The organism is Xylophilus sp. PBN-3R (assembly GCF_057747805.1).
Window position 1 is genome coordinate 168,431 of the sequence record NZ_JBYLEE010000002.1, and the last position, 54,484, is coordinate 222,914.

Annotated in this window: 58 protein-coding genes (2 of these 58 cut by a window edge); 26 read left to right on the forward strand and 32 right to left on the reverse strand. The window is 64.3% G+C overall.

Annotated features, from left to right (window positions below; genetic code table 11):
• From AC3ANW_RS23950 to larB, 4 genes are all read left to right on the forward strand, one after another.
• On the forward strand, positions 1–655 hold the 3' portion of the coding sequence (locus AC3ANW_RS23950) for a Bug family tripartite tricarboxylate transporter substrate binding protein (protein WP_488345528.1). 302 nt of this gene lie to the left of the window's left edge; 655 of the gene's 957 nt are visible here — the last part of the coding sequence; the start codon falls outside the window, past its left edge; it ends in the stop codon at positions 653–655.
• Between the two features lie 74 nt (positions 656–729).
• Positions 730–1,983 (forward strand): nickel pincer cofactor biosynthesis protein LarC, encoded by a 1,254-nt coding sequence (larC, locus tag AC3ANW_RS23955; protein WP_488345529.1) that lies wholly within the window; start codon positions 730–732, stop codon positions 1,981–1,983.
• Positions 1,980–2,786 carry an ATP-dependent sacrificial sulfur transferase LarE gene (gene larE / locus AC3ANW_RS23960; RefSeq protein ID WP_488345530.1) on the forward strand — a complete coding sequence of 269 codons (807 nt, stop codon included), beginning with the start codon at positions 1,980–1,982 and terminating at the stop codon, positions 2,784–2,786. Before larC ends, larE begins: the two co-directional genes overlap by 4 nt.
• A complete protein-coding gene (gene larB / locus AC3ANW_RS23965; protein ID WP_488345531.1) occupies positions 2,783–3,487 on the forward strand; it encodes a nickel pincer cofactor biosynthesis protein LarB in 705 nt (234 codons plus the stop codon). The genes larE and larB overlap by 4 nt, the downstream gene beginning before the upstream one ends.
• On the opposite strand, the gene AC3ANW_RS23970 is transcribed toward larB, so the two are convergent.
• From AC3ANW_RS23970 to AC3ANW_RS23995, 6 genes are all read right to left on the reverse strand, one after another.
• Positions 3,444–4,406, reverse strand: a complete 963-nt coding sequence (locus AC3ANW_RS23970) for a LacI family DNA-binding transcriptional regulator (protein ID WP_488345532.1) — start codon at positions 4,404–4,406, stop codon at positions 3,444–3,446. The two genes, larB and AC3ANW_RS23970, sit on opposite strands and share 44 nt — an antisense overlap.
• 164 nt (positions 4,407–4,570) lie before the next feature.
• On the reverse strand, positions 4,571–5,353 hold the full coding sequence (locus AC3ANW_RS23975) for an SDR family oxidoreductase (RefSeq protein WP_488345533.1): 783 nt from the start codon (positions 5,351–5,353) through the stop codon (positions 4,571–4,573).
• Between the two features lie 3 nt (positions 5,354–5,356).
• Positions 5,357–7,087, reverse strand: a complete 1,731-nt coding sequence (locus AC3ANW_RS23980; protein WP_488345534.1) for a dihydroxy-acid dehydratase — start codon at positions 7,085–7,087, stop codon at positions 5,357–5,359.
• A 38-nt stretch (positions 7,088–7,125) separates the two neighbouring features.
• The gene (locus tag AC3ANW_RS23985; RefSeq protein WP_488345535.1) at positions 7,126–8,103 is read right to left on the reverse strand and encodes a Bug family tripartite tricarboxylate transporter substrate binding protein; all 978 of its coding nucleotides are present in this window, start codon (positions 8,101–8,103) and stop codon (positions 7,126–7,128) included.
• 36 nt (positions 8,104–8,139) lie between these two features.
• Complete coding sequence (locus AC3ANW_RS23990; protein ID WP_488345536.1) at positions 8,140–9,039, reverse strand: 2-hydroxyacid dehydrogenase; 900 nt, start codon at positions 9,037–9,039, stop codon at positions 8,140–8,142.
• A gap of 65 nt (positions 9,040–9,104) precedes the next feature.
• Positions 9,105–10,034: a dihydrodipicolinate synthase family protein gene (locus AC3ANW_RS23995; protein WP_488345537.1), complete on the reverse strand. Its 930-nt coding sequence runs from the start codon at positions 10,032–10,034 to the stop codon at positions 9,105–9,107.
• A gap of 149 nt (positions 10,035–10,183) precedes the next feature.
• Here AC3ANW_RS23995 and AC3ANW_RS24000 point away from each other — a divergent pair, with 149 nt between their 5' ends.
• Positions 10,184–11,152: a Bug family tripartite tricarboxylate transporter substrate binding protein gene (locus AC3ANW_RS24000; RefSeq protein ID WP_488345538.1), complete on the forward strand. Its 969-nt coding sequence runs from the start codon at positions 10,184–10,186 to the stop codon at positions 11,150–11,152.
• A 35-nt stretch (positions 11,153–11,187) separates the two neighbouring features.
• Here the strand turns inward: AC3ANW_RS24000 and AC3ANW_RS24005 are convergent, their stop codons facing one another.
• The gene (locus AC3ANW_RS24005; protein WP_488345539.1) at positions 11,188–12,168 is read right to left on the reverse strand and encodes a Bug family tripartite tricarboxylate transporter substrate binding protein; all 981 of its coding nucleotides are present in this window, start codon (positions 12,166–12,168) and stop codon (positions 11,188–11,190) included.
• Positions 12,169–12,294: 126 nt separating this feature from the next.
• On the opposite strand from AC3ANW_RS24005, the gene AC3ANW_RS24010 reads away from it, so the two are divergent.
• Positions 12,295–13,023, forward strand: a complete 729-nt coding sequence (locus AC3ANW_RS24010) for a GntR family transcriptional regulator (RefSeq protein WP_488345540.1) — start codon at positions 12,295–12,297, stop codon at positions 13,021–13,023.
• On the opposite strand, the gene AC3ANW_RS24015 is transcribed toward AC3ANW_RS24010, so the two are convergent.
• The 3 genes from AC3ANW_RS24015 to AC3ANW_RS24025 all read right to left on the reverse strand — a co-directional run bounded on the left by AC3ANW_RS24015 (position 13,020) and on the right by AC3ANW_RS24025 (position 16,434).
• Positions 13,020–14,165, reverse strand: a complete 1,146-nt coding sequence (locus AC3ANW_RS24015) for a porin (RefSeq protein WP_488345541.1) — start codon at positions 14,163–14,165, stop codon at positions 13,020–13,022. The genes AC3ANW_RS24010 and AC3ANW_RS24015 overlap by 4 nt on opposite strands.
• Before the next feature lie 118 nt (positions 14,166–14,283).
• On the reverse strand, positions 14,284–15,357 hold the full coding sequence (locus AC3ANW_RS24020; RefSeq protein WP_488345542.1) for an L-talarate/galactarate dehydratase: 1,074 nt from the start codon (positions 15,355–15,357) through the stop codon (positions 14,284–14,286).
• 84 nt (positions 15,358–15,441) lie between these two features.
• Positions 15,442–16,434 (reverse strand): tripartite tricarboxylate transporter substrate binding protein, encoded by a 993-nt coding sequence (locus tag AC3ANW_RS24025; protein ID WP_488345543.1) that lies wholly within the window; start codon positions 16,432–16,434, stop codon positions 15,442–15,444.
• A 97-nt stretch (positions 16,435–16,531) separates the two neighbouring features.
• Between AC3ANW_RS24025 and AC3ANW_RS24030 the strand changes: the two genes are divergently transcribed.
• From AC3ANW_RS24030 to AC3ANW_RS24045, 4 genes are all read left to right on the forward strand, one after another.
• The gene (locus AC3ANW_RS24030; protein WP_488345544.1) at positions 16,532–17,428 is read left to right on the forward strand and encodes a LysR family transcriptional regulator; all 897 of its coding nucleotides are present in this window, start codon (positions 16,532–16,534) and stop codon (positions 17,426–17,428) included.
• A gap of 107 nt (positions 17,429–17,535) precedes the next feature.
• On the forward strand, positions 17,536–18,534 hold the full coding sequence (locus AC3ANW_RS24035; RefSeq protein ID WP_488345545.1) for a Bug family tripartite tricarboxylate transporter substrate binding protein: 999 nt from the start codon (positions 17,536–17,538) through the stop codon (positions 18,532–18,534).
• A gap of 55 nt (positions 18,535–18,589) precedes the next feature.
• Positions 18,590–19,675: an Ldh family oxidoreductase gene (locus AC3ANW_RS24040; RefSeq protein WP_488345546.1), complete on the forward strand. Its 1,086-nt coding sequence runs from the start codon at positions 18,590–18,592 to the stop codon at positions 19,673–19,675.
• A 117-nt stretch (positions 19,676–19,792) separates the two neighbouring features.
• Positions 19,793–20,368: a hypothetical protein gene (locus tag AC3ANW_RS24045; RefSeq protein WP_488345547.1), complete on the forward strand. Its 576-nt coding sequence runs from the start codon at positions 19,793–19,795 to the stop codon at positions 20,366–20,368.
• Positions 20,369–21,473: 1,105 nt separating this feature from the next.
• Here AC3ANW_RS24045 and AC3ANW_RS24050 read toward each other — a convergent pair.
• The gene (locus AC3ANW_RS24050; RefSeq protein ID WP_488345548.1) at positions 21,474–21,983 is read right to left on the reverse strand and encodes an SRPBCC family protein; all 510 of its coding nucleotides are present in this window, start codon (positions 21,981–21,983) and stop codon (positions 21,474–21,476) included.
• 125 nt (positions 21,984–22,108) lie between these two features.
• Between AC3ANW_RS24050 and AC3ANW_RS24055 the strand changes: the two genes are divergently transcribed.
• The gene (locus AC3ANW_RS24055) at positions 22,109–23,026 is read left to right on the forward strand and encodes a LysR family transcriptional regulator (protein WP_488345549.1); all 918 of its coding nucleotides are present in this window, start codon (positions 22,109–22,111) and stop codon (positions 23,024–23,026) included.
• Here the strand turns inward: AC3ANW_RS24055 and AC3ANW_RS24060 are convergent.
• Together AC3ANW_RS24060 and AC3ANW_RS24065 are read right to left on the reverse strand one after the other, a co-directional pair.
• Positions 23,019–23,444, reverse strand: coding sequence for a PaaI family thioesterase (locus AC3ANW_RS24060; RefSeq protein WP_488345550.1), 426 nt, complete (start codon positions 23,442–23,444; stop codon positions 23,019–23,021). The two genes, AC3ANW_RS24055 and AC3ANW_RS24060, sit on opposite strands and share 8 nt — an antisense overlap.
• Positions 23,445–23,601: 157 nt before the next feature.
• Entirely contained in the window at positions 23,602–24,489 is an 888-nt protein-coding gene (locus tag AC3ANW_RS24065) for a LysR family transcriptional regulator (protein WP_488345551.1), read from the reverse strand.
• 70 nt (positions 24,490–24,559) lie between these two features.
• Here AC3ANW_RS24065 and AC3ANW_RS24070 point away from each other — a divergent pair, with 70 nt between their 5' ends.
• Positions 24,560–25,060, forward strand: a complete 501-nt coding sequence (locus AC3ANW_RS24070; RefSeq protein WP_488345552.1) for a lactoylglutathione lyase family protein — start codon at positions 24,560–24,562, stop codon at positions 25,058–25,060.
• A gap of 2 nt (positions 25,061–25,062) precedes the next feature.
• Here the strand turns inward: AC3ANW_RS24070 and AC3ANW_RS24075 are convergent, their stop codons facing one another.
• On the reverse strand, positions 25,063–25,764 hold the full coding sequence (locus AC3ANW_RS24075; RefSeq protein ID WP_488345553.1) for a GntR family transcriptional regulator: 702 nt from the start codon (positions 25,762–25,764) through the stop codon (positions 25,063–25,065).
• A gap of 274 nt (positions 25,765–26,038) precedes the next feature.
• Here AC3ANW_RS24075 and AC3ANW_RS24080 point away from each other — a divergent pair, with 274 nt between their 5' ends.
• The 11 genes from AC3ANW_RS24080 to AC3ANW_RS24130 all read left to right on the forward strand — a co-directional run bounded on the left by AC3ANW_RS24080 (position 26,039) and on the right by AC3ANW_RS24130 (position 33,662).
• On the forward strand, positions 26,039–26,527 hold the full coding sequence (locus AC3ANW_RS24080; RefSeq protein ID WP_488345554.1) for a TRAP transporter small permease: 489 nt from the start codon (positions 26,039–26,041) through the stop codon (positions 26,525–26,527).
• 18 nt (positions 26,528–26,545) lie between these two features.
• Positions 26,546–27,823, forward strand: coding sequence for a TRAP transporter large permease subunit (locus AC3ANW_RS24085; RefSeq protein WP_488345555.1), 1,278 nt, complete (start codon positions 26,546–26,548; stop codon positions 27,821–27,823).
• Positions 27,824–27,870: 47 nt separating this feature from the next.
• The gene (locus tag AC3ANW_RS24090) at positions 27,871–28,866 is read left to right on the forward strand and encodes a TRAP transporter substrate-binding protein (RefSeq protein ID WP_488345556.1); all 996 of its coding nucleotides are present in this window, start codon (positions 27,871–27,873) and stop codon (positions 28,864–28,866) included.
• On the forward strand, positions 28,866–29,849 hold the full coding sequence (locus AC3ANW_RS24095) for a C-terminal binding protein (protein WP_488345557.1): 984 nt from the start codon (positions 28,866–28,868) through the stop codon (positions 29,847–29,849). Before AC3ANW_RS24090 ends, AC3ANW_RS24095 begins: the two co-directional genes overlap by 1 nt.
• A gap of 57 nt (positions 29,850–29,906) precedes the next feature.
• Positions 29,907–30,554 carry an RraA family protein gene (locus AC3ANW_RS24100; RefSeq protein ID WP_488345558.1) on the forward strand — a complete coding sequence of 216 codons (648 nt, stop codon included), beginning with the start codon at positions 29,907–29,909 and terminating at the stop codon, positions 30,552–30,554.
• A gap of 16 nt (positions 30,555–30,570) precedes the next feature.
• Positions 30,571–31,521 (forward strand): sugar kinase, encoded by a 951-nt coding sequence (locus AC3ANW_RS24105; RefSeq protein WP_488345559.1) that lies wholly within the window; start codon positions 30,571–30,573, stop codon positions 31,519–31,521.
• Positions 31,518–32,249 carry an SDR family NAD(P)-dependent oxidoreductase gene (locus AC3ANW_RS24110; protein ID WP_488345560.1) on the forward strand — a complete coding sequence of 244 codons (732 nt, stop codon included), beginning with the start codon at positions 31,518–31,520 and terminating at the stop codon, positions 32,247–32,249. The genes AC3ANW_RS24105 and AC3ANW_RS24110 overlap by 4 nt, the downstream gene beginning before the upstream one ends.
• A 10-nt stretch (positions 32,250–32,259) precedes the next feature.
• On the forward strand, positions 32,260–32,748 hold the full coding sequence (locus AC3ANW_RS24115; protein ID WP_488345561.1) for a 2,4'-dihydroxyacetophenone dioxygenase family protein: 489 nt from the start codon (positions 32,260–32,262) through the stop codon (positions 32,746–32,748).
• Between the two features lie 212 nt (positions 32,749–32,960).
• Positions 32,961–33,218, forward strand: a complete 258-nt coding sequence (locus AC3ANW_RS24120; protein WP_488345562.1) for a hypothetical protein — start codon at positions 32,961–32,963, stop codon at positions 33,216–33,218.
• Positions 33,215–33,508, forward strand: coding sequence for a tannase/feruloyl esterase family alpha/beta hydrolase (locus AC3ANW_RS24125; RefSeq protein WP_488345563.1), 294 nt, complete (start codon positions 33,215–33,217; stop codon positions 33,506–33,508). The genes AC3ANW_RS24120 and AC3ANW_RS24125 overlap by 4 nt, the downstream gene beginning before the upstream one ends.
• Before the next feature lie 19 nt (positions 33,509–33,527).
• On the forward strand, positions 33,528–33,662 hold the full coding sequence (locus AC3ANW_RS24130) for a hypothetical protein (protein ID WP_488345564.1): 135 nt from the start codon (positions 33,528–33,530) through the stop codon (positions 33,660–33,662).
• Positions 33,663–33,896: 234 nt separating this feature from the next.
• Here AC3ANW_RS24130 and AC3ANW_RS24135 read toward each other — a convergent pair whose 3' ends face one another.
• Positions 33,897–34,799 carry a LysR family transcriptional regulator gene (locus tag AC3ANW_RS24135; protein ID WP_488345565.1) on the reverse strand — a complete coding sequence of 301 codons (903 nt, stop codon included), beginning with the start codon at positions 34,797–34,799 and terminating at the stop codon, positions 33,897–33,899.
• A gap of 163 nt (positions 34,800–34,962) precedes the next feature.
• On the opposite strand from AC3ANW_RS24135, the gene AC3ANW_RS24140 reads away from it, so the two are divergent.
• From AC3ANW_RS24140 to AC3ANW_RS24150, 3 genes are read left to right on the forward strand one after another with little or no spacing between them, the layout of a single operon-like run.
• Positions 34,963–36,168 carry a CaiB/BaiF CoA transferase family protein gene (locus AC3ANW_RS24140; RefSeq protein WP_488345743.1) on the forward strand — a complete coding sequence of 402 codons (1,206 nt, stop codon included), beginning with the start codon at positions 34,963–34,965 and terminating at the stop codon, positions 36,166–36,168.
• A 19-nt stretch (positions 36,169–36,187) separates the two neighbouring features.
• Positions 36,188–36,640: a MaoC family dehydratase gene (locus AC3ANW_RS24145; protein ID WP_488345566.1), complete on the forward strand. Its 453-nt coding sequence runs from the start codon at positions 36,188–36,190 to the stop codon at positions 36,638–36,640.
• Positions 36,641–36,662: 22 nt separating this feature from the next.
• Complete coding sequence (locus AC3ANW_RS24150) at positions 36,663–37,640, forward strand: Bug family tripartite tricarboxylate transporter substrate binding protein (protein WP_488345567.1); 978 nt, start codon at positions 36,663–36,665, stop codon at positions 37,638–37,640.
• Positions 37,641–37,827: 187 nt separating this feature from the next.
• Here the strand turns inward: AC3ANW_RS24150 and AC3ANW_RS24155 are convergent, their stop codons facing one another.
• The 17 genes from AC3ANW_RS24155 to AC3ANW_RS24235 form a co-directional block, all read right to left on the reverse strand.
• Complete coding sequence (locus AC3ANW_RS24155; RefSeq protein WP_488345568.1) at positions 37,828–38,082, reverse strand: PaaI family thioesterase; 255 nt, start codon at positions 38,080–38,082, stop codon at positions 37,828–37,830.
• A 276-nt stretch (positions 38,083–38,358) separates the two neighbouring features.
• A complete protein-coding gene (locus tag AC3ANW_RS24160) occupies positions 38,359–39,786 on the reverse strand; it encodes a DHA2 family efflux MFS transporter permease subunit (RefSeq protein ID WP_488345569.1) in 1,428 nt (475 codons plus the stop codon).
• Positions 39,787–39,900: 114 nt separating this feature from the next.
• Positions 39,901–40,338 carry a PaaI family thioesterase gene (locus AC3ANW_RS24165; RefSeq protein ID WP_488345570.1) on the reverse strand — a complete coding sequence of 146 codons (438 nt, stop codon included), beginning with the start codon at positions 40,336–40,338 and terminating at the stop codon, positions 39,901–39,903.
• Positions 40,328–41,098: a class II aldolase/adducin family protein gene (locus AC3ANW_RS24170; protein WP_488345571.1), complete on the reverse strand. Its 771-nt coding sequence runs from the start codon at positions 41,096–41,098 to the stop codon at positions 40,328–40,330. The genes AC3ANW_RS24165 and AC3ANW_RS24170 overlap by 11 nt, the downstream gene beginning before the upstream one ends.
• 10 nt (positions 41,099–41,108) lie before the next feature.
• Entirely contained in the window at positions 41,109–42,659 is a 1,551-nt protein-coding gene (locus AC3ANW_RS24175; RefSeq protein ID WP_488345572.1) for an acetolactate synthase large subunit, read from the reverse strand.
• Positions 42,660–42,728: 69 nt separating this feature from the next.
• Positions 42,729–43,724: a Bug family tripartite tricarboxylate transporter substrate binding protein gene (locus tag AC3ANW_RS24180; RefSeq protein ID WP_488345573.1), complete on the reverse strand. Its 996-nt coding sequence runs from the start codon at positions 43,722–43,724 to the stop codon at positions 42,729–42,731.
• 29 nt (positions 43,725–43,753) lie between these two features.
• Positions 43,754–44,539, reverse strand: coding sequence for an enoyl-CoA hydratase (locus AC3ANW_RS24185; RefSeq protein WP_488345574.1), 786 nt, complete (start codon positions 44,537–44,539; stop codon positions 43,754–43,756).
• 1 nt (position 44,540) lies between these two features.
• Positions 44,541–45,509 carry a Bug family tripartite tricarboxylate transporter substrate binding protein gene (locus tag AC3ANW_RS24190; protein ID WP_488345575.1) on the reverse strand — a complete coding sequence of 323 codons (969 nt, stop codon included), beginning with the start codon at positions 45,507–45,509 and terminating at the stop codon, positions 44,541–44,543.
• Between the two features lie 88 nt (positions 45,510–45,597).
• Entirely contained in the window at positions 45,598–46,773 is a 1,176-nt protein-coding gene (locus tag AC3ANW_RS24195) for a CaiB/BaiF CoA transferase family protein (protein WP_488345576.1), read from the reverse strand.
• Between the two features lie 108 nt (positions 46,774–46,881).
• On the reverse strand, positions 46,882–47,310 hold the full coding sequence (locus AC3ANW_RS24200) for a PaaI family thioesterase (protein WP_488345577.1): 429 nt from the start codon (positions 47,308–47,310) through the stop codon (positions 46,882–46,884).
• Positions 47,303–49,414, reverse strand: a complete 2,112-nt coding sequence (locus AC3ANW_RS24205; RefSeq protein WP_488345578.1) for a 3-hydroxyacyl-CoA dehydrogenase NAD-binding domain-containing protein — start codon at positions 49,412–49,414, stop codon at positions 47,303–47,305. Before AC3ANW_RS24205 ends, AC3ANW_RS24200 begins: the two co-directional genes overlap by 8 nt.
• The gene (locus AC3ANW_RS24210) at positions 49,411–50,523 is read right to left on the reverse strand and encodes an acyl-CoA dehydrogenase family protein (RefSeq protein ID WP_488345579.1); all 1,113 of its coding nucleotides are present in this window, start codon (positions 50,521–50,523) and stop codon (positions 49,411–49,413) included. Before AC3ANW_RS24210 ends, AC3ANW_RS24205 begins: the two co-directional genes overlap by 4 nt.
• Before the next feature lie 8 nt (positions 50,524–50,531).
• Positions 50,532–51,746 carry an acyl-CoA dehydrogenase family protein gene (locus tag AC3ANW_RS24215; RefSeq protein WP_488345580.1) on the reverse strand — a complete coding sequence of 405 codons (1,215 nt, stop codon included), beginning with the start codon at positions 51,744–51,746 and terminating at the stop codon, positions 50,532–50,534.
• Positions 51,743–52,402, reverse strand: coding sequence for a 3-oxoacid CoA-transferase subunit B (locus AC3ANW_RS24220; RefSeq protein WP_488345581.1), 660 nt, complete (start codon positions 52,400–52,402; stop codon positions 51,743–51,745). Before AC3ANW_RS24220 ends, AC3ANW_RS24215 begins: the two co-directional genes overlap by 4 nt.
• Complete coding sequence (locus AC3ANW_RS24225) at positions 52,399–53,112, reverse strand: 3-oxoacid CoA-transferase subunit A (RefSeq protein WP_488345582.1); 714 nt, start codon at positions 53,110–53,112, stop codon at positions 52,399–52,401. Before AC3ANW_RS24225 ends, AC3ANW_RS24220 begins: the two co-directional genes overlap by 4 nt.
• 18 nt (positions 53,113–53,130) lie before the next feature.
• Positions 53,131–54,291 carry a thiolase gene (locus AC3ANW_RS24230; RefSeq protein WP_488345583.1) on the reverse strand — a complete coding sequence of 387 codons (1,161 nt, stop codon included), beginning with the start codon at positions 54,289–54,291 and terminating at the stop codon, positions 53,131–53,133.
• Positions 54,288–54,484 carry the 3' portion of a Zn-ribbon domain-containing OB-fold protein gene (locus AC3ANW_RS24235; RefSeq protein ID WP_488345584.1) on the reverse strand. It continues 196 nt past the right edge of the window, so only the last 197 of its 393 coding nucleotides appear in the window; its start codon lies beyond the right edge, outside the window — the gene reads right to left on this strand; the stop codon is at positions 54,288–54,290. Before AC3ANW_RS24235 ends, AC3ANW_RS24230 begins: the two co-directional genes overlap by 4 nt.

Genomic DNA, 54,484 nt, shown 5'->3' on the forward strand with positions numbered 1-54,484 from the left:
CCCCAAGCTGCCTTATGACGTGTTGAAGGATTTCAGCGCGGTCTCCATCCTCGCGACGACCGACTACGCGCTGGGCGTGGGCGCCAATGTGCCCGCCAACAATCTGGCCGAACTCATCAAGCTGGGCAAGACCAGCAACGTGACCTACGGCTCCTCCGGCAACGGCACGACCGGCCACCTCTCGGGTGCACTGCTCGCGGCGTACGCCAAAGCCCCGCTCACCCACGTGCCCTACAAGGGCGGCGCACAGGCGCTCAACGACGTGATGGCCAACCAGATCACCTTGGTGGTGGACAACACCAGTTCGCTGACCGGCCAGGCCGCCGCGGGCAAGATCAAGTTGCTGGCCACCACCGGCGCCGAGCGCTCGCGGATCGCGCCCAACGTGCCCACCATGGTCGAGTCCGGCATGCCCAACTTCAAGGTCATCGGCTGGTGGGCCCTGCTCGCACCGGCCCACACGCCCAAGCCCATCGTCGACCTGCTGAACAAGGAAGTGCAGAAGGCCACGCATTCGGCCGAGCTGCGGCCGCGTTTCGCCGACCTGGGCAACGAGCCGACCGACTTCTCGGCCGACCAGGCTCAGGACTTCGTGAAGACCGAGCTGATCAAGTTCAAGCAGTTCGTCGAGGTTTCCGGCGTCCGAGTCGAATAAGCAGGCCTGCCATCTGAACCTTCCATAGGGCCATTGCGAACGCGCAGTGGCCCTGCTGTGCTTTGGGATCGCATATGAAAGACATCCACATCCACCTGGACCTGGTCGGCGGAATCGCCGGCGACATGTTCGTCGCCGCCCTGCTCGACGCACAGCCCGCGCTGCACGAGCGGGTCTTCCAGGATCTGCGGGCGATCCGGCCCGCGCACTGCGAGTTGCCGGAGCTGACCGCCGGCCTCAGCGGCGGCATCGGCGCCCAGCGGTTTGGTGTTCCCCCGATCGCTGGGGCGAAGCCAGCGCACCACCACCACCACCACCACGATCACGATCACGATCACGATCATGTGCATAGCCATGGCACCTCGTTCGCCTCCCTGAAAGCCCTGCTGACCCGCGTCGCCCTGCAGCCCGGCACGGCCGAGGCCGCGCTGGGCATCCTGGGGCAGCTGGCCGATGCGGAAAGCCGGGTGCACCGGGTCGGCATCGACGAGGTGCACTTCCACGAGGTCGGCGATTGGGATTCGCTCATGGACGTGGTTGCCGCTGGCAGCATCATCGCGGCGCTGCCGGATGCAAGCTGGAGCGTCTCGCCGATCCCGCAAGGCCATGGCCTGGTGCATACCCAGCACGGGCTGCTGCCGGTGCCTGCGCCCGCCACCGCGCTGCTGCTGGTGGATTTCGAATTCCGCCAGGACGGCGTGGGCGGTGAACGCATCACACCAACCGGTGCCGCCATCCTGGCCTACCTCACGTCCCGCATGCGCAAACCGACGCGAAGCTTGCTGGTCGGGGTCGGTTGCGGCGCGGGCACCCGGGACATGCCCGGCATGCCGAACATCCTGCGCGCCATGGTCTTCACCGTGCTGGCCCAGGCCGACGCCACCGCGCCTCGCACGGACGAGGTGCTGTCCCTGGTCTTCGACGTGGACGACATGAGTGGCGAGGAAATCGGCGTTGCAGCGGAGAAGCTGCGCGCCCATCCCGACGTAATCGACCTGACACTGGGAACCCGGCAGGGCAAGAAAGGCCGGCCTGTCACGGACTTCCATCTGCTGGTGCAGCCGCATGCCTTCGATGAGGTCAGCCAACTCTGCTTCCACGAAACCGCCACCCTGGGACTGCGGTGGCGGCGGGAGGACCGACTCTGCCTTTCCCGGCAGGCCGACGAATCATCCTGGTCGGGCCAGACCCTGCGCCGCAAAACCGCACTGCGGCCGGACGGAAACCGCACCGTCAAGACAGAGAACGACGACCTGTCGGCCTTCGATGGTCTGGCCGCCCGCCGGGCCGCCAAGGCCGGTACCGAATCGGAAGGAGCCACGGCATGAGCGCCCCGGCCATCGCCGCCCGATTGCAGGCCGTTCTGGCGGCCCATCCACGCCTGGCCATCGCCGTCAGCGGCGGTGTGGACAGCATGCTGCTGGCCTATTGCGCGCATCAGGCACAGCAGGCTTCGGGCGGATCCGTCTCGATGTTCCATGCCGTCTCGCCCGCCGTGCCCGGCGCGGCAACCGCCCGGGTGCAGGAACACGCGACACGCTTCGGCTGGTCGCTGCACCTCATCGATGCCGAGGAACTGGGCAACCCGCGATACGTCGCCAATCCGGTCAACCGCTGCTACTACTGCAAGAGCAATCTCTACAACCGTATCCGCTCGGCCACTGACCTACCCATCGCCTCGGGCACTAACCTCGATGACCTGGGCGATTTCCGGCCCGGCCTGACCGCTGCCGCCGAAGCCGGCGTGTTCCACCCGTACGTCGAAGCGCGCGTGACCAAAGCGGAGATCTACAAGCTGGCCGCCGCCCATGGCCTGGAGGGCATCGCGACGCTGCCGGCCCAGCCCTGCCTGTCGAGCCGGGTCGAAACCGGAGTGCCGGTGGACGCGGCGACACTGCGCTTCATCGAAGACATCGAGACCGCCCTGCCCGCCCTGCTGCCCGGTCAGGACGCACTGCGCTGCCGCGTGACCGCTCGCGGCGTGGCGGTGGAATGCGCCAGCCTGCCCGACGGCGCCGGTCGTGCCCAGGTGGAAACCTGGCTGAGCGCGCGATGCACCGAGGCCGGCCGGGCTTTCATCGGCCTGCGCCCCTACCGCCGCGGCTCGGCTTTTCTCCGCGTGGCCGCATGACGGACTTCCTGATCGACTGGCAGCGCCAGCAGCGCACCGGGCTGGCCGAAGCCGTGCTGTGCGAACACAAGTCGGCTGCGCAAATCACGGCGATCCTGCGTTCGGCCGAAGGGCGCCCGTTGCTGCTGACGCGGCTGGCGCCGGACAAGTTCGGGCAACTGCCCGTAGCACTCGCATCCGGCCTAGATTACGACCCGTTGTCGGGCACCGCCATGTCTGGCGCGCCAGCCCGTCAGCCCATACCAGTCTGCATCGTCTGCGCCGGCACGTCGGACATGCCCGTGGCCCGGGAGGCCATGCGCACCCTGCATTTCTCCGGGCACGAACCGGCCCTGGTCTGCGACGTCGGGGTGGCGGGATTGTGGCGTTTGCTAGAACGCATCGACTTCATCGGCTCCTTCCCGATCGTGATCGCCATCGCGGGCATGGAGGGCGCGCTGTTCAGTGTGCTGGGCGGCCTGGTGCGCTCCACCATCATCGCGGTGCCGACCTCGGTGGGCTATGGCGTGGGCGCCGGCGGCCGGGCAGCACTGGACAGCGCGCTGACCAGCTGTTCGCCGGGCCTGGTGGTGGTGAACATCGACAACGGCTTCGGTGCGGCCTGCGCGGCCATGAAGATGCTCACACCCTGGCCTGACAGCGCCGGAGCGAGCACGATCAACCAGGCGGCGCTGCCGTACTGTGGCGCTCCACCAGGCTGAAGCCGACGGAGGTGCGGATGTCGACACTGCTGGAGGCAATGCGCCCGATGAGGTATTCGGCCGCGCGCAGCCCGACCTCGGCCACCGGCAACCGCACTGTGGTCAGCGGCGGCGTTAGGTGGGCCGCGAATTCACTGTCGCTGATGCCGGTGATGGAAACATCTCGCGGTACCTCAAGGCCCTGTTCCTGCGCCGCTACCAAGGCACCAAAGGCAATCGTGTCGGTGCCGCAAATCACCGCCGTCGGCCGGCTCGACTTGGGCGCGGCCAGCATCTCGCGCATGGCCCGCTGGCCGTCGGCAATCTTGTGCGTGCGCTCTAGCAGCATCTCCTGCCGCAGCTTGAAACCGCGCGTGGCCAGCGCCGCCTTCACGCCCAACACCCGGCCGGCGGCCCGGTCGCTATTGATGGAGAGTTGGGAGATTACTCCGAACTTGCGATGGCCCAGGTCCAGCAGATAGTTGGCCAAAGTCCGGCCGATGGCTTCGTTGTCGAAACCGACGCTCGGATGCGCGCTGTCCAGCACCCAGGTGTTGACGTAAGGTACGCCCTTCGCGCGCAGCAGTGCGTAGGCATCCGGCGAACGTTTGGAACCAACCAGCATCACACCTGCGATGCCCTGCGCGCACATGGCGCGCAGCTGGCGCAACTCTTCCTCAGGGTCGTAGCCGGAGCTGGCCAGCAGCAAGGTATAGCCCTCGGCTTTGAGCCTCTGCTGCAATGCGGCGATGGCCACTGCGAACGGCGTTTCCTCCAACGTCGGCACGACGGCGCCGATGGTCATGAACCGCTGCGATGCCAGTGCCTTGGCAGCCGCGTGCGGCGTGAATGCCAACCGAGCCGCGGCGTCCTCGACCTTCTGGCGGAGTTCGGGCGCGACGGTCAAGAAGCCGTTCAGCACCCGCGAGACAGTGGCCACGGAAACTCCCGCGGTGGCCGCGACATCGCGCACCGTCGCATTCCCTGTGCGGACCCGGGGGATGCGGCTGCGGGGCCGGGGTCCGCTTTCCGGGCTGGGCTGGTCGACGGTCATCCGACGATTGTGCCAGCGCGCCACAGCAGTGCCCCGGAGCCGTCTGCCACCTACACGGACGCGATAAGCCCTCCATCCACTCGCAGCACCGACCCGGTGATGTACGAGGCCGCTTGGCTCGCCAGAAAGGCCACGGCCTGGCCGTACTCCGCCGGCTCGCCGTAACGCCCCAGCGCGATGCTGGCCGTGCTCTCGACGCTGACTTCGTCGACTGTCCTGCCTTCCCGCTTCGCCTTCTGCTCATCCAGAAACCGGATGCGAGACGTGGCCACACGCCCGGGCAGGATGACGTTGCAGGTCACGCCGTCGCGGCCCACCTCGCGCGCCAGCGTTTTGGACCAACCCAGCAGGCTCATGCGAAGAGCGTTGCTGATCGCCAGATTGGGAATGGGTGCGATCACCCCCGACGAGGTGCTGGTGACGATGCGCCCCCATCCGCGCTCGCGCATGCCGGGTAATACGCGGTCGCTCAGCTGAATCACGGCCAGCACCATGGAGCGGAAATGCTTTTCCCACAATTCGGAGCTCTGGCCCGAAGCGGGTGTGGGCGGCGGGCCACCGGTGTTGTTGACCAGGATGTCCACCGCCCCCAGTTCCGCCTCAATGCGCGCGACCTGGCGGTCGATGGCCGTCAGGTTTGCCAGATCCCACTCCATAGCAATGCTGCGTGTCCCGGCGGCGAGTGTCGCCTGCGTCGCGGCCAGCGCCTTCGCATCGATGTCTGCCAGCGCGAGCTGCACGCCCTCGGCCGCCAGGCACTGTGCGATGGCACCGCCCAACCCGCCACCGGCGCCCAGTACCAGCGCGGTTTTTCCTTTGATACCTAGATTCATGGCTCAGTCCTTTTCGACAGTGGTGGCCGCGCCGGCTTGGCGCAAGAAATCGAAATCGCAGCCCTCCTCGGCCTGCAGGATGCTTTGCGCGAACAGGCGGTCATAGCCGCGCACTGGGAGTTGAGCGGGCGGCGGCAGCTCGGCGCGGCGGCGTTCGAGTTCCGCCGGATCGACCAGGAGATCTAGCCGGCGGTCCTGAACGGACAGAACGATACGGTCGCCGTTGCGCACCAGGGCCAGCGGGCCGCCCACGGCGGCCTCGGGCGATACATGCAGCACCACGGTGCCGAAAGCAGTGCCGCTCATACGGGCATCGGAGATGCGCACCATGTCGCGCAGTCCCTTGCGGGCCAGCTTGGCAGGAATGGGTAGATATCCGGCCTCCGGCATGCCGGCGCCGCTGCGCGGGCCCGCGTTCTTCAGCACCAGGAAGTCGTCAGGCGTGACGTCCAAGTCCGGGTCGTCGATACGGTCGGCCAGGTCGTTGAGCGACTCGAACACCACTGCGCGGCCAGTGCGCTCGAAGAGTGCGGGGTCGGCCGCCGCCCGCTTGAGGATGGCGCCTTTGGGCGCGAGCGAGCCGAACAACGCTACCAGGCCCCCCACCGGATCTATCGGATCGTCGAAGGCGCGCACCACCTTACGGTCCACCCAGGCGGACTCGGCGTCTAGCCGCTCGCCCAGGGTATTGCCGGTGATGGTCAGGCAGTCCAGGTGCAGCAGGTGCTTGATTTCACGCATGACTGCCCCGACGCCCCCGGCCGCATGCAGGTCGGCCATGTAGTGCTCACCGGTGGGCTTGAGGTTGACCAGCACCGGCGTGGTGTCGCTGAGTTCATTGAGGCGCGCCAGCGAGACTGGAATGCCCAGGCGTCCAGCGATGGCCGTCAAGTGGATGATGGCGTTGGTCGAACCGCTGATGGCCAGCAGGATGCGCAGCGCGTTCTCCACCGATTTCGTCGTGATGATCTGGCTGGGCCGTATGGGTTTGATCGCCAGTTCCACCGCCCGTCGGCCGCTGGCTTCGGCAGCGCGAATACGGTCGGCGTGGACGGCGGGAATGGCCGCGGTGCCCGGCAGCGACATCCCCAGGGTCTCGGCGATGGCGGCCATGGTGCTGGCTGTTCCCATCACCGCGCAGGTGCCGGCGGTTGTGGCCAGCTTGCCTTCAATCACCTTAATCTTGGATTCGCTGACTTCGCCGCCGCGGAACTTGCCCCAGAAGCGGCGGCAGTCGGTGCAGGCGCCCAGGCGTTCACCCTCGAAGGGCATGGGCAACATAGGACCGGGTACCAGTTGGATGGCTGGAATGTCCGCGGATGCCGCGCCCATCAGCATGGCCGGCACATTCTTGTCGCAACCGCCCAGCAGCACCACCGCGTCCATGGGCTGGGCGCGCACCATTTCCTCGATGTCGATGGACAGAAGGTTGCGGAACTTCATGCTGGTAGGGTTGAGGAAGGCCTCGCCCAGCGAGATGGTCGGAAAGTCCAGCGGCAGTCCGCCGGCCGCCAGCACACCGCGCTTCACCGCCTCGGTCAGCTCGGGCAGGTTGCGGTGGCAGGGATTGAAGCCGCTGGGCGCCTGGGCGATGCCGATGACGGGCTTCTCCATCAGTTCGGGCGAGTAGCCGGCTGCGCCGGCGAAGGTCTTGCGCAGGTAGAGGGAGAAATCGCGGTCGCCGTAATTTGTGAGGCCGCGGGCGAGGCCTTGGGGGGTGGTCTTGTCGGTCATAGGGGCTGGGGCTTTTGCGTGGGGATGACGGGGTCGGCTCATTCCGGCTTGATGCCGGCGCGCTTGACAATGCCGCCGAACTTGGCGAGTTGCGCGGACATGAAGGCTTGGCTGTCGGCCAGCGTCATCGGCATGGGCTCGTAACCCAGGCTGCCCAGCTTTTCCACGACATCGGGCATGCGCAGGATCTTCTGTAGGTGCTGGTTGAGGTAGTCGAGCGCAGGTTTCGGCGCACCCGCGTTGGTGACCAGCGCGAACCAACCGGTAACCTCGTAGTCACGCAGACCCGCCTCCTTAAGGGTCGGTACATTCGGCGCCACGGGAGAGCGCTTGTCGCCGGTGGTGGCGAGCAGCCGCACCTTCCCGCTTTGCACGAAGGGCGTGAACAGGCTCGTGTTCTCGAACATGAAGGCCACCTCGCCGCCCAGCAGGCCGTTGAGGGCGCTCATGGCGGCCTTGTAGGGCACGTGCACGAACTGGTTCGCCTGGGCTTCGACGGCCAGCAGCGCAGCGGCCAGGTGCGTAGTCGTACCGTTGCCGGAAGAGCCGTAATCGACCTTCTTCGTCTTGCCTGCGGCGATCAGCTCGCCCATCGTTTTGTAGGGTGAGTTGGCCGGCACGGCCAGGGCGTAATCCGTACTGGCCACCACGGTGAGTGGCGCAAAATCCTTGGCCGCGTCGTAGCCGACGTTGGCATAGAACCAAGGATTGATGCCATGGGTGGAGCTGGTGGCCAGCAGCAAGGTGTAGCCGTCCGCTGGTGCCAGCAGCAGCGCCTTGGTGCCGATCACGCCTCCTGCTCCGGGCTTGTTGTCCACAACTACTGGCTGACCGGCAATGTCGGCAAGCTTCTGGCCGACCAGACGACCGATGGTGTCGGACCCACCTCCCGGCGCGGTGGTGACGACCAGGCGCAAGGGTTTTGACGGGAACCCCTCTTCGGCCGCTCGGGCCATGGGGGATATGGCAGGCAGCACGCTTACCAGCAGCAACTTATTCAGGCTTCGCTTGTCCATGGAATGTCTCCTTTGTGTTGTGGATCTCGTGGGGCGTTAAGAGGCTTCGCACGGCAGAGGCCGGCGGGAGAAATACGCATCGAGGTTGGCGAGCACCAGGTCGGCCATCGCCCGCCGGGTTTCCTCCGTGCTGCTGCCGATGTGCGGCGCCACCACCACCCGGTCCAGCTGCATCAGGGCCTGGGACACCTTCGGCTCGTGGGCGTGCACATCCAGCCCCACGCCGCCGAGCGCTCCCCGTTGCAGACAGTCAGCCAAAGCGTCCTCGTCGACCAGACTGCCCCGGGCCACGTTGACCAGAAAGCCGGTGGGGCCCAGTGCGTGCAAAACTTCCCTGTCCACAATGCCCTGGGTGTCGGCCCCTCCCGGCAGTGCCAGCACCAGGAAATCCGCCCAGGTCGCCAGCGCCTTCAGGTCGGCGACGAAAGCGTCGGGCCGGTCGGCTTCCCGCCGGGAGGAGAAGTAGCGCACCGGCATGTCGAACCCGGCCGCCCTGCGTGCCACGGCGCGGCCGATGCGACCGAAGCCGGCGATCCCCAGGCGCTTTCCATGCACGCTGCGTCCCAACGGGAACGACTCGCGCGCAGACCACCTGCCCGCCCGCACGAAACGATCGGCGAACGCCAGTTGCCGCGCGGCGTCCAGCATGAGACCGAACGCCAAGTCGGCCACGCATTCCGTCAGCACCCCGGCCGTGTAGCCCACGCGGATCCCGCGTTCGGCCGTGGCGGCAAGGTCCAGGCTGTCAAGTCCGGCGCCGAAATTCGACACCATCCGGAGTTGCGGGAGCGCCCGGACCAGCCCGGCGCTCAGACCGTTGCGCGACGAGCTCACCATCACCTCATAGCGTTCGGAATGCGCAATCGCCGGAGCGGTCGCCAAGCCGGCTAGCGCAGGCAGTTCGGTGACATCGAAACGCTCCTGCAGGTCGGCCATCAGTGGAGGCCAGAGGCCGCCAGTGACGAGCAGAGGCGTACGGCTATGAGCACCGCTTGCAGCGCTCACAAGCGAGCCCTCGCGTCATGGCGCGCCAGGCGTTGCAGCAGATGGTCCACATCCCGCCGGCTTGATTCGCTCAAGGCCACGCCTGGCTTGCGCTGGGCCGCCGTCGTGATGAGACCGCGCCGGGCCATCACGTACTTGCGCACGGCCAAGCCGACACCCGGTTGCTGCTCGTAGCGGATCAGCGGCAGGTGTGCATCGAAGAGGTCATGGGCCGCTTCCAGTTCTCCGGCATCGCGCAGCCGCAGGAAATCGACCAGCATGTCGGGGAAGCAGTAACCGGTGTTGGCACCGTCTGCGCCACGCTGCATTTCATAGTCGAGAAAGAAGCCGTTGCTGCCGCACAGAATGGGGATGCGCCGCATCGAACCGTCCTGCTGCCAGGCGCGCAACTGGCTGATCTTGTCGAGCCCGGGCCAGTCTTCGTGCTTGAGCATCGCGCAGGAGGGCACCTCCTGGAAGATCCGCCGTATGACGGCAGGCGCCATCTGTACAGTGAAAACCAGCGGGAAGTCCTGTACGACGATGGGCACATCCGCACCGATGGCCTCAGCCGCCTGCCGGTAATAAGCCACGATCTGGTCGTCGGTGCGCAGGCTGTGCGGCGGCGCGATCATCACGCCCGCCGCGCCCAGGGTCATCACCTCCTGGGTCAGCGCCCGCATAGCGGCAAAGCCCGGTGCGCTGGCGCCAGCGATCACCGGCAGGCCCGGCAGCCTGCGGATCATCTGACCGGCCACGGCCACGGCTTCCTTGTGCTCCAGCTTCTGCGCCTCGCCCAGCAGGCCCAGAACCGTCAGGCCGGTGCAGCCACAGGATGCATAGAAATCGCAGAGCCGGTCGATGGACGCGGTGTCGATGGACCCGTCCTCCAGAAAGGGAGTGGGGGCGATGGGATATACGCCACGGGCATTGGCAGGCAGCAGCATGGGGTTCGTCTCCAAGTCTTGATTTGCCGCACTCTACACAAGTAACCGGTTTCTTGAAATTGTTATTTTGCCGAATGTGCGCACACAAGATTAAGACAAGAATCCCCATGACACTGGAAGAAACCGATTTCCATCAAGAAGGAGACAGCATGAGATTTCGCGGCCGCATCGAACTCATCTTGGGCCTCGTCGCCCTTACGGCATCGGCAGCCCCTGCTGAGCCTGGCTGGCCGAACCGGCCCATCCGGCTGCTGGTCCCGTTCGCGCCTGGCGGAGCCGCCGATGCCTTGGCCCGCCAGCTCGCGCAACGCCTGACCGAGACGATGGGAGCCACCTTTGTGGTCGACAACAAGCCAGGTGCGGGCGGCTCGCTGGCCACGATGGAGGCCGCCAAGGCGCCGGCGGACGGCTACACCCTGCTGCTGGGCACGAACTCCACGCACGCCATCAACCCGGCGATCTACTCCAGCCTGCGATACGACGTGGAACGCGACTTCGCGCCCATCACCACAGTGGCCATCAGTGAATACGCCTTGGCCGTATCTGCCGCCTCCCCCTACCGGTCGGTCGCGGACCTGCTGGCCGCCAGCCGCAAGCAGCCCGGGCGCTACGCCTCGTCCGGCAATGGCACGACCAGCCACCTGGCCTCGGCGTTATTGGCGAGAGAGTCCGGCACCTCGATGGAGCATGTGCCCTACAAGACCAACGTCCAGGCCATCATGGACACCATCGGCGGCCAGGTGGATTTCGTCATTGACAACACCGCGACCCTGCTGCCGCAGGCGCGCTCAGGGAAGATGCGGCTTCTGGCCACGACGGGCCCCCAACGCGCCGCCGTTACACGTGACATTCCCACTCTGCGCGAAGCCGGTGTGCAGGGCTACCAGATGATCGGTTGGTGGGCCTTGTTCGCACCTGCGGGCGCGCCAGAAACCGTGCTGGACCGGCTCAACGGCGAGGTGACGCGGGTGCTGGCCGAGCCAGCATTCCGCGAGCGGATCGAGGCCGCCGGCAACGAGCCCCGTCCGATGACGCGGCAACAGACCCGGGCGTTCGTGCGGGACGAACTGGTCAGGTTCCGCACCATCGTGAAGTCCGCAAACGCCCAGGTGGACTGAGCGGGCCGGGCGTTCTCGATCGAGGTCCGGCGGAACTACTCGGCCTTCAGATCCAGCCGACGGATCAGGGCAGAGAACTTCTGCATGTCTGCGTCGATGATCTGCTGGAACACCGCCGGCGTGCTGCTGCGCGGCTCGGCGCCCTGGGCCAGCATGGCCTCGCGCACGTCGGGCTGGGCGAGCACCTCACGGATGTCGGCCGCAATCTTGTCGACGATGGCCTTCGGCGTGCCGGCCGGGGCCAGCACGCCGATCCAGGACGCCAGTTCGGCGTTAGGTAAACCGGCCTCGGCCATGGTCGGAACGTTCGGCAGGGCTGCCGAGCGCTTGGCCGAAGCCACGGCCAGCGCCTTGAACTTGCCACCGGTCACGAAGCCGGTCGCGCCGAAGATGGTGGTGAACTGCATGGGAACATGGCCGGCGATCACGTCCGCATTGGCCTGGCCGCCGCCTTTATAAGGAATGTGCTGGAACCTGGCGCCCGATGCCGCCTGGAAGATCTCGAAGGCCAGGTGGGTGGAGTTGCCGGTGCCGGAGCTGGCGTAGCTGTACGCATTGGGCTCGGCCTTGCCCAGGGCGATCAGGCCTTTCACGTCCTGCGCCTTGAACTGGGGATTGACCACCAGCATGATGGGCAGGTCGGCCACCAGAGAGATGGGCGTGAATGCCTTGTGCGCGTCGTACGGCAGCTTGGCATACAGGTAGGGGTTGATGGTCTGGGTGCCGACGTTAGCCATCAGCAGGGTGTAGCCATCGGGCTTGGCCCGGGCGACGATGTCGGCGCCCAGAATACCGCCAGCGCCGCCCCGGTTGTCCACCACCACGCTTTGGCCCCACTTGGCCGCCAGTTTGGGCGCGATCAGGCGCGCGCCCGTGTCTGTGCCTCCACCCGGCACGAACGGCACCACCAAGGTGATCGCCTTGTTCGGATAGGACTCCTGGGCCCAGGCGGGCATGCAGGCGGCCAGGGCTGCAGCACAAGCGAGGGTACGGCGCGCAACTCGCAGAACAGTCATGTTTAAACTCCTTTTGTCCATGCCTGCCTTCGTGGCAAGCCATATCGTGCACGATACATGATCGTTCATCTACTGCCTAGCGAGGGCTTGCGCGGATAATCGCGACACTCACTTTTTTCCCATGCCATGACCAAATCCGCATCGACTGGCTTGCGCCTCGTGAAGACCTCGCTCGCCGGGCAGGCCTACGATGAGCTCAAGCGCCAGATCCTGGATCAGCGCCTCAAGCCGGGCGCCCGCCTGAACATCGATGCCCTGTCGCGCGAATGCGGCATTAGCAGTTCGCCCCTGCGCGAGGCATTGGTACGCCTCGGCGGCGAAGGCCTCGTGCTTTTCGAGACCAATGCCGGCTTCTCGGTCGCGCCGGTGCCCGATGCGCAGCAGATGGGCCATCTGCTCGACTACCGTACCGTGCTTGAAGCCTACGGCGCCCGGGTAGGCGCACCCCGCGCCGACGTTGAATCGCTAACCACCATGAAGAGGGCCACCGAATCCATGGCAACCATGCGTGCCAGGGGTGTGGGCTACAAGCAGTACCGCACCTACTTCAGCCACGAGCAGAGCTTCCACCAAGCCCTGGTCGACAGCGCCGGCAATCCTGTCATTTCTGCTGCCTACCGGGAACTGCACCTGATCCTCGCCGTGGCCCGCATGTCGGTGATTCCCGAGAGCGACAGCGTAGGCTCCGATGAGGCAGTGGACGAGCACCGCGCAATCATCACAGCCTTCGAACAGGCCGACGGTGTGGCCGCCGAGGCCGCGCTGTGCCGGCATCTGGATACGGCCCGCCTGCGCATGCAGGCCGGCGCCAGCGGCGAGGCACCTGGCGCCGAACTGGGCCGCAGCCAGCCCTAGAACACGTGCTTGACACCCACGATGTAGCCCGTCGACCTGCCGCCCGCCATCGGTGACGGCGCGGCCAGCGAGGCACTGAGGTTGTTCACCATGTAGGTGGCAGTGCCCTTGTTGTCCAGGCGGCTGACCTCGGCATACAACGAGGTCCGTTTGGACAGGTTGTAGGCATAGCCCACCGCGAACTGGCTGGCGTCGTTGCCCGACTGGCCGCCAGTCTTGTTGTCATAGCGCACAAACTGGGCCCGCAGCAGCCCCGGGCCCAGCGGTGCCGTAGCGCCCAGCAGGTAGGTGTTGAACTTGAAGTCGGGCGCGGCGGCGCGGCCATCGACCTTTTCGGTCTGCACGAGCAGGCGCGGCTTGACGAAGCCGAAGTCCCAAGAGGCCCCGAGATTTGCGATGTCGTAGTTGCCGGCGTAGAAGGGGGACGCGGCGGTGCCGGTCGTGCGGACCGCATCCTGGTAGCGCCCCAGCGAGCCCCCAACATCGAGGGCGCCGCCGGCATAACCTAGGCGCGCGCCCAGGTAGTTGCCGGTTTTATCGGTGGTGGCATTGGCGGCGGAGGTCGAGATGCCGGCCGCGTTGGCAATGGTCGGCGTATTCGAGCTGCGCTCGCCGAAGGTGTACTGAACCATGCCGTAGGCGCCGCCAAGGCTCGCGGGAAGCACGTAGGCCACCGTGTTGTTGTTACGGGCGTAGCTGTTCACGCCGCCGGCCGTCGGGCCCAGGTTGTTGACTTGGCCGATGCCGCGCTGGCTCCATGTGTCGAAGGCGATTAGGTTGACATCGGTGGCGGTCAGGTCGCGGCCCAGCCGGATCTCGCCGAAGCGTCCACCCAAGCTGACGGTGGACCGGCGCTGGAAGTCCATACCGGTGGTCTGCGTAGCACCGCCACCGACATCGTTGTTGAGCTGGCCTTCGAGCCAGAAGCCCGCCCACAGGCCGCCCCCCAGATCCTCAGTTCCCCGGAAGCCGAAACGGCCGGTGGTATGGCCGCCGGACACGAGGCCGGTCGCATGGCCAGCACCGGTGCCGCTGATGCGGGCCACGCCCGCGTCCATGACGCCGAAGATGGTCACGGACGATTGGGCGTGCACCGCCCCGCAGGCGGCCAGCGCGCTGGCGGCCAGAATGGTTTTTTTCATGAGCTGTCTCTCTTCTTGGAATGCGCGAGGGCGCGCGAGGTGACTCCTTCCGTGGCCGGCCACGGAAGGAGGACTGGCGAACGAGTGGAGGCGCGGGCGAGCCAGTACCCGCGCGGGATCAGATGCGCGCAGTGCCCACGCGCCACTGGCGCGCTTGGTCCGACAGGGTGAAGCCCAGGCCCCGATCGGTCGGCATGTGCATGCGGCCGTCGGCGATCTTCACCCGCTCGTTGAAGGCCGGCTCCAGCCATTCGATGTGCTCCACCCAGCTCTCGTGCCGGTAGGCGCAGGCCAGGTGGATGTGGATCTCCATGACGAAGTGCGGCGCCATCTTCAGGCGATGCATGTCGGCCACAGCGGCGATCTGCAGGAAGGGCGTGATGCCACCGATGCGCGGTGCGTCGGGTTGCAGGAAGGTGACCGAGTTGTGCTTGATCAGCTCATGCACCTCCGCCACGCTCGACAACATTTCGCCGGTGGCGATGGGCGTGTCGAGCTTCTCGCTCAGACGGGCATGACCGGCGTAGTCGTAGGCCGAGACCGGCTCCTCGATCCAGGTCAGCTTGTACTGATCCAGCACCCGACCGGCGCGCAGCGCGGTGGTGTAGTCCCACTGCTGGTTAGCATCCACCATCATGGGCACCTTGTCGCCCAGGTGCTTGCGCACGGTCTCCACGCGGTCGAGATCCTTGTCCACATCGGGCTGGCCAACCTTGATCTTAATGCCGCCGATGCCGCGCGCGAGCGAGGCGTCCACATTGGCCAGCACCTCGTCCTTGGCGGCGTTGAGGTAACCGCCGGAGGTGTTGTAGCAGGGCACGCTGTCGCGGTAGGCGCCGATGAGTTTGCCCAGCGGTAGATTGCAGGACTTAGCCTTCAGGTCCCACAGTGCTAGGTCGAAAGCGGCGATGGTCTGCACCGTCACGCCGGTGCGAGACACCGAGGCGCCGAGCCAGGCCATCTTTTCCCACAGACGGCCGATATCGGCCGGATCCTCGCCGACCAACTCGGCAGCGATGTCGCGGGCATGGGCGAACAGGGCGTTGCCGCCGGCCCGCAGCGAGTAGCTGAAGCCGAAGCCGGTGCGGCCGTCGGTGGTTTCGATGGTGGCGGTCAGCATGTCCACATAGGCCAGCGGCTTTTGCCGGCCGGTCAGCACCTTGGCGTCCGACAGGGCTTTCTTTAACGGCACTTGGTAGAGGCCAATTTCAACGTGCTTGATGGTGTCCACAATGACTTTCTTTCCAGTGTGAGGAGCGATACGGGGAACGGAAGATCAGTCGAGTTGCGCGCCGGAGGCCTTAACGAGCTTGGCCCACTTGGCGGTTTCGCTGGTCTGGAAATCGGCGAAAGCTGCCGGTGCCAGGCCAACGGGTTCGATGCCCAGGGCCAGCAGCCTTTCGCGGGTCTGCGGCGATTTCAGGATGGCTTGCAGCTCGCCAGACAGTCGACTGACCACCGGGGCCGGCGTGCCGGCAGGCGCCCACAGGCCATACCAAGTGCTGATGTCATAGCCGACCACGCCGGACTCGGCCAGGGTGGGCAGTTCGGGAACGGCGGGCGAGCGCTGTGCGCTGGTGACGGCCAGGCCGCGCAGCTTGCCGCTCTGGATGAAGGGCATGCTGGTTGGCACCGAATCGAAGATGAGGTTTACATGGCCGGCAATAACGTCGTTCATCGCCGGCGCGCTGCCCTTGTAGGTGATGTGCTGCATGTCGATGCCAGCCATGCTTTTGAGCGCTTCGGCTGCTAGATGGGTCGCCGAGCCGTTGCCTGACGAGGCGTACTGCAGCTTGCCCGGCTGGGCCTTGGCCAGGGCAATCAGCTCCTGGGCGGACTTAGCCTTGACCTCGGGGTTGACCGACATCACCAGCGGTGCCTTGGCTAGCATGGTGACCGGGGCGAAGTCCTTCAGCGGGTCGAAAGGCACGCGCTTGAACAGCGCCGGGTAGATCACGTGCACCGAGGCGCTTATCAGCAGGGTGTAGCCGTCGGCCGGTGATTTGGCCACCTGCTCGGTGCCAGTCAGGCCGGTTGCGCCGGGGCGGTTGTCGATGACAAAAGGCTGGTGCAGTCGCTCGGTCAACTGCTGGGCTAGCACACGCGCAATGATGTCGTTGGGGCCGCCCGGCGGGTAGGGCACGACCATCCGCACCGACTTGTCGGGGTACTGGCTTTGGGCCATAGACAGGGGCGCGAGCAGCGCGAGGACGGACACGGCGGCGGCGCGGCGGCCCCAACGGGGTAGGCGGCTGGACAAATAGAACACAGGCAGTCTCCTTCTTTCGTATGGGGGCGGAGTATTCCGCCACAAAACATTTCTGTCAATGCATCGTGCACGATCGGCGATCCATGATAATCCAGACATGATCCAGCTCAATCAGGTGCGTTGCTTCGTGGCGGTAGCGCGCGAGTTGCATTTCGGGCGTGCCGCCGAGCGCCTGCATATGACCCAGTCACCGCTCAGCCGGCAGATCCAGCAGCTGGAGCACGCGGTGGGCGCGGAGCTGCTGGAGCGCGACCGCCGACAGGTACGCCTGACGCCGGCTGGCCGCGCCTTCCTGGCCGAGGCCGAACACTTGCTTCAGGTGGCGGAGACCGCTTCACTGGCTGCGCGCCGCGCCATGCAAGGCGAGATGGGCGCTTTCAGCTTGGGATATGTGCCCGGAGCCAGCTGCACCCTCCTGCCGTCGCTGATGGCGATGTTGTCGCGGGAGCTGCCAGGCGTGGACATTGACCTGCGTGAGCTCAGCACCAACGAGCAGCTGGATGCCCTGCGGCTGAGCCGCATCCAGCTCGGGCTGATCCGAATGCCGTCGGACGCCGGCGACTTCGAGACCTCCTGCCTGGTGCGCGAACCCTTCGCGGCTGCGGTGCCTGCCGGCCATGCGCTGGCCGCCCGCGATGCCTTGGTGCTGGCCGATTTGCACGATGCGCCGCTGCTAATGTTCCACCCGGCACAGGGCGGCTATTTCCATGAACTGCTGGTGCGGCTGTTCCAGTCCGAGCGGGTGTCACCGCGCTATGTGCAGTACGCCCGCCAAGCCTATTCGCTGCTGGGACTCGTCAGCGCAGGATTGGGGCTGGCGCTGCTGCCGCAATCAAACGCACGCCTGAGCCTGCCGCGTGTGGTCTACCGGCCCATCGCGCTGCCGCAGGGCGCGGCGTCGGAGTTGCACCTGATCTGGCGCAAGGATGATCCGCTGCAAAGCCCGGCGCTCGACCGGGCGCGCTGCCTGATCCAGGCCCACAGATTTAACTGAGCCAATTCTTGGCTCACCGGAGCCCTTTTGCGCATTGGACGCGAATGGGCTCCCAATGCTGGAATCGTCCGCCAAATCATTTGGCCTCAGACATCGGAGACAAGAACATGCAACAGCTTTCTTCCCCTGCGCGCCGCAGCCTGCTGCTCCAAGGCGCCGGCCTCGCGGGCGTCACACTGGCCGGCGGCGGCCTGCCGGCCCAAGCACAGAACTGGCCCAACCGGGCGGTGCGCATTATCGTGTCCACCGCACCCGGGGGGACCTCGGACATCATCGCCCGCCTCATCGGCAAGCCGCTGAGCGACGCGCTAGGCCAGCCGGTGGTGGTGGAGAACCGCGCCGGTGCCAACGGCAACATCGGTGCCGCCGCCGTGGCCCAGGCGACTGACGAGCACACGCTCCTGATGTGCGATGTGGGCGCCCTGGCCATCAGCCCGCTGCTCTACAAAGACATGGCCTACAAGCTATCCGATCTGCAGGGCGTGGCCATGCTGGCCTACTCGCCGCACCTGCTGGTGGTGCATCCCTCGGTGCCGGCCCGCAACTTGGCCGAGCTGGTCGCCTATGCTAAAGATCATCGGTTGAATGCCGCGCTGCCCGGGAACGGCACTCCCAACCACTTGGCCACGGTGCAGCTGGCGCAGGCCACCGGCATGGAGATGCAGCACGTGCCCTACAAGGGTGGCGCGCAGGCCATCGCCGATACCGTGGCCAACACAACGCAAGTGTTGATGAACGGCATGCTGGCAACCCTGCCGCTGGTACAGGCCGGCAAGCTGCGGGTGCTGGGCGTTTCCAGCCGCACGCGGTCGCCATTGCTGCCGGAGGTGCCGACCTTGGCCGAGCAGGGCGTAACTGGATTCGAATCGGGCACCTGGCAGGGTCTAACCGTGTCGGCCAAGGTTCCGCGCGCCATCGTCGACCGGCTGAACGCGGCGCTGGTGACCAGCGTGCGCTCCCCTGCCCTGCGAGCCCAACTGCGCGAGGCCGGCACCGAGGTCACCACTATGTCGCCCGGCGACACCATGAAGTTCATCGTGGCCGAACGCGACCGCTGGGCCGAGGTGATCCGCAAGGCCGGCGGCCAGATCGACGGCAGCAGCTAAGCCCACGGCCCTGTCCTCTTCCTTCATTCCCTCGCCACACAAGCACTCCCATCCGATGACCGCACAGGACCGCCACCATTTCCCGCCGTCTCAACTTCAAGACTTCGCCGCCGCTGTGTACCGCGCGGCCGGCATGGACGAAGACAAGGCCGATACCGTCTCCCGCCTGCAGGTACTCACCGACATGATGGGCCGCCGCACCCACGGGCTAGCGATGATGCCCCTGTACCTGGCCGCTCTGGAACGCGGCCAGCTCCGGGCCTCCGGCCAGCCGGAGGTGGTCCGCGACACCGGTCCAACCCTGGTATGGGACGGCCAGTATCTCCCCGGCCTATGGCTGGTGGACCATGCCATCGGCATCGCACTCGGACGCATCGAGCGATGGGGAGTGGTGTCCTTCGCCATCCGCCGCAGCCACCACATCGGCTGCTTGGCGGCTCTGGTCAAGCAGGCGGCAGACCGAGGCTACATCGCCTTAATCGCCAACTCCGACCCAGCCAGCCGCCGCGCCGCACCTTTCGGCGGCACTGAGGCGCTGTTCACACCCAATCCGATGGCCTTCGGCTACCCGTCCTCCCCCAATCCGGTGCTGGTGGACATGTGCGCCACCATCACTACGACCTCAATGACCCGGCAGAAATACGCCGAGGGTGTGGAATTTGAGCACCACTGGCTGCTGGACGCCCAGGGCCGCCCCACACGCGATCCTGCTGTGTTGGAGCACAGCGAACCAAGGGGCTCGCTGCAGTTGCTAGGCGGCGCCGAGTACGGCCACAAGGGCTTTGGCTTGGCCTTGATGATCGAGGCCCTGTCGCAGGGGCTGGCTGGACACGGCCGAAAGGACGCACCAGCGCACTGGGGCGGCAATGTCTTCCTGCAGGTGCTGGACCCGGACTTCTTCGCCGGACGGATTGCCTTCTCCGAGCAGATGGACCACCTCTCGGCGGCCTGCCGCAGCAACCGGCCAGTGCATCCGGATCGTCCAGTTCGGGTGCCCGGCGACAAAGCCGAACGCGACCATCAAACCGCTCAGGCGCAAGGCATCGCACTGGACCTGCAGACACAGGAAACGCTGAACGCCTGTGCCAGGCAGTGGGGTGCCAAGCCCCTGGCCCAGCCCCAGAAAGCCGAAGCATTTTAAAGCCAAACCCCGCGGGAGAATTCAGAACAAAAACAAAAAATTAATATATCGTGCATGATCCATGATGCTTGAACGATCTTTTTCGCTAATCGATACTGCGCTTTTGCACAAAATGCGATGCAGGCCATTGCCGCGATCATTGCAGCCTCGGGACAAAGCCTGGCGCGGGCTGCCGACAACTGGCCGGCCCGGCCCATCACCTACATCGTTCCTTTCGCGACCGGCGGGGCTTCCGACAGGCTCGCCGGATCTGGGCACAGTGGGACCGCTGATGCGCAGGCTCGGCTAAAAATGCGCATCAACGTGGGCCTGGCAACAGCCGACGGCGACGAGATCGTCTATCTGGAATCGGCACGCTATCACCGCAAGGTCGCCTTGCGCAGCGTGGTGGCCGGTCAGCGCGTGCCCATGGAGTTGACTTCGCTCGGGCGCGCGCATCTGGCGGTGGTGGAGGAGGCGCAACGCGAGGCGGTGCTGGAGCACATCCGGGAGGGACGCCCGCGGAATGGGCGTCCCTGTATCGAGACATCGAGGCGGCACGCTGCAGCGTGTTGGCTCAGGGATACTGCAGCGCCTCCTGGCAGCCGGAGGTCGTGGCGCTGGCGGTCCCCTTGGTGCTGGCAAATCGCCCCTGTCTATGTGCTGAACGTCAGCGTGGCCACCACGGTGGGAATCGCTGCCACTGAGGCTTAACTCGCCGGCCCCTTGCTGGACCTGCGTGACAGGGCGGCCCGGCGCTGCAACTGTCGGAGGCCTGAGCGAATCCCGTTCGCGCCGCCACGACCTTACAAGTCGTGCCACTGCGCGTTAGAAAAGCCCCAAGGATGACGGGAACCGGGTCGAGCGCCTCCATGAAACGCGGCCTCGCCGGCGTCACCCCGCGGCCTGCGATGCGTTCGCGCCGCACGCGGGCGAGGTGGTGCACTGCATAGGCCAAGTCGCAGCGGCTCCAGCTGGCCTTGATGAAGACTTTGGCGTGCTCCGAGTTGAGGAAGACCAGCAGGTCGCCAGGAAAGAAACTGTTGTTGGAGCACATGGACACCGCGGCTCGGCGATCCGGCTCGCAAAGCGAAGCGGGCGTGAGCCTGAGGTTTTCCAACAGGTTGCGCGGCTCCTCCGCTTGGCCACCAGCACGCCAGGGCGGCACGAGCGGCTTTGGATCGACAGCGAGGACCAACCCGTGCGCGGCGACTCCGCGGTGCAGTAGGTGAACTCCACGCAGGAGCGGAAGATCGTCAGGTCGCCCTGACCTGGCCTCACACCGAAGAGGTGCTGTACGAATAACGATACCGCACGGCCCGCGCAAGTGTTGCTGCGGTGTCCCGGGCCCAAGCAGCCCGCGCCGGCCGAGAGCCCTTAGGCTTCGGGATCGGCCCCGGAGGGGATCACCGCGTTACCCGCCGGATGCGTGGTGATGGCTGCCTGGAAGAAGTGATAGCCCGACCGCGCCATCCTTCGCAGCCCAGTCTGCAACACCGAGAAGGTGGGCGCGTGCACCCCGCCATCACGGCATTGACCGCCGCCTCCCGAACGCGCAAGGTCTGCCCAAGGTAAGGGCCAATCCGTAAACGCTTTCGGACGGGTCGTACGGTGTACCAGCGAGCATGGTATCGACGGCCGCCTCTGCAGCGCGGTGCCACGCCTCATCTGTCGAAGTCAAAAATATTTGCTAGCGAGATCGAAGGATCGCGCTAGTAAGTCACTGAACTCTGCTAGCGCAGATTTTAAGCGGCCCCATAAGATAGGTGCGCTCATATTGACCGAAAACTGCGGTGAGGTGATCAAGTTGCAGTTAACGTTATAAGCAGGCAGATCGTGCAGCCACCACCAGTCCATCGAGCCACTCTTGGTGACCATTCATCATCGGGTTGGGCCTGGTCATGGCAAGCCGCTCTGCCGGCTTTCCCTTTTGGGTTTCCTGCGTAAGGATGCGCAGGCGCCCACCTGAGAGGTCTTCCAGCAACCACGCGTGGTGCACATCCAGGCGGTCCTCTCCTTCGCCGGACCAGCCATGCCAGGCTACGCGGGCAGCCTTACCAGGTAGGGGCGCGACGTATTCCGTTGCCTGCGCCTCCACCGGAAAACCAAAGGTGCTGAAGTAGAACCGCACCCCCTGCGCGAGTTCCGGGCCCTGGCCTTCGTGGAAGCTGACATCGGCAGAGTTCTTGTAATAGCCGGGCCAGCGATGCGGACAGGCAAGTAGAGGCCACACACGTGCGACGTCGAGACCCGCCACGATCACTTCGTTCGAGACGAAGTTCTCGGTAGTCCCGGGGAAATAGCCTTCCGGCCAAAAAATTTCGTTCATGGGTACTTGGTGTTGATTTATCGAGGACAGCGGGCAATGATCCGCAGCCTCTCGATATAAATCCAATCGCACCTGATGATTCCATTCATCACCTGGCGTGATATCAACAGTGCCTGCCGCCTGCAATGCCCGACCTTCGAACCCTCGACCTCAACCTGTTAAAAGCATTTGATGCGTTGATGGACGAGCGCAGCGTGACCCGTGCCGCATCACGCCTGGCCATCACGCAACCTGCGGTGAGCGGCCTGCTGACGCGTTTGCGACGCGCCTTCGACGACCCCCTGTTCACACGCGTACAAAGAGGCATTGCGCCGACCGACCGCGCATTGCGGCTCGCGGGACCGGTGAAGGAAGTCCTGGCGAGCATCGAATCCTTGTTCCAGCCCGAAGTTTTCGACCCCGCAACCGCCTATATGACGGTCACCCTGGCGGCGACCGACTACGCCCTGCGCGCCGTCGTACTTCCCTTCATGACGGCCCTGCGCGGAAAGGCACCCGGCGTCAGGGTGGCCGTCCGGCCTGTCGACGAATCTGCCATCCATGCACAGCTTGAACGTGGCGAGGTCGACCTGGCGCTGATGACGCCCGACAGCGCTCCGCCCGACCTGCACGCACGCCGCCTTTTCGACGAGGTCTATGTCTGTGCGCTGCGCGCCGGCCATCCCGACGCTGGCCGAAAAAACATGCCGCTCGGCCGCTTTTGTGCGCTGGAACACGTCCTCGTGTCGCTGTCGGGAGATGCGTTTAAAGGTGCCACGGACGTGGCGCTCGCCGCCGTCGGCCGCAGCCGGCGTGTCGTGCTTTCGGTGGCGAGTTTCCTGCTGGTTCCTGAACTATTGAAGGGCAGCGACATGGTGGCCATCACGCCCCTGAGGCTGGTCTCGAATGTCGACGGCATTGCCGTGCTGAAGCCACCGGTGGCCGTGCCGGGGTTCACCAAGATCGCGGTGTGGCACGAGCGGACCCACCGGTCTGCGGGGCACAAATGGCTTCGCGATCTGCTGGTCGAGAGTTGCCGCCACGGGCTGGGTCGCGTCAGCTGACGGCGACGTTGACGATGGTGGCCTGCATCAACGCGATCACCTTGAAGGCGTCAGACGCATGCGTGAAAGCCCTGACCTCGCCTGTGCATACCGTGAGCAAGCGGCCTGCACTGACGACACGCCCGATGGCCAAAAACCGTTGTCCGATTGCGGGCCTCATCAGGTTGACCTTGAACTCCGCCGTGACCACTTCGTACCCCGGGGGCGCCTTGGTCAACGCAGCGTAGCCACAGGCACTGTCGACGATGCTGGTTGTCGCACCGGCATGAAGATACCCATGCTGCTGACACAGCGTGCTGGAGAATGGGAGCGCGATGTGCACCTCGCCGTCCCCCACTGGGCCGAGGCGAGCGCCAATGGTGCTCATCAATCCTTGTGCGGCGAAGCTGGCTGCGACCCTGTCGAAAATGTTGTGCATCGCTTGTCTCGAATGGTTCACGGTATGTCATCAGAGCTCAAACAAAACCTTTTCGTTCATGTCCTCAAAAACGTTCATTGCTACCTGAGTTTTTTGTCCGATGCCCGACGTAGGATCAGGCCAGGTCACTGCGGTGATGCAGCCGGCTGATGGGTCTTCAGTCGGGCAACCTCAGCGCCTGCGCCGCTTCCTGCAAGTGATCCGCCACCCGCCGGGCGCGGCGGGACAAGGCCCATTCGGATCGATGGATCAGCCACAACGAATCCAGCACTGGCACCGTCGTCTCCAGCACCCGCACGGCCTCCGGCTGCCGGAAGGCGAGTCGGGCATAACGGGGAATGACGGTAAAACCGAAACCGCGCGCGACCGGCTCCAGCAGAAGTCCGATCTGGTTGCTGAAACCCTTGATCGGCAACTGGCTCACCCCGGGCGCACCCGGAAAAGCGCGGCTCAGCAACCGGCTCGCCATGGCCTGTCCGTCGGGGTGGTCTATGAATCCCAGCCTTTGCAGGTCGGACCAGCCGTCGACCTTCTCGCCCGCCGGCAGAACGAGCTCGAGTGGCTCCTCCAGAAACGCCTGCGCGGCGATGCGCGTGTCGTCCGGGCGCAGGGTGACGAGGCCCAGTTCGTACTGGTTCTTCAGTACCGAATCGAGAACTTCGGGGTCCGGCGCGAACCGGTGCCGGATGACCAGCCCCGGTGTTGCGGCCTGCAGGTCCAGCAGCCGTGGATGCAGGAAAAGTCCGATGCTGCCCGGCGTGATCAGGCTGACCGCTCCGACTTCTGCACCGACTCCGGAGAGCCGTGCCTGCAGCCGCGCATCCATCGCCTGCAGTTCGCGGCAGTAGTCGAGCATGGCGGCACCGGCGGGTGTCAGTTCCAGGCGACGCGGGCGGCGGATGAACAAGGCGCCGGCATGCGTTTCGAGATGCCGGATGTGCTGGCTGACCGCAGCCTGGGTAAGGTCCAGTTTTTCTGCAGTGCGGGTGAAACTGCCGATCTCTGCGAGCGCGCGGAAGGTGGTGAGCCACTGCGGATGGAACATCGAAATCTCTTATGGGATCGATAAGGCGGGCGGTGTTTCCATTATCCCGATGCATTTCTAGACTGCCCGGATGATCCCGACCTATCCCCGAAGTTTCTCGCACATCGGCCTCTCGGTCACCGACCTGGAAGGTGCCGTGAAGTTCTACACCGAGGTGCTCGGCTGGTATCTCATCATGCCGCCGACCGACATCACCGAAGACGACAGCGCCGTCGGCGTGATGTGCACCGACGTGTTCGGCAAGGGCTGGGGTTCGCTGCGTATCGCGCACCTCTCGACCGGCGACCGTGTAGGCGTTGAAATCTTCCAGTTCCGCAACGCAGTGAAGCCCGAGAACAACTTCGAATACTGGAAGTCAGGCGTCTTCCACTTCTGCGTGCAGGACCCGGACGTGGAGGGATTGGCCGCACGCATCGTGGCGGCCGGCGGCAAACAACGCATGCCGGTGCGTGAATACTTTCCGGGCGAGAAGCCCTACCGCATGGTCTACATGGAAGACCCGTTCGGCAACATCCTGGAGATCTACAGCCACAGCTACGAGCTGACCTACGCGGCCGGCGCCTACCGGTGAACTCAGTGGGCGCCTGCCACCGCCGTTTCGCGCGGCGTGACCTGGCTGCGGCAGGCGATCAGGTAGGCATCGCGGGTGCTCTGGATGTGGCCCCGAAGAATGGTCTGGGCACGCCGGGTGTCGAGGTTGCGGATGGCCTCGACCACCACCTGGTGGTTGTCCTGGCAATGGGTGACCTGCTCGTTCTCGACCGGCAGGCGGTAGCGCAGCGCGGTGATCTGCGCCGAAACCAGCTTGGCGGCGTCTTTCAGGTAGCCGTTCTCGCAGTGCTCGATGAGCGCATTGTGGAACTCGGTGTCCAGCCGCGGAAACGCCGCATGGTCGTTTTGCGCAAAGGCCGCGCCCATGTCGGCCAGGCATTTGTCCAGGGCCTTCACCAGGTCGGCATGCCGGTGCTCCATCGCGTCCGCCAGGGCCTCGCATTCGATCATCGAGCGGAACTGGCAGATATGAGCCACCTCGGTTTCGTTCAGCTGGAAGACAAAGGTGCCGCGTTGCGGGTGGATGGCCACCAGCCCTTCCAGCCGCAGCCGCAGAAGCGCCTCGCGGACCGGCGTCTTGCTCATGCCGAGCATGGCTGCCACGCCGGTTTCGGACAGCGCCTGGCCGAACTGCAGGGGGCCGCGAACGATGGCGGTGCGGATGCGTTCGACTGCCAGGTCTGTCAGGGATTTGGGACGTTCAACGGGTTCAGTGAAGTTCATGGTGCCGCCTTCGAAGCGTGGTCGCGATCCTAGCATCCGGGTACCTGCAAGTACTTTTTCTTGTGCACTTTTGAATCTGATGTATCAGACACCTCATGTCTGAATCATCTGCTTTTTGCGATCTCATGGATACCTCTGCTTATCGATGGGCCGATCGGATGGTCTTGAAGCTCCGGGTAATCCACTAATAGTAGATCTAATATGTTAGATACGATCCAGGCTTCACAACGATAAGTGCGGCCCGGGACATGCGAGTCCAGCCGCCGGGGCAAGCATGAAACGTCTGCAGAAAGTCAGTGAAGTGGTGCTGGTGACCGGCCTGGCCGGCATGGTGCTGATGGTGTTCGGCAACGTGGTGCTGCGTTACGGCCTCTCGTCCGGCATCACGTTCTCGGAAGAGGTTTCGCGCTTTTTGTTCGTCTGGATCACCTTCCTCGGCGCGATCCTGGCCTTTGCCCAGCGCGGCCATATCGCGATGGAGACGGTGACCCGCCGCCTTCCGCTCAAGGCCCAGCGGGTGGTTTCCATCGTTTCGGCGCTGCTGATGCTCGGCTGCTGCCTGCTGATGGTCTTCGGCGGCTGGAACCAGACCGTCATCAACCTGAAGAACTTCGCGCCGGTCTCGGGCATTCCCAAGGGCGCGATCTATGCAGCGGCCGTGGCCGCCGGCATCTGCCTGAGCCTGCTGATCCTGCGCGACCTGTGGCGTCTGCTCAGCGGCGCACCGCTCGACCAGTTCGAACAACGCTCCACCACCGAATAAGTCCCGAGGCACCCGGACATGACCGTCTTCGTCTTCATCTTTTCCCTGCTCGCGGCCATGTCGCTGGGCATGCCCATTGCCTTTGCCCTGATGGTGTGCGGCGCCGCCCTGATGTGGCAGGTCGGCATCTTCGATGCGCAGGTGCTGGCGCAGAACCTGGTCGACGGCGCCGACAGCTACCCGCTGATGGCCGTGCCGTTCTTCCTGCTGGCCGGCGAGCTGATGAATGCCGGCGGCCTGTCGCGCCGCATCGTGCATGCGCTGCTGACCCTCGTCGGCCACAAGCGTGGCGGCCTGGGTTACGTGGCCATCATCGCGGCGCTGGTGCTGGCCAGCCTGTCGGGCTCGGCGATTGCCGACACCGCGGCGCTGGCGGCCCTGCTGATCCCGATGATGCGGGACGCCGGCTACAACGTGCCGCGTTCGGCCGGCCTGCTGGCGGCGGGCGGTGTCATCGCCCCGGTGGTGCCGCCTTCCATCGGACTGGTGCTGTTCGGCGCGGTGGCCGGTGTGTCGGTCAGCAAGCTGTTCATTGCCGGCATCGTGCCGGGCCTGGCGATGGCCGGCGCCCTGATGGTCACCTGGTGGATCCTGTGCCGCAAGGACGCGCCCCCGGTGCTGCCACGCCGCTCCCGGGGTGAAACCTGGGTGGCCGTGCGCGAGGCCGGCTGGGCTCTGGTGCTGCCGGTCATCATCATCGTGGGCGTCAAGTTCGGCGTATTCACGCCGACCGAAGCCGGCGTGGTGGCGGTGGTCGCCGCCGCGCTGATCGGCAAGTTCGCCTATGGCGAGCTGACCTGGAGCCGGCTCTACGTCGGCGCCGTGACCGCCGCCAGGACCTCGTCGGTCGTCATGTTCCTGGTGGCCGCCGCGCTCATCTCGGCCTGGCTCATCACCGTGGCGAACATCCCGGACCAGCTGATCGCCCTGCTGCAGCCCTTCATCGACCGCCCCGTGCTGCTGATGGTGCTGATGCAGCTCATCGTGCTGGTGGTCGGCACCGCGCTGGACTTCACGCCGACCATCCTGATCCTGGCCCCGGTGCTGATGCCGCTGGTCAAGCAGGCCGGCATCGACCCGGTGTATTTCGGCGTGATGTTCGTCATGAACAACGCCATCGGGCTGCTGACACCACCGGTCGGCAATGTGCTCAACGTCGTCTGCTCGGTCGGCAAGGTGCCGATGGACGACGTGATCCGCGGCGTGCTGCCCTTCCTGTTCGCCGAGTTCGTCGTGCTGGTCGTGATGAGCTGTTTCCCGCAGTTGGTGCTCGGCCCCCTGCGCTGGATGCACTGAGGGCCGGCCCTTCACCTTTCCCCCCAAAAAACCAACGGAGACAGAAGATGCGCAATTTCCTTTCCCAGATTTCCCGGGCCGTACTCGTCATCGGCGTCCTGGCGGCGACCGCGGCCCCGGCAGTCCATGCACAGATGGTGGCCAAGTACGCCTATGGCGCCACCGACGACCATCCGCAAGGCGTGGCGGCCCGCAAGTTCGCCGAACTGGTCAAGGCCAAGACGGCCGGCCGCATCACCGTCAACACCTACGGCAGCGGCAAGCTCGGCTCCGACCCGGCCCTGCAGTCGCAGGTGCAGGGCGGAACACTCGAATTCATGACCGGCCCGACCTCCAACTTCGTCGGCCTGATCAAGGGTTTTGCCCTGTTCGACCTGCCCTACTTGGTCAGCAACTACAAGGAAGCCGACGCGCTGCTGGACGGCCCGCAAGGACAGGCGCTGCTGGCCAGGCTCGACAGCGTCGGCCTAGTGGGGCTGGGCTACCAGGAGAACGGTTTCCGCAGCGTCACCAACTCCAAGCACCCGATCAACAAGCTCGAAGACCTGGCCGGCCTGAAGATCCGTGTGATCCAGAACCCGGTGTTCATCGACACCTTCAAGGCCCTGGGCGCCAACCCGCTGCCGCTGCCCTACACCGAGCTGTACGGCGCACTCGAATCCCGCGCGGTCGATGCGCAGGAAAACCCGGTCGGCCTGATCGATTCCGGCAAGTTCTACGAGGTACAGAAATACATGTCGCTGACCGGCCATGTGTATTCGCCCTTCATCGTGGTCGGCAGCAAGAAGTGGTTCGACAAGTTGTCCGAAGCCGACAGGACCGCCGTGCGCCAGGCCGCCACCGAAGCCAGCCTGTTCATGCGCAAGCTGGAACGCGACGAAGCCGTGCGCCTGACCACCGCCCTCAAGGCCAAGGGCCTGCAGATCAACGAAGTGCCGCCGGCCGAACTCGCCCGCATGCGTGCCGCCGTCAAGCCGGTCGTGGCCAAGTACGCCGGTGAACTGGGCCTGGACCTGAACAAGATCGCGGAATCGCTGAAGTGATGCAGGCTTCCGTTTCCATGCCTGCCGACAGCCAGGGCAAGCTGGTCGTGGCCCTGGACGGCGGTTATTCGTCGTACGACCAGGAACACGCCATCCTGGGTGCGGCGGGTGCGCGTTTCGAGATCCGTGCCTGCGACAACAGCGAGGCCGCCGCCATCGCGGCGGTGCGCGGCGCCGACCTGGTCATCGTCCGCGAATCGCCGGTGTCGCGCGCCGTCATCCAGGCAATGGACCGCTGCACCGGCATCGTGCGGTCCGGCATCGGCGTCGACAACATCGACCAGGCCGCGGCCCGCGAGCGCGGCATCGTGGTGGCCAACGTGCCCGACTACGGCATCGATGAAGTCAGCACCCATGCCGTGGCCCTGCTGCTGGCCGTCATGCGCCAGATCACCGTGCGCGACCGCCACATGCGCGACGGCCGCTGGAACATGCCCCGGCAGCGCCCGATGCTGCGGCTGCGCGACCGCACCCTGGGCCTGGTCGGCTACGGCCGCATCGCGCGCCAGACCCATGAAAAACTGATGGGCTACGGCTTCGCCCGTGTGCTGGTGAACGACCCCGCCGCCACGCTGCCGGCCGACGTGCAGGCCGCATCGGTCGACGAAGTGTTCGCCCGGAGCGACGTCGTGTCGCTGCATGCGCCGCTGACCCCGCAGACACGCCACCTGGTCGATACCCGCCGCCTGGCCCTGATGAAGGACACCGCGGTCCTGGTCAACACCTCGCGCGGCGGCCTGGTCGACCTCGATGCGCTGCACCGGGCGATGGCGGCCGGCCGGCTGCTGGGCGCCGGGCTCGACGTCTTCGAATCCGAGCCGCCCGACTTTTCGCACCCCATTTTTTCGCTCGACAACCTCGTCGCGTCCGACCACATCGGCTGGTACAGCGAAGAGTCGATGCGTGACCTGCAGCGCAAGACCGCCGAGGAAGCCGCCCGCATCCTCGCCGGCCAGGAGCCCCTGCACTGGCTGAACCGCTGACGCCCCGATCAGCCTGATTTCCCTGAATTTCCCTTGAACCTCACCAGGACCGAACCCATGAAAGATCTCATCGAAGGCTTCTCGAAAGTCGCAGTCGCATCCGTCGCCGACGCGGTGGACAAAATCACCGGCAAACGCGGCTACATGGATTCGACCATCAAGCCCCGCACCGTCGACAAACGTGTCGTCGGCCCGGCCGTGACCGTGCTGGAGGCCGCCACCGACGAATTCGTGCCGCCGCAACATGCGCTGGACCTGATCGACGAATCCCCGAGCGGCAGCGTGGTGGTCATTTCCATCGCCGGCGGCGAAGCCAACGTCGCCGTCTGGGGCGGCCTGATGACCGCCGGTGCCGTCGCCAACGGCCATGTCGGTGCCATCCTCGACGGCGCGGTGCGCGACCTCGACGAGATCCGCCGGGACTACGGTTTCCCGGTCTATGCCCGCGACGTCAGCCCCGGCACCACCCTGGGCCGCTACAAGACCGTGTCTTCCCAGGTGCCCATCTCGGTCGGCGGCGTGGTGGTGCATCCGGGCGACATCATCGTGGCTGACATCGACGGCGTGGTGGTGGTGCCGAAGGGCCATGCCCACGAAGTCCTGGCCGCCTCCATCGAGATCGACGAACGCGAACTGGAACAGGCCAAGCTGATCATCCAGGAACGTTCGCTGCGCACCGGCCTGGCCAAGTACGGCCGCATTTGATTTCGCAAACCCCGCCATGACCCAGACCAGCCGGCCCCCGGGGGTCGTCGTTTCCATCGGCGAAGCGATGATCGAGTTCAACCAGGCCCGCGCAGGCGAGCCGCAATACATCCAGGGTTTCGGGGGCGACACCTCGAACTGCCTGGTGGCCGCCGCCCGCCAGGGCGTGCCGACCCGTTACCTGTCGGCCGTCGGCGACGACACCTTCGGCCGGATGCTGCTGGCCCTGTGGCAGCACGAGGGTGTCGATGCGTCCCACGTCGCCGTCGATCAGCAGGCGCCGACCGGCGTGTATTTCGTCACGCACGGTGAATCCGGCCACCAGTTCGGTTACCTGCGCGCAGGCAGCGCCGCCAGTCGCATGACCCCGAAGTCGGTCGCCGCCGACGCACTGGAGGCTGCCGAGTTCCTGCATGTCTCGGGCATCACCCAGGCCATCAGCGCCAGCGCCTGCGACGCCACCTTCCACGCCATGAAGCAGGCGCGGGACAAGGGCGTGAAGGTTGCCTACGACCCCAACCTGCGGCTGCGTCTGTGGCCGCTGGAGCGGGCCCGGGCCGTCATCCGCGAAAGCATCGCGCTGTCCGACATCCTGTTGATCAGCTCCGATGACGCTTCGGTCCTGACCGGCGAAGATACCGCCGAAGCCATGCGCGACATGCTGCTGGCCTGGGGCGCACGCACCATCGTGCTGAAGCTCGGTGCGCTGGGCGCCATGCTCCACGACCGAGGTGTCAGCCGGGTTTTCGACGGCCATGTGGTCGACTGCGTGGACGCTACCGGTGCCGGCGACTGTTTTGCCGGTTCGCTGCTGGCCCGGCTCTGCCTGGGCGACGACATGGCGCAGGCCAGCCGTTATGCCAACGCTGCGGCGGCGCTCTCCACCCGGGGGTTCGGTGCCATCGCACCCATACCGAAGGCGGACGAAGTGCTGCGTTTCCTGGCCGCAACCGAAGCCCGCGCATGACCTACCGACCCGACCTGTATGCCGGCCGCACGGTGGTGGTGATCGGCGGTACCAGCGGCATCGGCGCCGCCATCGCCGAAGCCTTCGAGGCGCACGGTGCATCGACCGCCGTGACCGGGGCCAGCGACGCCGAAGTGGCGACATGCCGCGCCGCGAGCCCGTCACGGGAGTGCCATGGCCTCGATGTGCGCGACGGCGCCGAGGTGCGTTCATGGTTCGACGGCCGCGCACTGGACGTGCTGGTCAACTGCGCGGGCATCACCCGGCGCGACCTGGCCGAACACGAACCCGAAGTGTTCACCGAGGTGATCGACGTCAACCTCAACGGAATGATGCGGACCAGCCATGCGGCCCGCAAGGCACTCGGCGGCAGCCGCGGCTGCATCGTCAACATCGCGTCGATGCTGAGTTTCTTCGGCAGCGGCGGCGTACCCGCCTATGCCGCCAGCAAGGGCGGCGTGGCGCAGCTCACCAAGTCGCTCGCCATTGCCTACGCGGCCGACGGCATCCGGGTGAACGCACTCGCGCCCGGCTACATCGCCACCCGCCTGACCGATGCGCTGCAGGAAGACGCCGCGCGCAGTGAAACCATCGTCTCCCGCACACCCATGAAACGCTGGGGCCGGCCGGAAGACGTGGCACAGGCTGCCCTGTTCATGGCGTCGCCGGCCGCTTCGTTCATGACCGGTGCCATCGTCCCGGTGGACGGCGGCTACCTGATCGCATAGGAGACCCACGATGATCGTTCAACACCCGGGCATCCAGCCCGAAATCGCCATCCCCGCCATGCCGGAAGACGAACGGGTCTGGGTTCCCCAGGCACCGCTGGTCTGGTTCCGGCCGCTCATGTTCAACACCGTCACCGGCGGCTGGTGCAACCTGCTGCGGGTGCGGAAGTCGGGCACGCTGTCGCGCCATATCCATCCGAGCGCGGTGACGGGTTACGTCATCAGGGGCTCGTGGCGCTACCTGGAACACGACTGGATCGCGCGCGAAGGTTCGTTCGTCTACGAACCGCCGGGCGAGATCCACACCCTGGTGGTCGACAGCGCCTCGGAAGACCAGGAAATGATCACCTTCTTCAATATCCAGGGCGCTCTGATCTACGTCGACGACGACGGCCGGCAGACCGGTTACGAAGACGTTTTCAGCAAGATGGCCATGTGCCGGAGGCATTACGAAGAGGTAGGGCTGGGTGGAGATTTCGTGAATCAGTTCGTTCGGTAGCACCATCACGCGGCCTGGGTAGGCCGGGCATCGGCAGGTGGTCCATCCGGGCTCATTGAATCGATTAAGGTTCGACGTTCCGCCGGGAAAGTCGTTTGATATTTATATGGCAGGCGAACCCTCGAATGTCCTGCAGGTGACATTCAGCTGACGGCCGCTTGACTATGGTCACGAGTGGATTTGAACGATCAAACTTCTCGGTGGAGACCCGAATGAATAAACCTGAGTTGCATTACCGACGCGGCATGGCAGCCCTGTCCTTTCCCGGAATTATCTCGGCGCTGCTGACGGCCTGTGGTGGCAGTAACGCTCTCGCCGTGCAGGCCGACACGAGCGCACCGCAGGTCAGCGCCGCGCAGGCCTGCGACAACATGGGGAAACTGAAATTCGAGGGCGTCTCCATTAGCGCACCCAGTTGGTTGCAGCTACTGCGGATATTCCGGAATAATGCGTGGTATCGGCCAGGATGACCAAGGAACTGTCATTCGAAATCAGGCTCCCGACAGAATGGAACCACCGGACGGTATTCATGGGTGGCGGCGGTTTCGACGGCACCATCACTGCGCACGATACGCGTTACAACAGCCCCGGCGTGGCGAAACGTGGTCATGCAACCATCGCCACCAATCACGGCCATGACGAGACAACTACGCCGGGCGCGACATTTGCGCTGGACGACCAGATGTTCGCGGATTTCAGGCAATCGACTGCCAACCCGGCGGCCTGCTGCAGCACAGGCCGACAACCTGAACTGGCCTGAACGTCCAGACTTGGTCCTTATGGAATCCAACAAGGGTTTTGCCCCGCAGGCCTATTCGGTCATGCAGGAGTTGGGTTTCGATCCCGACAAAGTGAATGCGAACGGTTCGTGCATGTCGTTGGACTACACCGTCGGCGCAACCGCGCGATCGTGACCACGAAGGCGACCGTCCTCGGTATTCAGAATGAGCCAATCGCATGTTGGTGTAATCCGCGCGGGCATGATGGGCACCAGCGAGGCGCAAGTCTGCGCACTGACTGGATTCGAATTGGCATTTGTGTGGAAAATTGCCAAAAGCTTGATTGCAGGCCTCGCCATTACTGAAGGTGATGGTGGATGTGGGCCAGCTAGGCCGAGAAACCGGGCATGGCTTCTATCGTTATGACAATCATTGATTCGACGCTGGACCTTGGCCGTGCAAAATGATTTCAATAAGGGCTATTGTATATTCAGGCAGGTCCATGCGTGATTTCGTGATGAGTTGCTGGACACGTATCGCCCAGGGTTCATGTATACGGATTGCGCAAATACGATTTGCGGCGATATCAGGCGCAGCGACCGACCTGGGTACCAACGCGATTCCGGCCCCATCGTGCACACATCGAATCACGCCGCTAAAATTGGGCGCATGTACTCTGACTTTAGGTGATATTCCGATATTGAGCGCGAGGCTTAGTAGATATTTGAAATTGCTGGTCTCACGCCCCATGGCCACTAAGTCAAAGGACATCGCATGCGACAACGATGTTTCGGTGAAGGCCCTCAAAGGGTGATCAGGATGCGCGACGAAAATCAACTCGTCTTTTCCATAAGGAGTCGCTTCCACCCCCCGCAAATCTACAGGACCGGCAATCAGGCCAATATCGGCATTTCCATCGAGCACCGCACCGATGGTTTCTTCGCTCAGGTGTTCGAACAGATCAATATTCACCCCTGGGAACTTTTTTAAATAGGAGCCGAGAATGGGCGTTAGGCCACTCAAGGTGCTGCTGTTGGCGAAGAGTCTGATATTTCCCAGGGCGCCGCTTTTGTGGTGCGAAATATCTGACTGTAAACGATCGACATTGTTCATTATCTTATCAGCATGTGCTTTTACCGTCTGCCCAGCGGCGGTGAGCACCATGCCTTTCGAAGTCCGCTCAAACAACGTGCAGCCCAGGGTCTGCTCAAGATTTTTTAGCCGATAACTCGCCGACGGCGCCGTCATATGCATGATTTCCGCCCCGTTACTCAAACTTCGCTGCTCGGCGACTGCCAGGAATACTCTGAGATCCGTCAATTCATATCGCATATATGGTCCAAAGATCGTCCAAACTATTTCGACGGGCGCGTCCAAAGCATGCCGTTGAATGCATGTTAGCAAAATTCTAAAGGCTGCTCAATTTTTTCAAATTGCCGTTTGTAATTGCGCAGGGTACGATTCTAAAAAATTAGCCTTACGTAAAGAATCCATTATGCAGCCCCTCAAAGACATAGTCGTGATCGATTTAAGCAAGGTGCTGGCAGGCCCATTATGCGGTCAATTTCTCGGTGAACTAGGCGCAGAAGTTATCAAGGTCGAACCGGTGGTCGGTGGTGACGATACGAGATCCTGGCTGCCTCAGGAAAAAGGTCAATCTGCGACGTTCCTGGCAGTCAATAATAATAAAAGAAGTATAGCCGTAGATTTGAAATCCGACGCTGGCCTAGCTATCGTGCACCGACTGGTTCAGCAGGCTGATATCGTGCTGCAGGGTTTTGGAGGCGGCACCGCAAAGAAACTTGGCGTCGATTACGACACCCTCAAGGCACTAAACCCGAACATCATCTATCTCGAAATCTCGGGTTATGGGCGCGACGGCCCGATGGGGTCCGAACCGGGCTATGACGTGATGCTGCAAGCTTTCAGCGGAATGATCAGCACCATGGGCGACCCCGGGGGAGCACCCACCCGCGCCAGCTTTTCGCCTGTCGATCTTGGCACTGGTTCTTATGCGCTGAGCGGCATCCTGGCCGCCTTGCTGGAGCGCCATCGCACGGGCCACGGGTCGTATGTTGAGGTGTCCCTGCTCGATACCGCGATGTCGCAAATGAGTTACTTGGCTCAGAACTACTGGCGCACCGGCCGGGTGCCGGCGCGTATGGGGACGGCGCATCCGGCCATGGCGCCCTACCAGGCGTTCGAGGCCGCTGACGGTTTTATGATGGTCGGCATAGGTAATGATGCGCAGTGGCGCAAATTCTGCGGCGTGGCCGGCCTGCAGTCTCGGCAGGACGATCCAAAGTTTACGACGAACGGTGCCCGCGTCGCCCATTTCGAAGAGACCGTTTCCATGGTTGCGGAGGTGATTGCCACTCGTTCGGTCGAGGAATGGGTGAATGCCTTGCGCACTGGCGGTATTCCCTGCTCGCCTATCAATACGCTGGACAAGGCTTTGGCCGACCCGCAGGTCGCCACCCGTGGACTGCTGGTTGAAACCAGCCATCCGGTGCTGGGTCCGGTCAGCGCCGTGGGTTATCCGGTGCGTTTCGACGGTGCCGCCCGGCGCGCGGTGCGTCACGCCCCGCTGCATGGGGAACACACAGCCGAAATCCTGCGAGATATCGGGATATCGGCCGATGCACAAGCCGAGCTTTTCGAGACCGGCGTCGTGGCTGGTCTTGTCCTTGCATCTCAGTAATCTCCAGGATTAAGAAAATATGTCAAATTTCTTCAAGCAATATTATTTCGATGATTTCTCTCTCGGCGAGGAATTTCCCATTCCGTCGCGCACGATGACCGATGCGTTGTTCGCGGCCTTCCAGCTGGCAAGCGCGGATAATCACCCCAGCCATTATGACTTGGAATATTGTAAGGCACACGGCATGCCTGCCCTGGGTGCACATGGTTTTCAGATTCTCATCCAGACGGCGGCTGGTGCCGGTTATTTTCCACATCATGTTGAAGACTCGATGAAAGGATTCATCGAGCAGGGCAGTAAGTTTCTCAAGCCTGTTTTTTCGGGCGACACGCTTTATACGACCTTGCGTGTCACCGAGCTGACGCCAGGAAAAAGCACGGGTGTGGTGACACTTGGCTCGACCGTTCATAACCAGAGAAAAGAACTGGTCATGGAAGGTTTTCAAAAATACCTGATCCGCAAAAAAATCTAATTCAAGTCGAAGGAGACAAAAAATGGATAGACGTCAATTCGTGGCGACACTCAGCGCCGGCACCGCCTTGCTCGCCACTTCGGCCAGCGCGCAACCAGCGGGAAATTACCCCAATCGGGTGGTGCGCATCATCGTGGGTTTTCCGCCGGGCCAGGCCACGGACACCATCGCACGGGTACTGGCCGAACGGCTGACTCAGCGCATGGGGCAGGCTTTCATCATTGAAAACAAGCCCGGCCAGGGCGGCGGCTTGGCCCTCGGCTACGTGGCGCAGCAACCGGCCGACGGCTATACGATTTCATTAGCTAATACCGGCGCGGTGATTACCAACCGTTTCATCCAAAAGAGCCTGAGTTATTCGCCAGACGCGCTGAAACCGGTCGTGCTGGCGGGGGATATCCCGCTGGCGCTCGTAGCGCGGCCGGGTGCGTCGTTCAGCGACCTGAAGGGGTTCATCGATGCGGCACGCGCCAACCCGGGCAAGCTGACTTACGCGACACCCGGCAACGGTACGACATCCCACCTGGCGATGGAATCCCTAAAGCAGGAGGCGAAGATCGACGTTGTGCATATCCCGTACACCGGCAGCGCGCGTTCCCTCACCGACCTGATTGCCGGCACCGTCGATGTGTCCTTCGACACCATCACCACGGTGGCATCCTTCGTGGAAAGCAAAAAGCTTACGGCACTTGCGGTCGGGTCCTCGCACCGCCTGCCCGGGCTGCCGCAGGTCCCCACCCTCGACGAGGCGGGTTACCACGGCATCGTGGGATCAGTCTGGATTGGCTGTTTCGTGGCCAGCAGCACTCCCGGACCTATCACCCAGAAGCTGGAAACGGAAATCTCGCTTGCGCTGAAGGATCCGGAACTGGTCAAACGCCTAATGGCGGCGGGGCTGTACGTGCGTGGCCCGGGCGAAAACGACCTGGCCAAAACGCTTGTGGCGGATACGGCGAAGATTCAAAACTTGGTCAAAGTGTCCGGCATCAAGATCGACTGACCGGCGGGTATTAAAGCCGCATTCCAACGGTAAGGGACGCGTCAGGCTTCCACGTTCACCTCGGTGGCCTGCATGACGGCGACCACCTTGTGCGGTTCGCCGGCATCCGCCTCGAAGGAGCGGACGTCGCCGCCCACGGTGAAAGTGTGGCCCGAAGTGACGACGCATCAACCGCCAAGAATCGGCTTCATTTGGCGGGACTCAGGAAATTGATTTTGAATTCCGCCGTGACCACATTGGGGCCCGGGCCGGCCCGTGTCATCGCGGCGTATCCGCAAACGTTGTCCAGGATGCTCGACACGACACCTCCATTTAAGGAGCCGTGTTGCTGGGCCAGCCTGCTTTCGTAATAAGTTCGACATTGACTTCGCCGTCTCGCAACTGCGCATCGAAGTCGGTCTGGATGCGCTTTTGCAACCAACACAATTTCACCATGCCACACGGGCCGCAATACCGGTGGGAAGGCAGAACGATTATCCGGTCGACCATTGCTCGAGTGGCATAAGGCAAGTCATACCAATAATCAGCCGAGCGAACTGACACCTTGGCTAGCTAACAGTACAACCGCAAGTGGCACCAACCGCATAGTCGCATCGGCCACATAGATCTGATTCTTAGGCTCAAAGTCTCAGACAGCGCATTGCCGTTGCACGTCTAGCGGGCAATTGAAAACCCGTCGGCGCCGACCTGCAAAGCACTTGTAGCCGGCGCCGCTTTATTACCGCACGCCGCGTTTTTTACGGGCCGACACGAAATGGTTCCCCGCTCCCGCCGGAAGGCGAAAGGTGCCTACGAGTCCAGCCAACACGAAAAGGGCCGCGACCACAAACGCAATGCGGTACGGCGCGGCGGCCATTCCAAGGTGGGCGGCCGGTGCAGCCACTTCGCCCAGCCGTACTGCCATGGCTCCAGTCGTGATGCCCGCCGCCATGCTGAGTTGCGACACGACATTGGAAAGTCCATTCGCATGCGACATCTGTTCGTCCGGTACATCGGAAAAAGCGAGCGTGCCGAGGCAAGTGAATTGCATGGACCTGGTCATGCCGTTGGCGACCAGCAGGGGGATGACGAGGAGCGGGGATGTCTCCGGCCCGATCAATGCGCAAGCTGCCAGGCATAGGGCTGCGAGGCCGCCATTCCACAGCATGACGGGGCGGTAGCCGAAGCGCCGCAGGATGGGTGTGGTAATGGACTTCATCGCCAGGTTTCCTGCGAAAACCGCCAGCAGTAAGAGCCCCGAATGGAAAGGGTCGTACCCAAAGCCGAGCTGGAACATCAGGGGTAGCAGGAACGGCAGCGCACCAATCCCCATGCGGGTGACGGAGCCGCTCAGGATGGTGACCCGGAAGGTCGCGATGCGTAACGGTTTCAGGTCCAGCATCGGATCGCGGGCCCGGAGAAAATGCCTGATGGCGGCAGCTAGGAGCAGCAGCGATACAACCACCGCTACACAGCTTGCGGCATCGAGCCGCATCGTCAATCTTTCGAGCGAGGTCAGTAGCAGGAAAATGCCGGTGCCGCTGAGCAGGAATCCGGGCCAGTCGAAACGCTGGCGCGGTTCAGCCGGCATCTCGGGAATCAGGACAAGCGCGAGCACCAGGGCGGCCAGACCGAGCGGCAGGTTAAAAAAGAAGATCCAGTGCCAGCTCGTATGGTGAACAATGAAACCTCCGAGCGGAGGCGCGATGACCGGTGCGACCAGCGCTGGCCATACAAGGTTCGCCATCGCAGCCATGCGGTTTTCCCTGGGTGTGTGGCGCAACACCAGTAGTCGGCCGACCGGCACCATGAGCGCGCCGCACGCACCCTGCAGCACACGCAGGGCCACGAACAAGTGAAGGTCGGTCGCCAGCCCGCACAGCACCGAACTCAGCGTGAAGCCGGCGATGGCACAGGCAAATACCCGCTTTGCACCCAAGCGGTCTGCGACCCAGCCGCTAATCGGAATGAAGACCGCCAACGCAAGCATGTAGGCGCTCATGGCGATGTTCAAGGAAAGCGTTTCCACGCCGAACGACCGTGCCATCTCAGGTAACGCTGTGCTGATGATGTTGCCGTCAAGCACCTCCATGAACATGGAGCCGGTGACCAGGTAGCTGATGAAGCGGTAGCGAAGGTTTGTATTGCTTGAAGGGGTCGTCGTCATCAAAACTTTGCGTGAAGCGAGTCGGCATGCCGGACGAGCAGGCCAGGGCTTCTTGCGCTCTCATGTGTCCGGCCCAAACGGCTGATTTTCACACCGCCGGCCCTCACTGCAGCGTCAGGGCTTCACGTTCACGATCGTCGCCTGCATGACGGCCACCACCTTGGGAGCGATGTCGGCATGTGCCGTGAAGGCCAATACCTCACCATTGCAGACCGTTAGCATCCGGCCCGCGTTGACCACCCGGCCAACCGCCACGAAACGCAGGCCGATGGCAGGCCGGACCAGGTTGATCTTGAATTCGGCAGTGACCACCTCAAGGCCCTCGCCGGCCCGGGTGAGCGCCGCATAACCGCAGGCGCTGTCGAGGATGCTCGACACGGCACCTGCATGCAGAAACCCTTGCTGCTGTGCAAGGCGCGTGGAAAACGGCAGTGCGATGCGGACTTCGCCGTCATGCACGGCCTCGAGGCTCGCTCCCATAGTGGCCATCAGGCCCTGCGCATCGAAGCTGGCCTGGATACGCGCTCGCAGGGCGGTGACTTCAGGCGTCATAGCCGGGGTTCAGTCGGTCGAGCCTTCGCAGCAGCGAAGGCCATGCGCGGTCGGCCAGACTGGTGCCGCCCTGGATGATGTTTACCGCGGCGGCGACACCGGCCAGCACCTCGGGCCGTATGTCGATCAGCGGGCCGCCGCACTGCGCTGTGACTTGTATCTGGCAGGCCGATTCAAGCGTGTACATGGCCTTGAACGTATCGGCCACCGACACGCCGACGGTCAGCAGCCCGTGGTTTCGCAGGATCATGTGTTTCGCCTGCCCGAGGTCGACCTGCAGCCGCACTTTTTCCTCGTCGTGCACCGCGAGGCCCTCATAGTCGTGATATGCAAGCGAACCCATGACGAGCGTGGCCTGCTGCGAGATCGGGAGCAGCCCGCACTGCTGCGCACTGACCGCAACGCCCGCCTTAGTATGCGTATGGATGACGCAGCCAACCTCTGGGCGGGCCTGGTGGATAGCCGAATGGATGACAAAACCGGCCCGGTTCACATCGTCCGGGCTGTCGTCGAGCTTGTTGCCTTCCAGGTCGATCTTCACCAGCGACGAAGCGGTGATTTCGTCGAACATGTAGCCGTACGGGTTGATCAGGAACTCGTGCCGCCCTGGCTCTCCTGGATGCGGAATCTTCGCGCTGATGTGCGTGGCGACCAGGTCGCTCCAGCCATACAGCGCGACCAGCCGATAGCAGGCAGCCAGGTTGACCCGGGCCGTCCATTCGGTTGCGGAAATATTGCGCGGGGGATTGAAACGATCCATGCGTAACTCCTTAGATCAGGACTTCGATCAGCATCGGACCGGACGCGGCAAACGATGCTTCAAGCGCTTCCTTGAATTGGCGCAAACCGTCGACGCGCTTCGACCGCATTCCCATCCCTTTCGATAGCGCGCACCAGTCCAGATCCGGGCGCGTCAGGGACAGCATGTCGATGGCACGTTCGCCCGGCGCGGTCACACCGACCGCCGTCAATTCCCGCCGCAGGATGGCATACGCACGGTTGACGAAGACGACAGTGGTCACATCCAGATTTTCGCGTGCGATGGACCATAGCGCCTGCAGGCTGTACATGCCGCTTCCGTCGCCTTCCAGAGCCAATACCCGCCGGTGGGGCGCGGCAACGGCCGCCCCGAGCGCCGTCGGAAGGGCGAAACCGATGGCTCCGCCGCAACTCGTCAGCCAGTCGTGCGGCCTGGCATCGGCCGTCATGGCGTCCAGACGCCAGCCGGTGGTCACCGACTCGTCCACCACGATGGCGTTTTCCGGCAGGGTAAGGGCGATGGCTCGCCCGATGCTTTCGGACGACAACACGTCCTCGGCAGGCAGGTCGCCCGACACCGGCGGCACTAGTGCGGGCACGACCGAGCCGGCATCCAGAGCCTCGACAAGTGCCGTAAGGGCAGCTTGCGGATCGTCCTCGACTTCGCTGAGCGTCAGGATCTCGCAGTCCTTGGGCCAGAGCTCTCCCTGTCGGTGTGGATAGGCGAAGAACGCCACTGGCGCACGCGCATTGACCAGCACGATTCGGCCGAAAGGCGCCAGCACCGCTTCGGCTGCTTCGGCTGCATAAGGCAGGCGGGGCACCAGTGCACGGCCGGCGCCGCGCTCCATGCGCGCCACGAAATATTCGGCTCGCAACGAGGCGCCGGTCTTGCCGGCAACCTGGGCGGCCAGGCGGGTGCAGTCGGCCCGCAATGCGGTTCCACCCAACAGCACTAGCGTAGAACGAGGGTCGGACCGCATAGCCTCTGCCACCTTGTGGGCCGGCATGGCCTTGCTGGCTTGCGGCGCTACCGGCGGACGGGAGGGCGCTGGCGATTCAGGCGATTCGGTCCAGGCGATGTCTGCCGGCAATACCACCGTGGCAATGCCGCCGGTACGGCCGCTGCTGCGGCGCACTGCTTCGCGCCCAGCTTCGGCCAGCGTGTCCGACGCCAGGTATTGCACCCAGTCGGACATGGAGCCCGCGATGGCGGGCAGGTCGGAGGTCAGGGGCGCGTCGAGCGCCAGGTGCGTGACGGTGTGGTCACCAACGATGTTGATGATGCCGGAGCGTGCCTTGCGGGCATTATGGAGATTGGCCAAGCCGTTACACAGGCCGGGGCCCAGGTGCAAAAGTGTGGCGGCGGGTTTTCCGCTGATCCGAAAATATCCATCCGCCGCACCGGTGACAACGGTTTCATGCAGGCCCAGAACACATTTCAAACCGTCCACCTTGTCGAGCGCCGCGACAAAATGCATTTCAGATGTACCGGGGTTTGTAAAACATACTTCGACGCCTTCGGCGAGCAGTGTACGAACCAGTTTTTCAGCGCCATTCATTCTATTTTCCTGAGCAGTTCAAGCGATGCGGAGCCGATAACCCCGCACCATGGGTCAATCGACTACCGGTCACTCCTCGATCTTCACTCCGGTGACCCGTACCAGCTCTCGCCACTTGACCAGTTCAGCGTCGATGAACTTGCGTGATTCGTCCAGGTTCCTGGCCTGCATGGGTTCGCTGGATTGTTTCTTCAGGCTTTCCAGCATTTCCGGCGAATGCATGATCTTGTTGGTGACGGTATTGATCTTCTGCGCAATATCTGAAGGTGTGCCAGCGGGTGCGAGTAATGCCAGCCAGGTATAGACATCGAAATCCTTGTAGCCGAATTCCTTGAGGGTCGGCACCTGCGGGAAAATCGAGCTGCGCTCCGCACTGGTCACCGCGATGGGCCGAAGGTTTCCACTGGCGATGTAGGGCGCGACAGTGACCGAATCCTGCACGGCCATGGGAATCTGACCTGCAACCGTGTCCTGCACCGCTGCGGCCGCGCCGCGGTACGCAATATGGGTGAAGGGCAATCCGGTGACGTGCCGCAGCAGTTCACCACCCAGGTGGGTCGAGCCGCCCGCACCGGAACTGCCGAACGGAATGGACTTCTGGGTCTTTGCCCAAGCCAGGAATTCCGGCACGGAGGTCGCCTTGACCGATGGATTCACCACGATCATGTTGGGCGTCTGCACCAGCATGGCTAAGGGGATCAGGTCCTTTACAGGGTCGTAGCCCACCTTGGCCCGCGTCACCGGCGAGATGACGTAGCCGGTGGCCGTCACCAGCAGCGTGTATCCGTCGGCAGGCTTGCGGGCCACGTATTCGGTGCCCACCTGGCCGGCCGCCCCTGCCCGGTTGTCGACGATGAAGGGTTGGCCGAAAGTGGTCGACAGTTCCTTGGCCAGCAGGCGGGTGGTGATGTCGGTCATGCCGCCGGGTGGGTAGGCGACGACGATGGTCACCGGCTTGCTGGGCCATTGCGCGGCGCCCTGTGCGAAAGCCTGGCCGGCGATGGTCGAGAGTACGGCGCAAGCAGCCATTGCTGCCGAAATGCGGCGGCGATTGATACGGATCATTTTTTGTCTCCTGGTCCTGAGTCTTGCGACTACTTCTTGTGAATGAAAGCGCTCATGTATCGGCTCGGCTCACCAGTGGCGAACGCGCTCGCGAATTCCTCCACGCCATCGGTGATGGCGCGCTCGAGCGGCTTTTCCTGCCACTCGCGCAAAAGTCTTTTTTGTTGCCTGAGAACCGAAGGTCCGTAATGGGCGAACTGCCGGGCCTGGCGTGACACTTCATCGTCTAGCCGGTCGTGCGGCACCACGCTGTCGACCAGTCCCCACAACAGTGCCTGGGCCGCGTCGATGTTCTCGCCGGTCAGCAGCAGCCAGTTGGCGCGCGCCTGGCCGAGCAGGCGTGGCAGCAAGGCAGCGTGGATGATCGAAGGAATGCCCACCTTGACTTCGGGCATGCCGAAATGCGCACGGTTGGAGGCGATGCGGATGTCGCAGGCAGCGGCCAGTTCCAGCCCGCCGCCCAGCGCCCAGCCGGGAATGCGGGCGATGACCGGCGTCGGGAATAGCCGCACCGCGTCGCACAGGCGGCGCAGGTTGTCGATGAACAGACGGCCGCTGCTCTCGTTCATCACGCCCATTTCCTTGATGTCGGCGCCCGCGACGAATGCCTTGTCGCCCGTGCCTCGCAGCACCAGCACCCGCACCCTTGCGTCCGCGGCCAGCGTGTCGATGGCGCTCCGTACCTGGTCGATCACCGGGGTGCCGAGGATGTTGAGCGAACCCGCATTGCGGATGGTGACGACGGCGATTCCGTCCGCGTCGATGCTCACGGCGGCGTGCGAGGCATCTGTTGTCGTATCGAGGTTCCTGTCCATATCAGAGCTTTTCGAAACCGATGTCGTGAATGACTTTTTTCCACATGGTGTTCTGGCTGGCGATGAGCGCCGAGAAGTCGGCTCGTGATGTGGGACTGGGGATGGCGCCCTGTTTTTCGATGGCAGCGACGACGTCGGGATTGGCAAGCGCGGCGCGCACAGCCTTGTTGAGCTGGTCGAGGATCGGGGCCGGCGTGCCGGCGGGTGCGCCGATGCCGAACCAGGACGGGTTGTTCATGGCCGGCAGCCCGGCTTCGGCGTACGTAGGCACGTTGGGAAGAAGCTTCAGCCGGGATTTCGCAGCCACTGCGATGGCCCGCGTCTGCCCGCCCTCGATCATTCCGGCCGACGACGGGATGTTGTCAAACACCATGTTGATCTGGCCCGCCATCAGGTCGGTCAGGGCCGGGCCGAGGCCCTTGTAGGGCACGTGGAGCATGTCCGTGCCGGTCACATGCTTGAACAACTCGCCATTGATGTGGCTAAGACCGCCGTTGCCCGAAGAGCCGAATGAATACTTGGCCGGATGGGCCTTGAGCTCCTTCACCAGCCCGGCGATGTCTTTTGCAGGAAAACCGGGATTCACCACCAGCACGTTCGGCACGTCGGCGAGATTGCTGATGGGTGCGAAATCCTTGACCGGGTCGTAACTGGTCTTGGCATAGACGTTGGGATTCACCGCATGGGAGCTTTCGACCACCATCACCAGCGTGTAGCCATCGGCCGGCTGCTTCGCGGCATATGCGCTGCCTACCGCGCCGCCTGCACCCGGACGGTTCTCGACCACGAAAGGCTGCTTGAGTTCAATGCCCAGGCGGTTAGCGACGATTCGCGCAAGCAGGTCAGTCGTGCCGCCGGGCGCATAGGGCACCACGAGCTTCACCGGGCGGTCGGGATAAGCCTGTGACCAGGCGGGCGAAGCTAGCGCGCCGGCACAGGCGGCGAGCATCAGCAAGGTACGTTTTTTCATATGTCTCCTGTCGTTATGGATCACCGGCCAAGGGCACGACCGGGTCGCTGCATCAACGGGACGGCACCTGCCGCCCCATTTCGTCAACTCATTCGCTGAACGCCACGCCTTGCAGCTGTTCGTTCAGAAGCGGCGGCGGCAAGGCCTGGTCCAGCGGCCGGCTCGGCGCGGCGAGCATGGGGTTTCGCACGGTCCTGATGTCTCCCAGCACCGGGTGACGCAGCACCTGCACGAGCTTGCGATGCCGCACCTGCGGATGATCGAAAACATCCTTCATGTCGTTGATGGGCCCCCAAGGCACACCGGCCTTGTCGAAGGCGTCCGTCCAGGCGCTGCGGCTACGGTTCGGGAACAGCGCGACCAGGACTTCGCGCAGTGCCGGCAGGTTACCCATGCGCGCCGGGTTGGTGGCAAAGCGTTCTTCGAGGGCCAGTTCGGGCATGCCTGCTACATCGCAGAACCTGCGGAACTGGCCGTCGTTGCCGATTGCCAGGATCAGGTAGCCGTCGGCGCAGCGGAAGACTTCGTAAGGAGCGCAGTTGGGATGAGCATTGCCGCTGCGTTGCGGCACCTCGCCCGAGGCCAGGTAGTTGGCACCCTGGTTGGCGTTCAGGGCCACGGCCACATCGAGCAGGGCGATGTCGATGTACTGGCCCTGGCCGGTGCGGCTGCGCTGGAACAGCGCGGCGAGCACCGCCGATGTGGCGTACATGCCGGTGGACAGGTCCACCACCGCCACGCCCGTCCGCAAGGGGCCGGCACCCGGTTCACCGTCGGCGGGGCCGGTATAGCTCATCAGGCCACCCATGCCCTGGAAAACGTAGTCGTAGCCGGGCTTGTCGGCCATCGGGCCGGTCTGGCCGAAGCCTGTGATGGACACATAGATCAGCCGCGGATTGATTGCCCGCAACGTGGCCTGGTCCAGTCCGTATTTGGCCAGTGAGCCGGCCTTGAAGTTCTCGACCACCACGTCGGCGTCGCGCACCAGCTCACGCACCAGGTCGGCACCGGCCGGATCACTGAAATCGATGGTGCGCGATTGCTTGCCACGGTTGCAGCAATTGAAATATGCGGAAAGCCGCTCGCCGTTTTCGTCGTCACCCACGTAGGGCGGGCCCCATTGCCGGGTGTCGTCGCCACGGCCTGGACTTTCGATTTTCAGGACTTCGGCACCCAGGTCCGCAAGGTTCTGGGTGCACCAGGGACCGGCGAGGATCCTGGATAGGTCGAGGACTTTCACGCCATCGAGGGCACGGTCAAGCATTCTGTCTCCACTGCTGAATTTGACTGCAGTCTAGGAATGCATCGACGCTTCATCCAGTCGAATGTTTCGAATCCCGGCTTGGTGTTTTTCGAACGACCCAGGCGGGTTTCACCCGGCAGCGCGCACCCGTATCGCGCTGAAAACGCCGCTGGCCTTGAGGACCGGGCGACCGCCGATGAACGCGGTGCACTGCGCGAAACACATGCGCCCGCCGCGCCGGTCTATCAGGGTCCTGGCCTCGAGCCATTCACCCACCGGGCAACGATCCAGATAGTCAAGCGAAAGGTGCACCGTCGCCACCGGCCCGCCCATGGCGCGCGCCACGTTGAAGCCCAGGCTGTTGTCGGCGATAGACGCCAGCATGCCGCCGTGCGCCGTGCCCTGGTGGTTCATGTGGATGGACACCAGCCGCAGGCCGATGGTGGTGGTTCCATCGGCCTCGTCACGGGCGTACATCGGGCCGAACAGGCCCAGGAAGGGGCTGACCGGCGGGTATTCGACAAAGCCCGGCGGCACCGGGCTGGCCGGCTCAGCCAAAACGCGTCTTGCCTTCCGCCACCAGGCGCACCAGCAGCGGCGCCGGCACCCAGTGTTCGCCCTGAACGGCGCGCAGGTGCTCGATGCGTTCCAGCGTGTTCTTCAGGCCCAGGGTTTCGGCGTAGAACATAGGCCCGCCCCGCGACGCGGGAAAGCCGTAGCCATGCACGTAAACCACGTCGATGTCGGACGAACGCTGCGCAATGCCTTCATCCAGGATTCGGGCACCTTCGTTGACCAGGGCCAGCATGCAGCGCTCCACGATCTCGGCGTCGGTTACTTGGCGCCGCTCGATACCGGCTTCGGCAGCGCAGGCCACGATGATTTCATCCACCACCGGGTCCGGGATCGGCGTGCGACTCGCGGGCTCGTAGCGGTAGTAACCGGCCGAGGTCTTCTGGCCGTAGCGCCCGGCTTCGCAGATGCGGTCGGCCACCTTCGAATAACGCAGGTGTGCGGGGCGGATGGGTGCCAGGCGCTTGCGGGTCGCCCAGTTGATGTCCATGCCGGCCAGGTCAGCCATGGTGAGCGGGCCCATGGCCATGCCGAAACGTGTCAGCGCGCCGTCGACCTGCTGCGGCGAAGCGCCCTCTTCCAGCAGGAATCCGGCTTCGCGCCAGTACCCGGTGAGCATGCGGTTGCCGACGAAACCTTCGCATACGCGGACCAGCACGGGGATCTTGCCGATGGATTCCGCCATGCGCATGCAAGTCGCCAGCACGTCTTCGGCGGTGCGTTCGCCGCGCACAACTTCAAGCAACCGCATCACGTTGGCCGGGCTGAAGAAATGCAGGCCAATGACGTCCTGGGGACGCGAGGTCGAAGCCGCGATCTCGTCGATGCTCAAGCGCGAAGTGTTGGTGGCGAGGATGGCGCCAGGCTTGCACACTGCGTCCAGCCGGGCGAAGACTTCCTTTTTCACCGCCATGTCTTCGTACACCGCCTCGATCACCAGGTCGGCGTCAGCGATGTCGTTGAATTCGATGGTGGGCTGCAGCAGGCCGATGCGTTTTTCCATGGCTTCGGCTGTCAGCTTGCCCTTGCCAACCGTGACCTCGTAGTTGCGGCGGATCAGGCCCAGGCCCCGGTCCAGCGCTGCCTGTTCTCGTTCCAGCAGTACCACCGGCAGGCCGACGTTGGCAAAAGCCATGGCAATGCCGCCGCCCATGGTGCCGGCGCCCAGGATGGCGACCTTCTTGAGCGGGCGCAGGGCCGCACCACGGGCCTGGCCGACGATGCGGGGGGCTTCACGTTCGGCGAAGAACAGATGGCGCAGCGCCAGCGATTCGGGCGCCACCAGCAGCTGGTCGAATACCGAACGCTCGTAGGTCAGACCTTCCTCGAAACCGAGCCGGGTAGCGGCTTCCAGACAGTCGAGCGCAGCGCGTTGGGCCAGAACGTTGCGCTGCCGCGGATTGAGCCTGGCGCGCATCGCATCGAAGTCTGCGCCGCCGCTTTCCAGCGGCATCTGCGACACCAGCGGATGGGGGCTGGCAGATGCGGACTTGAGCCGGGCGAAGACGACTGCTTCGGCCAGCAGTTCGTGCTCGGCCAGAAAATCGACCAGGCCCGATGCCAGGGCCTTGGTGGCGATCACCGGCGCGCCGGACAGGATCAGATCGCCCGCCGGCTGCAGACCGACCAGGCGGGGGAGGCGCTGGGTGCCACCGCCTCCCGGGATGAGGCCCAGATTGGCCTCGGGCAGGCCCAGTCTGGCGTCGGGCGTGGCGATGCGGTAGTGACAGCCCAGTGCCAGCTCGAGGCCGCCGCCCAGGGCCACGCCCTGAATGGCCGCGACAACCGGCTTGCGGCACTGCGCTATCAGGGCCAGCACGTCGCGCGACATGGGTTTCTCGATGGCTGCCGAGGTATTGAACTGGCGGATGTCGGCGCCACCACAGAAGACCTTGCCGGCGCCGGTGATGACGACTGCGCAGACGCTGTCGGACGCGATGGCGTATTCGATGCCCTTGAACAGCCCGGCGCGAACGGTATTGCCCAGGCCGTTGACGGGTGGGTTGTCGATGGTCAGCACGGCGACGCCGTCCTGGATCTCGACGTTCACGGTGTCCGAAAGCGATTCGGCGGGGGAGGATGTCTTCATGATGCGAGCGCCTCGGCAGGGGTGTTTTGCGACAGCGCGACGAAACGCGCGAAATGGTGGCGTGCGTCGCCCAGGCTGTGCTCGATTGCCAGCAGGCGCTTGACGTAGCGGCCGACCGACAACTCTTCGGTCATACCCATTCCGCCGTGCAGGTGGATGGCCTGCATGCCGACGAATCGGCCGCTTTCGATGCATCGGGCCTTGGCGGCCGATACCGCCACGCGGCGTGCGTCGGCGTCCTGCCCATCGACCACCGCAGCGGCGTGCCAGGCCAGCGACCGGGCCTGTTCTACAGCCACCAGCATTTCGGCGAGGCGATGTTGCACCGCCTGGAAACTTCCGATGGCTGCGCCGAACTGGCGGCGTTCCTTGGCATAGGCAACCGTGGTGTCGAGCAGGAATGCCTGGAGGCCGACCGACTCGGCGCACTGGCCGGCGACGGTAGCGTCCTGCGCGGCCTCCAGCGCGGCCGGAATGTCGGCGGTGCCGTCGCCCAGACGCTGCTGGTTTGCCAGGTGGACCTGGTTCAACACCAGGTCGCAGCCGCGCGTGCCGTCGATGCACGGATAACGGCTGACCGTGAGCCCCGGCGTCGATTCGTGCAGCAGGAATATGCCCAGGCCGCCGTCCGGCAGGCGGGCCGTGACCAGCCATGCAGCGGCATCGCCGCCGTTGACCACTGTGGTCTTGCGACCTTCAAGCCGCCATCCGCCGGCATCGGGGAAAGCGTTTGTGGTGGGGGTGTCCACGCGGTAGTCGGTATGCGGCTCGCCGCTGGCCAGGGCCAGCACCAGGCTGCCATCCGCCAGCGCGGGCAGCAGGCGGGCGCGCTGCTGCGGTGTGGCGCAGCGCAGCACCAGCTGCGTGCAGCACAGGGCGGAAGAAAGAAAGGGGCTGGCCACCAGGTGCCGGCCCAACATTTCGAGCACCGCATGGAAACCTGCGCAGCCAGCGCCGGAGCCACCCTGCTCTTCCGGCACGCCCAGGCCGGGCAATCCCAGCTCCACCAGGTCGGCCCAGCCGGCCACCTCGTCCTGTGGCCGGTCGCGCGCCATGCGTGAAACCGCGTCGGCCAACATATTCTGGTCTTCGTCGTAATGGGGGTACATGGTGGCGCTCACAGTCCCAACGCCGTTTTGGCGATGATGTTCTTCTGCACTTCGTCGGTGCCGCCGTAGATGGAGATCTTGCGGAGGTTGAGATGAAAACCGGCAACCGCGCCGGCCCATTCAGGGTTGCTCGATGCGCGCTCGCCCACACCGTCCTCCAGCGGCCGTGTGAAGGCTGCGAAAGCAGCATCTTCATAGGGCAACGCCGCCACGCCCAGCGACTGCGTGCTCAGCTCGGTGATGGCCTGCGCGATCGAAGTGCCCATGTATTTCAGAATGGAAGCCTCCGCGCCGTGGCCGCCGCCTGCGTCGATCATGTCGAGCATGCGCAACGCGGTGTGCTCCAAAGCCAGCAAGTCGATCTCGACCCTGGCGATGTCGCGCGAGAACACCGGATCGTCGATCAGGCGTTTGCCGTCCACCACCCTCTGCGCGGCGATGTTCTTCAGGAAAGCCAGTTCGCGTTTTGCACGGCCGACCCGGGCGGCACCGGTGCGTTCGTGCGACAGCAGATATTTGGCGCAGGTCCAGCCCTGGTTGAGTTCACCCACCAGGTTTTCCAGCGGCACCCGCACATCGTCCAGGAAAACCTCGTTGATTTCGCGGTCGCCGTCCAGTGTGCGGATCGGCCGGATGCTGACACCCGGGCTTTTCATGTCGATGAGCAGAAAGGAGATGCCGCGTTGCGCCTTGGCCGACGGGTCGGTGCGGACCAGGCAGAACATCTTGTCGGCGTACTGCGCATAGGTGGTCCAGGTCTTCTGGCCGGTCACCACGAAATGGTCGCCGTCGATGACAGCGCGTGTTTTGAGCGAAGCCAGGTCGGAGCCGGAGCCTGGCTCCGAATATCCCTGGCACCACCAGTCGGCACCCGAAAGGATGCGTGGCAGGTACAGTGCTCGCTGGGCGTCGCTGCCGTATTTCATCAGGACCGGGGCAATCATGCGAATGCCGAAGGGCGGAACTTCGGGGGCGCCGGCCAGAGCGCATTCCTCATCGAAGATGTGGCGCTGCATGACCGACCAGCCGGTTCCGCCATGCTCCACCGGCCAGGCCGGCGCGGCCCAGCCTCGGCTGTTGAGAATGTCCAGCCAGCCCAGGAAATCGGCCTTGCGCAGACGCCGGTGCTGCAGCACCGACTGGCGCAGCGGCTCGGGCAATTCGTCGCGCAGGAAGGCGCGGACTTCTTCGCGGAAAGCGTGAAGGGAATCCTGCATGTTCATGCTGCGACCTCGTCCATCTTGAAAGTCAGGGGAGCGCCGGTCACGGCCTGCAGCGCCTCCGGGGTCAGGCCCGGCACCATCTGCAGCACCTGCAGCAGACCGTCATCGATCTCGATGGTCGCGAGGTCGGTGTAGACCCGGCGCACGCAGCCGGCGCCCGTCAAGGGCAGCGAACATTGCTTCACGATGCGCGGCAAGCCCTCACGGGTGGTGTGTTCCATCAGCACGTACACATTGCGTGCACCGACGACCAGGTCCATCGCGCCACCGACCGCCGCCGCATGGCCGGGCTGGCCGAGCGACCAGTTGGCCAGGTCGCCGCCGGCCGACACCTCGTAGCCGCCCAGCACGCAGTAGTCGAGGTGGCCACCACGCATCATCGCGAACGAGTCGGAATGGTGGAAGAAAGAGCCACCGTCCACCAGGCCGACCGGCTTCTTGGCGGCGTTCATCATGTCCGGGTCGACGGCTTCGCCCGGTTCCAGGCTGCGCATTCCGAGGATGCCGTTCTCGCTCTGCACCACGATCTCCTGCTGGGCCTTCCAATACTGCAGCGCCATCACCGGCAGGCCGATCCCGAGGTTGACGTAAGAGCCGTCGGGAATATCGGCCGCCAGCGTCTGGGCCATCTGTTCACGGGTACGGCGGGCGATCATGCTGCGACTCCCATGGCTTGCAGCGTAGGCACGCTGTTGTTGGCGGCGTCGCTGATGCGCACCACCCGCTGCACGAAAATACCCGGCGTAACGACCACTTCCGGGTCGATGGCGCCCAGCTCCCTTTGTTCGCTCACCTGCACGATGGCCACTCGTGCCGCCATGCACATCGGAGGCCCGAAATTGCGGCCGGCCTTGCGGTACACCAGATTGCCCCAGCGGTCGGCGGCCAGCGCCTTCACCAGCGCGAAATCGCCCCGCAAAGGCTTCTCGAAGACATAACCCTTGCCGTCGATGACGCGGGTTTCCTTGCCAGCGGCAAGCTCGGTGCCGTAGCCAGTGGGTGTGAGGAAACCGCCCAGTCCGGAGCCGCCCGCGCGCAGGCGTTCGGCCAGGGTGCCCTGCGGCACGCATTCGTATTCGATCAGCCCTTTTGCGTAGGCGTCCTCGAAGGCTCCGGATTCGGCTCCGCGCGGATAGGAAGCGATGAGCTTGCGCACACGGCCGAGACGAATCAGCCTCGCCAGCCCAGTATCGGCGCTGCCGCTGTTGTTGCAGACGACCGTCAGGTCCCTGGCACCCTGCTCGGCAAGTGCGTCTAGCAGGTCCACCGCCTGGCCAGCCAGGCCGAAGCCGCTGACCAGGATGGTGGCGCCGTCGTGTACATCGGCGAGCGCCTGCGCTGCAGTAGGCATGAATTTATCGATCATGTAGAAGGTCCGTTTGGCTCACAACGCGTTGGACAGGATGGCCGTCGCCTGGCTGGACAGCACGCCGCCGTTGCCATGCACCAGTGCGACGGCGGCGTCGGCCACCTGCCGGTCTCCACCCTCGCGGCGCAGCTGCGTGACCGCTTCGATGACAAGAAAAATGCTGTACATGCCCGGGTGGGTGAAGGACAGCCCGCCGCCGTTGGTGTTCATCGGAAAAGCCCCACCCGGAGCGATGCGGCCGCCCTCGATGAAAGCTCCGCCCTCGCCTTTCCTGCAGAAGCCCAGGTCTTCCAGGAACAGGATGGGATTGATGGTGAAGGCGTCGTACAGCTCGACCACGTCGATGTCGGCCGGCGTCAGCCCCGCCTGGGCAAACGCCGCCCCGCCGGAATCTACTGCGGGCGTCACCGTCACATCGTCCATGCACGAGATCTGCCGGTGCCAGTGCGCGTGGCCGGTGCCCAGCACGTAGATCGGCTTCTGGTGCAGGTCACGCGCCCGCTCGGCAGAAGTGACCACAAAGGCGCCAGCGCCGTCGGTCACCAGGCAACAGTCGCGCACGGTCAGCGGGTCGGAAATCATCTTGGCGTTAAGAACGTCGTCTATCGACAGCGGCCCCCGCGAGAACGCATCCGGATTGAGTTGCGCCCACTGCCGCGCCGCCACCGCGACCTCGGCCAGTTGCTTGCGGGTGGTGCCGTACTGGTGCATGTGGCGGGCCGCGGCCAGTGCGTAGCTCGACACCGGATTGAACGGCTTGTAGGGATGCTCGTAGGGCTGCGGGTCCAGCTCGGCGCGCATCTGGTTGATGCGTGAACTGCTTGGCACGCTGCGTGGCGTGCTGCCGTAGCAGACCAGAACGTTTTCGCATTCGCCGGCAGCGATGGCCATGGCGGCGATCTTCAGGTCGGCGATGAAGGACGAGCCGCCGAACATGGTGCTGTCCGAGAATTTCGGCCGGATGCCGAGGTACTCAGACATACGCATCACCCACCACGGCGAGGTCAGGCTGGAAGTGATGATGCCGTCGATGTCCTGCATCTTCAGGCCGCTGCGGGCAACCGCCTGCACCGACGCACGGGCGATGATTTCCTGTTCGGTGGCGCCACCGGCGTGGCCCAATCCGGCCATGCCGGTACCCAGGACGGCAATGGAGCCGCGACCGTAAGCCTTCATGCTGCACCTCCCTGCGCGACGAAAACCAGCAACGGGCCTGCGTCCGTCGCATCGATTCGGGCACGCACGGGCAAACCGATACGCACATGGTCGGGCGACATGTCGACCACCCGGCTCATCATGCGCGGGCCCTCCTGCAGGTCGACCAGGCAGACGGTGTAGTCGCCGCCGTCCGGGCGGCGCACCACGGTTA

What these genes read in the sequence shown, in the direction of transcription:
- AC3ANW_RS24165 (WP_488345570.1), bottom strand. Translation starts at nt 40,338, where the DNA reads ATGACGCCTGAAGTCACCGCCCTGCGAGCGCGTATCCAGGCCAGCTTC.
- AC3ANW_RS23995 (WP_488345537.1), bottom strand. Translation starts at nt 10,034, where the DNA reads ATGCTGCTGCCTGCCAATGCCCGTGGCGTATATCCCATCGCCCCCACT.
- AC3ANW_RS24045 (WP_488345547.1), top strand. Translation starts at nt 19,793, where the DNA reads ATGCAGGCCATTGCCGCGATCATTGCAGCCTCGGGACAAAGCCTGGCG.
- AC3ANW_RS24175 (WP_488345572.1), bottom strand. Translation starts at nt 42,659, where the DNA reads ATGAATGGCGCTGAAAAACTGGTTCGTACACTGCTCGCCGAAGGCGTC.
- AC3ANW_RS24015 (WP_488345541.1), bottom strand. Translation starts at nt 14,165, where the DNA reads ATGAAAAAAACCATTCTGGCCGCCAGCGCGCTGGCCGCCTGCGGGGCG.
- AC3ANW_RS24115 (WP_488345561.1), top strand. Translation starts at nt 32,260, where the DNA reads ATGATCGTTCAACACCCGGGCATCCAGCCCGAAATCGCCATCCCCGCC.
- larE (WP_488345530.1), top strand. Translation starts at nt 1,980, where the DNA reads ATGAGCGCCCCGGCCATCGCCGCCCGATTGCAGGCCGTTCTGGCGGCC.
- AC3ANW_RS23975 (WP_488345533.1), bottom strand. Translation starts at nt 5,353, where the DNA reads ATGAATCTAGGTATCAAAGGAAAAACCGCGCTGGTACTGGGCGCCGGT.
- larB (WP_488345531.1), top strand. Translation starts at nt 2,783, where the DNA reads ATGACGGACTTCCTGATCGACTGGCAGCGCCAGCAGCGCACCGGGCTG.
- AC3ANW_RS24055 (WP_488345549.1), top strand. Translation starts at nt 22,109, where the DNA reads ATGCCCGACCTTCGAACCCTCGACCTCAACCTGTTAAAAGCATTTGAT.
- AC3ANW_RS24035 (WP_488345545.1), top strand. Translation starts at nt 17,536, where the DNA reads ATGCAACAGCTTTCTTCCCCTGCGCGCCGCAGCCTGCTGCTCCAAGGC.
- AC3ANW_RS24135 (WP_488345565.1), bottom strand. Translation starts at nt 34,799, where the DNA reads ATGCGATATGAATTGACGGATCTCAGAGTATTCCTGGCAGTCGCCGAG.
- AC3ANW_RS24075 (WP_488345553.1), bottom strand. Translation starts at nt 25,764, where the DNA reads ATGAACTTCACTGAACCCGTTGAACGTCCCAAATCCCTGACAGACCTG.
- AC3ANW_RS24180 (WP_488345573.1), bottom strand. Translation starts at nt 43,724, where the DNA reads ATGATCCGTATCAATCGCCGCCGCATTTCGGCAGCAATGGCTGCTTGC.
- AC3ANW_RS24005 (WP_488345539.1), bottom strand. Translation starts at nt 12,168, where the DNA reads ATGACTGTTCTGCGAGTTGCGCGCCGTACCCTCGCTTGTGCTGCAGCC.
- AC3ANW_RS24085 (WP_488345555.1), top strand. Translation starts at nt 26,546, where the DNA reads ATGACCGTCTTCGTCTTCATCTTTTCCCTGCTCGCGGCCATGTCGCTG.
- AC3ANW_RS24225 (WP_488345582.1), bottom strand. Translation starts at nt 53,112, where the DNA reads ATGATCGATAAATTCATGCCTACTGCAGCGCAGGCGCTCGCCGATGTA.
- AC3ANW_RS24130 (WP_488345564.1), top strand. Translation starts at nt 33,528, where the DNA reads ATGGAATCCAACAAGGGTTTTGCCCCGCAGGCCTATTCGGTCATGCAG.
- AC3ANW_RS23985 (WP_488345535.1), bottom strand. Translation starts at nt 8,103, where the DNA reads ATGGACAAGCGAAGCCTGAATAAGTTGCTGCTGGTAAGCGTGCTGCCT.
- AC3ANW_RS24010 (WP_488345540.1), top strand. Translation starts at nt 12,295, where the DNA reads ATGACCAAATCCGCATCGACTGGCTTGCGCCTCGTGAAGACCTCGCTC.
- AC3ANW_RS24090 (WP_488345556.1), top strand. Translation starts at nt 27,871, where the DNA reads ATGCGCAATTTCCTTTCCCAGATTTCCCGGGCCGTACTCGTCATCGGC.
- AC3ANW_RS24195 (WP_488345576.1), bottom strand. Translation starts at nt 46,773, where the DNA reads ATGCTTGACCGTGCCCTCGATGGCGTGAAAGTCCTCGACCTATCCAGG.
- AC3ANW_RS24095 (WP_488345557.1), top strand. Translation starts at nt 28,866, where the DNA reads ATGCAGGCTTCCGTTTCCATGCCTGCCGACAGCCAGGGCAAGCTGGTC.
- AC3ANW_RS23980 (WP_488345534.1), bottom strand. Translation starts at nt 7,087, where the DNA reads ATGACCGACAAGACCACCCCCCAAGGCCTCGCCCGCGGCCTCACAAAT.
- AC3ANW_RS24125 (WP_488345563.1), top strand. Translation starts at nt 33,215, where the DNA reads ATGACCAAGGAACTGTCATTCGAAATCAGGCTCCCGACAGAATGGAAC.
- AC3ANW_RS24230 (WP_488345583.1), bottom strand. Translation starts at nt 54,291, where the DNA reads ATGAAGGCTTACGGTCGCGGCTCCATTGCCGTCCTGGGTACCGGCATG.
- AC3ANW_RS24185 (WP_488345574.1), bottom strand. Translation starts at nt 44,539, where the DNA reads ATGGACAGGAACCTCGATACGACAACAGATGCCTCGCACGCCGCCGTG.
- AC3ANW_RS24160 (WP_488345569.1), bottom strand. Translation starts at nt 39,786, where the DNA reads ATGACGACGACCCCTTCAAGCAATACAAACCTTCGCTACCGCTTCATC.
- AC3ANW_RS24190 (WP_488345575.1), bottom strand. Translation starts at nt 45,509, where the DNA reads ATGAAAAAACGTACCTTGCTGATGCTCGCCGCCTGTGCCGGCGCGCTA.
- AC3ANW_RS24060 (WP_488345550.1), bottom strand. Translation starts at nt 23,444, where the DNA reads ATGCACAACATTTTCGACAGGGTCGCAGCCAGCTTCGCCGCACAAGGA.
- larC (WP_488345529.1), top strand. Translation starts at nt 730, where the DNA reads ATGAAAGACATCCACATCCACCTGGACCTGGTCGGCGGAATCGCCGGC.
- AC3ANW_RS24110 (WP_488345560.1), top strand. Translation starts at nt 31,518, where the DNA reads ATGACCTACCGACCCGACCTGTATGCCGGCCGCACGGTGGTGGTGATC.
- AC3ANW_RS24030 (WP_488345544.1), top strand. Translation starts at nt 16,532, where the DNA reads ATGATCCAGCTCAATCAGGTGCGTTGCTTCGTGGCGGTAGCGCGCGAG.
- AC3ANW_RS24150 (WP_488345567.1), top strand. Translation starts at nt 36,663, where the DNA reads ATGGATAGACGTCAATTCGTGGCGACACTCAGCGCCGGCACCGCCTTG.
- AC3ANW_RS24220 (WP_488345581.1), bottom strand. Translation starts at nt 52,402, where the DNA reads ATGATCGCCCGCCGTACCCGTGAACAGATGGCCCAGACGCTGGCGGCC.
- AC3ANW_RS24040 (WP_488345546.1), top strand. Translation starts at nt 18,590, where the DNA reads ATGACCGCACAGGACCGCCACCATTTCCCGCCGTCTCAACTTCAAGAC.
- AC3ANW_RS24145 (WP_488345566.1), top strand. Translation starts at nt 36,188, where the DNA reads ATGTCAAATTTCTTCAAGCAATATTATTTCGATGATTTCTCTCTCGGC.
- AC3ANW_RS24070 (WP_488345552.1), top strand. Translation starts at nt 24,560, where the DNA reads ATGATCCCGACCTATCCCCGAAGTTTCTCGCACATCGGCCTCTCGGTC.
- AC3ANW_RS24170 (WP_488345571.1), bottom strand. Translation starts at nt 41,098, where the DNA reads ATGGATCGTTTCAATCCCCCGCGCAATATTTCCGCAACCGAATGGACG.
- AC3ANW_RS23990 (WP_488345536.1), bottom strand. Translation starts at nt 9,039, where the DNA reads ATGGCCGACCTGCAGGAGCGTTTCGATGTCACCGAACTGCCTGCGCTA.
- AC3ANW_RS24215 (WP_488345580.1), bottom strand. Translation starts at nt 51,746, where the DNA reads ATGAACATGCAGGATTCCCTTCACGCTTTCCGCGAAGAAGTCCGCGCC.
- AC3ANW_RS24140 (WP_488345743.1), top strand. Translation starts at nt 34,963, where the DNA reads ATGCAGCCCCTCAAAGACATAGTCGTGATCGATTTAAGCAAGGTGCTG.
- AC3ANW_RS24000 (WP_488345538.1), top strand. Translation starts at nt 10,184, where the DNA reads ATGAGATTTCGCGGCCGCATCGAACTCATCTTGGGCCTCGTCGCCCTT.
- AC3ANW_RS24100 (WP_488345558.1), top strand. Translation starts at nt 29,907, where the DNA reads ATGAAAGATCTCATCGAAGGCTTCTCGAAAGTCGCAGTCGCATCCGTC.
- AC3ANW_RS24065 (WP_488345551.1), bottom strand. Translation starts at nt 24,489, where the DNA reads ATGTTCCATCCGCAGTGGCTCACCACCTTCCGCGCGCTCGCAGAGATC.
- AC3ANW_RS24050 (WP_488345548.1), bottom strand. Translation starts at nt 21,983, where the DNA reads ATGAACGAAATTTTTTGGCCGGAAGGCTATTTCCCCGGGACTACCGAG.
- AC3ANW_RS24210 (WP_488345579.1), bottom strand. Translation starts at nt 50,523, where the DNA reads ATGTACCCCCATTACGACGAAGACCAGAATATGTTGGCCGACGCGGTT.
- AC3ANW_RS24080 (WP_488345554.1), top strand. Translation starts at nt 26,039, where the DNA reads ATGAAACGTCTGCAGAAAGTCAGTGAAGTGGTGCTGGTGACCGGCCTG.
- AC3ANW_RS24205 (WP_488345578.1), bottom strand. Translation starts at nt 49,414, where the DNA reads ATGAAGACATCCTCCCCCGCCGAATCGCTTTCGGACACCGTGAACGTC.
- AC3ANW_RS24105 (WP_488345559.1), top strand. Translation starts at nt 30,571, where the DNA reads ATGACCCAGACCAGCCGGCCCCCGGGGGTCGTCGTTTCCATCGGCGAA.
- AC3ANW_RS24120 (WP_488345562.1), top strand. Translation starts at nt 32,961, where the DNA reads ATGAATAAACCTGAGTTGCATTACCGACGCGGCATGGCAGCCCTGTCC.